Source organism: Geminicoccaceae bacterium, assembly GCA_020638465.1.
In the GTDB taxonomy this organism is placed as follows: Bacteria; Pseudomonadota; Alphaproteobacteria; order Geminicoccales; family Geminicoccaceae; genus JAGREO01.
This window is the reverse complement of sequence record JACKIM010000002.1, coordinates 749,730-807,400: the sequence shown is the minus strand read 5'-3', so window position 1 is coordinate 807,400 and position 57,671 is coordinate 749,730. Positions and strand designations below refer to the sequence as shown.

Sequence of the window (57,671 nt, the reverse complement as noted above, 5' to 3'; positions counted from 1 at the left end):
GCATAGTTGCGCCGTGTCGGCAACTTGGCGTTGATCTCGGGGACATGGCAGCGTCGGCCGAACAGGGTGGTCACATATCCCTGCTCGCGCGCCGTCGCCTTGGCCCGCTCCATATAATCCTGCACTCCGGGATATTCTTCAAAATAGGCATCAATGAAGGCCTTCGCCTCCTTTTGCGGGATCCCCAGCCGCTGTGCGAGACCGAACGCTCCGATACCGTAGATGATCCCGTAATTGATCATTTTCGCCGAACGGCGAAGATCGCTACCCACTTCGTCCAGCGGCTTCCTGAACATGCGTGCCGCCGTCACCCGGTGAATGTCGGTATCCTTCGCAAACGCATCCTTGAGGGCGTCGATATCGGCCATGTGGGCCAGCACCCGCAGCTCGATCTGGGAATAATCCGCGGAAACCAGTGTAAAACCCTCCTCAGGCACGAACGCCTCGCGGATCTTGCGCCCTTCCTCGGTACGGATGGGTATGTTCTGGAGATTGGGTTCAGTTGAGGACAGTCTGCCCGTGGAGGTCGATGCCATGGCGTAGGAAGTGTGGATCCGGCCGGTTGCCGGCGAGATATCGGCGACGAGGGCTTCGCTGTAGGTACGGGTGAGCTTCTGCAGCTGCCGCCAGTCGAGCACGACCTGCGGCAGTTCGTGACCGCCTGCCGCCAGCGCCTCCAGCACCTCCGCCCCCGTCGCATAGGCCCCGGTCTTGGTCTTCTTGCCGCCCTCGATGCCCATCTCGTCGAACAGCACCTCGCCCAGCTGCTTGGGCGATCCGATGTTGAAGGTATGGCCGACAAGCGCCATCGCCCGCTCTTCCAGCTCGGCCATGCGCTGGCCGAACAGCGAGGACAGCTGCTGCAGATGGGCCCGGTCGACCTTGATCCCGGCAAGCTCCATGCGCGTCAGGATCGGGACCAGCGGCCGTTCGAAACGCTCGTAGAGCGTGACCATGCGTTCTTCCACCAGTCTCCGTTTGAGGATTTTCCACAAACGGAGAGCCACTTCGGCGTCCTCGGCGGCATAGGGGGCGGCCTTTTCCAGCGGCGCTTCCGTGAAAAGGATCTGCTTCGCGCCCTTGCCGCAGACCGACTCGTACGTGATCGTGTGGTGTTGGAGATGACGTTCGGCCAGTTCGTCCAGCCCATGACCGTGGCTGGCGCCATCGAGAACGTAGGACAGCAGCATGGTGTCATCGACCGGCGCGATGGCGATACCGTACTTGTCGAGCACGCCGGCGTCGTACTTGGCGTTGTGGGCGATCTTCAGGACCGACGGATCGGCCATCACCGGGCGCAGCCGGTCGAGGACAGCCTCCAGTTCGGGCTGGCCGCCGACCTTCTGGCCGAACTCGTCCACATGCCCGAGCGGCAGGTAGTATCCGCGCCCTTCCTCCACACTAAGGGAAATTCCCGCAAGCTCGGCCTCGACGATGCGCAACGACGTGGTTTCGGTATCGAAGGCCAGATGACCTGCCTCGCAAGCCTTCTCGATGAGTGCATCGAGTTCGGCCATGTCCGTCATGGCCGAATACACCGCACGGCCGGCCTGCTCCCTGCGGTCGCTCTCCGCCTGGTCCGCCACCTGCTCGATCCGGCCGATCAGGCTGCGGAAGCCGTTCTCCTGGAAGAAGGCGAGCAATGTCGACGGGTCGGGATCGGCCCGGCCGATCTCATCGAGCCCGACCGGCAACGGCACATCCTCGCGCAACGAGACCAGATCGCGCGACAGCCTCGCCATGTCCGCATGCTCGATCAGGTTCTGCCGCCGTTTGGGCTGCCTGATCTCGCCGGCACGCTCCAGCAGGCTTTCGAGCGACCCATATTCGCCGAGCAACTGGGCTGCGGTCTTCACGCCGATACCAGGCACACCGGGTACATTGTCCGACGTGTCACCGGCCAGGGCCAGACAGTCGCGGACCAGTTCGGGACCGACGCCGAACCGCTCGACGACCTCTTCGGGGCCGATGGCCTTGCCCTTCATCGGATCGAACATGGCGATACCGTCGCCAACCAGCTGCATCAGGTCCTTGTCCGAGGAAATGACCACGACCTCCTGACCGCGTTCGCGGGCGGCCCGCGCATAGGTGGCGATCAGATCGTCGGCCTCGAATCCCTCCAGTTGCACCACGGGAAGCCCGAAGGCCCGCCCGGCATCGCGCACCAGCGGGAATTGCGGCACCAGTTCCGGCGGCGGATCGGTACGATTGGCCTTGTATTCGGCATAGAGTTCAGTGCGGAAGCTGCGTCGGCTGGCATCGAACACGACGATCATGTCATCGTCGGGCCAGTCCTGCATGAGCTTGAAAATCATGGAGGAGAAGCCGAAGACGGCATTTACCGGCGTTCCGTCCGGCCGCGTCATCGGCGGCAGGCCGAAGAAGGCGCGAAAGATGTATCCCGATCCATCGATCAGGACGAGTTTCTTGCGTGATTCGCTCATGTGCCGAACCTAGCAGCGTATGAGGAGGATGACGACAGCTGCAATGGCGGCAGAATGCGGCAGGAGCCGCGGCACTCAGAACTGGCCCAGGGCGTCGCGCAATCCCTGGGTCTGCGGCGTCACCGGCTTGATCTGGTTGAGGATGGATTTCGGTGTCGTGCCGGCCCCGTAATAGGCATCGTTCCAGTCCTGCCGCGGGAGCACGACGGACCCGTCGAGCGCCAGTCCGCCGAACAGCCCCTTGTTGCGCGAGAACAGGTAGACGTCTTCGCCGAACCGGACTGTCGTACCCGCGCCGACACTCGCACCCACACGGCCGACGGCGATGCTGGCATCCGCACCGAGCTTGAATTTCGAGGTCAGCAGCTTGTTGATCGCATCGAGGTTCATGATGGTGAAAATCGCATCGGAGGCCTGGCCGCCGAGTTGCAGGCCGAGACTGCCGCTATAGATGTCGTAGAATGCCGGGTCGCTCCAGTCGCCGGTCTGCAAGTTGCGGACGAGCAGGACGCCCAGCCCGTATTCGGCACCGATGATGAACCCCGCCTGAAGCATGTCCGGCACGATGAACACGGCATAGGCATTCTTCACGTAGACATCGATATGTTCGAGATCGGGATCGTCGAGGAAGTCCTCGACAACGATCCGTGCCCGGTCGATCACGCGTTGCTGCTCATTCGACACGGCCTGTTGCGCCGATGACGCGAATGGCCACAGCAGCAGCGCTGCAAGCATGACGTTCGACACAAGGATGCGATGGAACACGGAACATACCTCACGGGAAGCACATGACCCGGTCGGAACCAGCGACCGCGCTTGACGGCGAAAAACTAGAGGCGTCGACCTCCGGGTCAAGGTAAAGCCGCATCCTCCACGCAGCTGCCGTTGGAAATGTGTTGGCATGTCCACACTCCCGGAAAGTCCGCCATGATCCGCCACAAGAGGGGAATAACGCCCGCGGCCGGCCGGACCGGTGCCGGGCGGGGGCGCAACGCAAGCCGTGGACAACCCGGACGGCAGTGGCTAGGTCTGCCCCATCTTCCACTGGACAGGATCGGGAATGCCGGGCCGGCAATCCCGCGGGGATGGCGATGACGGGTAGCGACGATGCGGCGCTGTTCGAAAGGGCCGCGGCGGTTCTGAGGGAAAATGATCGCGGCGATTACACGGTCCCCACCAGGGGGCTTTATCCCTTTCAGTGGAACTGGGATTCCTGCCTCACCGCACTGGGCCTCGCCCATATCGACGAGGATCGTGCATGGCGCGAGATCGAGACACTGTTCGCCCATCAATGGCCCGACGGGATGGTCCCGCACATCATTTTCCATGTTGCGGATGACGGCTATTTCCCGGGTCCGGAAGTGTGGGACTGCGCAAGGCCCGTTCCGACTTCGGGCATTACCCAACCCGCCGTGGCAGGTTTCGCCATCGCGCGACTGTTCGAACGTTCGTCCGATCGCCACGCGGTGGAACCCCGCGCGAGGCGGCTTCTGCATGCTGTAGACCGTTGGCATCAGTGGTTCTTCACCCACCGCGATCCCGACAATCAGGGACTTGTGGCCATTCTTCACCCGTGGGAATCCGGCCGCGACAACTCCGTCGACTGGGACGAGGCCTTCGGGAGGGTACCGACGGAAGGTATCGCGCCCTATCGCCGCCGCGACCTCGATCACGCCGACGCGGCCCATCGGCCGACGCAGGAGCAGTACGACCGCTTCGTCTGGCTGGTCGAACATTTTCGCGGGCTCGGCTGGGACAATTCCAGGCTGCATGAAGCCTCACCGTTCAGGGTCGTCGATCCGGGCTTCAACGCGATCCTGCTGCGCGCCTGCGCCGATGTCGCGGACCTGGCGGAAACATTGGGGGAAAGCGAGATCGCAACCCGAAACAGGAATTTCGCCCATCGGGGACTGAATGCCCTGGAAGGATTATGGAGCGACAGGCACGGTCAATATGTCAGCCTCGACCGGGTCTCCGGCACGCTCGTCGACAGCGCCTCGTCCGGCGGCATCCTGCCGGCCTTCGCCGATATTCCGGCCCGGCGGATCACCGCGCTTTCCAACCGTATTGGACACCTTTGCAGTTCGGCGAAATTCCTCGTGCCATCGCACGACCCTGCCGACCCGCGCTTCGATGCCCGGCGCTACTGGCGCGGCCCGGTGTGGCTGATCGTCAATGCGATGATCGCCGACGGATTGGCCAGGGGCGGCGAAAGATCGTCAGCCGACCTCATCCGACGGCACAGTCTCGAACTGATCCGCGAAAGCGGCTTTGCCGAATACTACAATCCGCACACGGGCGAACCTTGCGGCGGAGACCGCTTCACCTGGACAGCCGCCACGGTCATCGAGCTTCTCAGATCGGCACAAACCGCCAGCTGAAATCATTCTCCTGCCGTCATATCACCACCATTCGCGTTCGCCCCGTGTTGACCCACGGCGGCGGCATCGACCCATGGCCGGGACTCAGTCGGTCAGGTCGTCCCAGAGCTCGCGAACCCGGGAAAAGAAACCGTTCGACTCGGGATGCTGGTCGGTCTTGTCCTTTCCACCATCCTCGAACTCGCGCAGCAGTTCGATCTGGCGCCGGGTCAGATTGACGGGTGTCTCGACGACCAGTTCGACGAACATGTCGCCGCGGGCATGCCCGTGCAGTTCCGTCATGCCCTTGCCGCGCAGGCGGATCTGCTTGCCCGTCTGCGTCCCTTCGGGAACCTGCATGCGCACACGCTTGCCGTCGATGGTCGGCACCTCGATATCGCCACCGAGTGCTGCACGTGTCATCGGGATGGGGACGCGGCAAAAGATGTTCGCCCCTTCACGGCGGAAGATCCTGTGCGGCGCCACACTGACGAAGATGTAGAGATCGCCCGGCTGCCCGCCGCGCAACCCCGCCTCGCCCTCACCCGAAAGACGAATGCGGGTGCCATCCTCCACCCCTTGGGGAATGGTGACAGCCAGGGACTTTTCCCGGTGCACCCGCCCGGAACCGCCGCATTCCTGACAGGGATCGGTGATCATCCTGCCGGCCCCCTGACAGCTCGGGCAGGTGCGCTCGACCGTGAAGAAGCCCTGCTGGCTGCGCACCCGTCCCGCTCCGCGACAGGTGGCGCAAGTCACGGGCTCGGCTCCGCCTTCGCTGCCGCTTCCGTCGCAGGCATCGCACCCGACCGAGGTGGGAACCTTGATCTGGGCCTTCTTGCCGGCAAACGCCTCATCGAGCGTGATCGTCAGGTTGTAGCGGAGATCCGCGCCGCGATTGCCGCCGCGACGCCGGCCATTTCCACCACCGCCACCGACAAAATCGCCGAAGAGATCGTCGAACACATCGGCGAAACTGGAAAAATCGAAGCCGCCGCCACCGCCCATGCCCCCCTGCTCGAATGCCTGGTGGCCATACTGGTCATAGGCGGCCCGCTTTTGTGGATCCTTGAGAATCTCGTATGCTTCATTGACCTCCTTGAACCGGGCTTCGGCCTCGCTGTCACCCGGATTGCGATCCGGATGAAAGCGCATCGCCTGCTTGCGATAGGCCCGCTTCAGGTCACCGTCGGAGACACCACGGGCGACACCTAGAATTTCGTAATAGTCAGATTTCGCCACGCGAAAACATCCCCTGCAAGGAGAACAACAAACGCCGGCAACCATGACATGGTGAGCGGCCTGCCCACCATGTCATCCGGTTACCGGCGCCAACCTTCATCGACCCGGATCAGGCCGAACGCTTCTTGTCGTCATCGACCTCCTCGAACTCCGCATCGACGACGCCGTCGCCGGCAGAGGCGGAATCGGGCTTCGCATCGCCGTCGCCATCGTCCTTCTGGTCGGCGTACATCGCCTCGCCCAGCTTCATCGCCACCTGGGCCAGCTCCTGCACGCGGGTATTGATCGCGTCGGCATCCTCACCCTCGACAGCCTCCTTGAGCGAGGCCACCGCCGCCTCGATCGAGGAACGTGTCTGCTGGTCGACCTTGTCGCCATGCTCGCGCAGGCTCTTCTCGGTCGAATAGACAAGCCCGTCCGCCTGATTGCGGGCCTCGATCAGCGAACGGCGCTTCTTGTCCTCCTCGGCGTGCTCGGCCGCCTCGCGGACCATCTTCTCGACCTCGTCCTCGGAAAGGCCGCCGGATGCCTGGATACGGATCTGCTGTTCCTTGCCGGTGGCCTTGTCCTTGGCAGACACGTTGACGATGCCGTTGGCGTCGATGTCGAAGGTGACCTCGATCTGCGGAACGCCGCGGGGTGCGGAGGGAATACCAACCAGATCGAACTGCCCCAGCAGCTTGTTCTGGGCCGCCATCTCGCGCTCGCCCTGGAAGACCCGGATGGTCACTGCCGATTGATTGTCCTCGGCCGTGGAGAATACCTGGCTCTTCTTGGTCGGGATCGTCGTGTTCCGGTCGATGATGCGGGTGAACACGCCACCGAGCGTCTCGATACCCAGCGACAACGGAGTGACGTCGAGGAGCAGGACGTCCTTGACCTCGCCCGACAGGACAGCGGCCTGAATGGCCGCACCGACCGCCACCACCTCGTCGGGATTGACGCCCTTGTGCGGCTCCTTGCCGAAGAACTGCTTAACCTTCTCGACGACCTTGGGCATGCGGGTCATGCCGCCGACAAGGATCACCTCGTGGATGTCACCCGCCGTGAGACCTGCGTCCTTGAGCGCCTGCTTGCACGGGGCGATCGTCCGCTCGATGAGATCGTCGACAAGCATTTCCAGCTTGGCGCGGGTGATCTTCATCGTCAGGTGCTTGGGGCCGGTCTGGTCGGCCGTGATGAACGGCAGGTTCACCTCGGTCTGCTGCGTGGACGACAACTCGACCTTGGCCTTTTCGGCGGCCTCCTTGAGACGCTGGAGGGCCAGGCGGTCGCCACGGATGTCGATGCCGTTCTCCTTCTTGAACTCATCGGCCATGTAGTCGATGAGACGAAGGTCGAAGTCCTCGCCACCGAGAAAGGTGTCGCCATTGGTCGACTTCACCTCGAACACGCCATCGCCGATCTCGAGGATCGAGATGTCGAAGGTGCCGCCGCCAAGGTCGAAGACCGCGATCGTCTGGTTCTCGCCCTTGTCCATGCCATAGGCGAGAGCGGCGGCCGTCGGCTCGTTGATGATGCGCAGCACCTCAAGACCGGCGATCCGGCCCGCATCCTTGGTGGCCTGGCGCTGGCTGTCGTTGAAATAGGCCGGAACGGTGATGACGGCCTTGTCCACCGTCGTGCCCAGATGGCGCTCGGCGGTCTGCTTCATCTTCTTGAGGACTTCGGCGGAAATCTGCGACGGCGCCTTCTTCTCGCCGCGCGTCTCCACCCATGCATCGCCATTGTCCGCCTTGACGATCTTGTAGGACACCATGTCCTTGTCCTTGGCGACGACAGGATCGTCGAACCGGCGCCCGATCAGCCGCTTGACGGCGAAAAGCGTGTTTTCCGGATTGGTGACGGCCTGACGCTTGGCCGGCATGCCGACCAGCACTTCTCCGTCCTCGGTGAAGGCAACCATGGACGGTGTCGTCCGCATGCCTTCCTCGTTCTCGATAACCCGCGCATCCTTGCCATCCATGACGGCGACACAGGAATTGGTCGTGCCCAGGTCAACCCCGATGATCTTGCTCATTCCTCAACCTCGCGTGAGACGCGAAAAACGTCTGTCGTGAAAAACTCTTCGGACATGCCTTGCGACCATCGCGCGAAGGGCCGTTCAGCGGCCTCGCCTGAATTCATGCCCGGTCTTAGGCTCATATAAGAATGGTCGTGCACGGCTGCAACCGGGGCGGTACGGGCCATTTCAAGTGTTTTCACATACCCTTGTCGAAGAGCCACAGGCCGGGAAAAGACAAGGCCGTCTCTCTCGCGAAAGGATATAAACCGACAACCGTCAACGCGACGTTAACACATGATCGTACAGCATGGCGGAATATGGGGCCACGAGCTTGTGCAACGGGACAGCCCTGCGGCACCGGATATCGCTGTTTCCGGGCTGGATCTCATGACATGACGGTGTTTCAGACATGCGATTGATGACAATCATCCTGTTCGTCCTGGCGATCTTTCTCGTCGACGGTCATTCGGTGCGGGTCGGCGAGGACGAACGGCGGATCTGGATGCCGGTGGCCCTGGGCATCTTCACCGTGGTCATGCTGGCCAGGGTCCCGCTGCTGCTGCGCATCCGTCAATCCGTGCTGGTCAGCCCGCCCTTCGTGCTGTTCCTGTCCTACCTGCTTTGGGTGGGTATCACCCAGTTCTGGTCCATCGGCCCCGTCGAGGGGCGCAATCACATCTTCGCCTTGTGGATTGCCATGCTCGCGGCCCTTTCACTCAGCGACGAGCATCCGCAGCGTACGGCATTCGTCTTCATCGGCTGGCTGGTCCTCGCCGTGGTGGTGAGCTGGATCGGTGCGGCACTGGGAATGAGCTGGGTCAAGGGGACGGAGGACACCTGGCGGATGAAGGGCGTGATGCGCCATCAGCAGACCATGGCGCTCGTGTGTATTGCCGGCCTTCTGCTCATGACCATCTGGTATCTCAACCGCAAGCGCGCCGACGCGACACCGGCCCGCGGGCTGATCGTCTTGCTCGCCCTGCTCCTGCTGGGCACGCTTCTGGCGACCAAGGGGAGATCGCTGGCGGTATTCTTCGTGATAACGATGTTCATCGTCGCCTTCTTCCACCTCGAAGGCGCGGCCAAGACGTGGGCCATCATCGCGGCCTTCGTCGTCGGAGGCGGCCTGTATGTCGCCGTCGACGTCATCCTGCCGCTGGTCAGCCGCGGCGGCGAGGACACATTGTCGGGGCGGCTCATCGTGTGGCAGCTCACGATCGAGGAGATACACAAGCGACCACTCGGCGGATTCGGCTTCGGTACCTATCAAAAGCACTTCTACAGCCTGTGGAACAACTGGGCGCCCGGGCATGCGCACAATCTGTGGCTGCAGACGACATTCGAGAGCGGAATGATCGGTTGCATCATATACACCCTGTTCCTTCTGGCGGTCATCCGCCAGGGACTGAAGTACCAGCGCGCCACCGGCGCCCTTTCCTACAGTCTCGCTCTTGCAGTCTTCTGTATCCTCGGTGGCTGGACCAGTGTCTTCATCGGTGAAAAGATCTCGACCATCTATGGCCTGCTGCTGATCGTCACCTTCCAGGAAGAGCGCCTGCGCTGCGCCCTGACCCAGCCGGCACGGCCCGTCATTCAGGAACCCCTGTCACCCCAGCCGGCCTGAGGGTTGCCGATGACCCGGACGACCGGCGGGCTCGTGGTGACATTTCCATTAACGACAACGAATCATTAATAACTTGCCGCTAGAAGGATTAGGTCACCCGGACAAGAACATCCGCAAGTGGCATTTAACAGTCCGGAGCAATGATTCCGCCTCGGCAGCAGGAGCACATTCATGGCCTTGACAGCGACGACCAACACCAGCGCCAGCACCGCACTTCGATATCTCGACCGCAACAACTCCATGGCTTCGAGTTCTCTTGCCAAGCTGTCGAGCGGATCGCGGATCGTGAAGGCTTCCGATGACGCGGCTTCGCTGGCTGTCGGAACCAAGGTCAAGGCCGACGTCACGGCACTCAAGCAGGCGAAGGTCAATGCCGGGCAGGCTTCGAGCATGCTGCAGGTCGCCGATGGCGGGCTGTCGCAGGTATCGGACATCCTGCTGCGCATGAAGGCCCTTTCGGTGCAGTCCCAGTCGGGCTCGATCTCCGACAATGAACGGAACTTCCTCGACAAGGAATTCACCGCGCTCAGTTCGCAGATCGACAACATCGCGAGCCAGACCAAGTTCAACGGCATGACGCTGTTGAACGGCGACACCGGCGTGACCGTCGCTGGCGCCACGGATATTGCCGGGGTGCACATCAGCGGCACCGCCGACGTCGTGACCGGCGACGGCACCGCCACCCTAAGCATGACGACGGCGGCCACCACCACGACGGCCGACGCCAAGCAGGCGATGACGTTCACCTATACCGATCAGGCCGGCACGGCCTTCACCGCGACCGTCACCGCATCCGCGGATGACAAGACAGCCTACAGCGGTGCGGTGGTATTCGAGGGCACGGGCATCACCCTGGCCCTGGACAAGTTCGACGGAACCACTGCCGTCACCGCCACCAATCTCGACATCACCAACAACGAGGTCTCCTTCCAGGTCGGCGTATCATCGGCCGACACGATCGAGGTCGGGCTGGATGACATCCGCATCACCAGGCTCGGCAATGTCAGCACCGGCACCCTCGCCGATGCCGACGGTGCCGGCGTGGAAACGGGACGGGCCAACATCCGCACCCGCGAAGGCGCCATCAAGGCGGGCGATATCCTCGACAACGCGATTGCCCAGATCAACGAGGACCGGGCCAATATCGGCGCCGCCATTTCCCGCTTCGAATTCGCCTCGGCCAATCTGGCGACCTCGATCGAGAACCTCGATGCCGCCCGGTCCACGCTGATGGACGTCGACATGGCCAGCGAGATGAGCAACTTCTCGTCCAAGCAGGTCATGATGCAGGCCTCGGTCTCGATGCTGGCACAGGCCAACCAGATGCCCCAGCAGCTCCTCAAGCTCCTTGGCTGACCGGTCTTCCGCCCATCAGGTCGAGGTATCCCGTCACCGTTCCGGCCCCATGTCCTTCCCCTGGGCCGCACGAAACACCATGTCGAGCGCGAGCGTCGCGTTCGACATTTGAGGATTGTTCGCGGACAGGGCCCATGAGATCCTCCCGGTCGTCAGGATCGATCAGGAGGGAGGATCCATGTCCAGCCGCAAGCCCGCCGTCCGGGCTGCCAATGTCAGCCTCGCCCGGCGGGCCTGGCAGATCCGGCGCAATGCCCTGTCGATGGGGGAAATCCAGGGCCAGGGTTATATCGGCCAGGCCCTGGGCATCGCCGATGTCCTCGCCGTTTCCTACTTTCACGCGCTGGACTATCGCCCCGACGATCCGCAGTGGGAATTGCGCGACCGCTTCCTCCTGTCCATCGGACACTATGCCATCGCCCTCTACGCCGCGCTGATCGAGGCCCGGATCCTGCCCGAGGACGAGATCGCCACCTATGGCATGGATGACAGTCGCATGCCGATGTCGGGAATGGCCGCCTACTCGCCCGGCATGGAGATCACCGGAGGCTCGCTCGGCCAGGGCCTCGGCATCGCCGTCGGGATGGCGCTCGGCCTCAGGCGCAAGGACAACCCCGCATTCGTCTACAACCTCCTGTCCGACGGCGAGCTCGGCGAAGGGTCGACCTGGGAGGCCGTGATGTCGGCCGTCCAGCACGGGCTTTCCAACCTCATCGCCATCATCGACTTCAACGACCAGCAGGCCGACGGCAGGACGACCGACGCCTTGTGCACCGGATCCATCGGCGAGAAATGGGCGGCCTTCGGCTGGCATGCGCAGGAGGTCGACGGCAACGATATCGAGGCCCTCGTGCGCGCCTTCGACACCGCCCGCATGCTTGACGAACCGCGCCCGAGGGTGATCGTGTGCCGGACGAAAATGTGCAAGGGCGTGCCCTTCCTGGAAGATCGCGAGATTACCCACTTCATCCGCGTGGAACCCGGGGAATGGGCGAAGGCACGGGCCATACTGGACGAGGAGAAGCCCGAATGAGCGCGACCGGCTCCCTGTCGCGGCGGAAGTCGAAATACACGCCGCGTACCGCCCCTCGCGTGGCGGACGGCGAAAGGCTGACCACCTCCGCCATGATCGCCTCGCTCGATGCCGAGGGCCGCGAGACCCGCGCCGCCCCCTTCGGACATGCGCTGGTCGAACTTGCCCGGCAGCGTCCGCAGATCGTCGGCCTGACCGCCGACCTGTCGAAATACACCGACCTCCATGTCTTCGCGAAGGCCTTCCCCGACCGGTTCTACCAGATGGGCATGGCCGAACAGGTGATGATTTCGGCGGCCGCGGGTCTCGCCCGCGAGGGCTTCATCCCGTTCGCCACGACCTATGCGGTCTTCGCCTCGCGCCGTGCCTACGACTTCATCGCCATGGCGATCGCCGAAGAGGCCCTGCCGGTGAAGATCGTCTGCGCACTGCCGGGACTGACCACCGGCTACGGCCCCAGCCATCAGGCGACGGAGGATCTGGCGATCATGCGCGGCATGCCGGGGCTCACGGTCATCGACCCCTGCGATGCCACCGAGATCGCGCAGGCGACACATGCCATCGCCGATCATCCGGGACCGGTCTACATGCGCCTGCTGCGCGGCCAGGTTCCCGACGTGCTCGGTTCATCCGGCTACCGGTTCGAGATCGGCAGGGCCAGGCTGGTCCGCGATGGCAGGGACGTGCTGTTCGTGTCCTCGGGCCTGATGACGATGCGCGCACTGGATGCGGCAACGCGACTTGCCCGGGACGGGATCGACTGTGCGGTCCTGCACTCGTCCACCATCAAGCCGCTCGATGAAGCGACCATCGCCGCCGAGGCCGGCCGTGGCGGACGGCTGGTGGTGACCGCCGAGAACCACTCGGTCACCGGCGGCCTCGGCGAGGCGGTGGCGGCTGCCCTGATGCGCCGCGGCATTCACGTGCCGTTCCGCCAGATTGCCCTGCCGGACGAATTTCTCGATGCCGGGGCATTACCAACCCTGCACGATCAGTACCGCATCTCGACCGCTGCCGTCGTCGAGCAGATCAAGGCCTGGACATGACCGTCATGCTGCTGGAAAATCGCGTCGCCATCGTCACCGGTGCCGCCTCGCCAAGGGGCCTCGGCAGGGCCACGGCCCGGATGTTCGCCGACCACGGGGCCCGTGTGGCCGTGCTCGACCTCGACGAGGGTGCCGCCCGATCCGCCGCTGCCGATCTCGGTGCGGGGCATCTGGGGCTCGCCTGCGACGTCACCGACCGGACGGCATGCAACGACGCCGCACGATCCGTCCTGGACGCATTCGGTCAGGTCGACATCCTTGTCAACAATGCCGGCATCACCCAGCCCCTGAAGCTGATGGACATCGAACCCGCCCACTACGACGCGGTGCTCGACGTCAACCTGCGCGGCACACTCTACATGAGCCAGGCCGTCATTCCCGCGATGCGCCAGCGCAAGTCGGGCTCGATCGTCAATATCTCGTCGGTCTCGGCCCAGCGTGGCGGCGGCATTTTCGGCGGCCCGCACTATGCCGCGGCAAAGGCCGGCATTCTCGGGCTGACCAAGGCCATGGCCCGGGAACTCGCCCCCGACGGGATCCGCGTCAACGCCGTCTGTCCGGGCTTCATCGCCACCGACATCACGGCCGGCAGGCTGACCCCGCAGATGCTCGAAGGCATCCTGTCCGGCATTCCCATGGGACGGGCCGGTGAAGCCGGCGATGTCGCCGGCTGCTGCCTGTTCCTTGCATCGTCCCTCTCGGCCTATGTCACCGGCAGCGAGGTCGACGTCAACGGCGGATCGCTGATCCACTGAGCGGGCATTGGCGACGTCGACGACATGACCCCGACCGCAATGCGTATCCATGACTGGCGGCTTGCAGCGGACGGCCGGCATCTCTTCGCACGTTCGTGGCACCCGTCGGACGATCCCTGCCATGCACCTGTCCTCCTGTTCCACGACTCCCTGGGATGTGTCGAACTCTGGCGCGATTTCCCGCAGGTGCTGGCGGAGAAGACGGGACGGACCATCGTGGCGTATGACCGCCCCGGCTTCGGCCGCTCCGATCCGCATCCCGGCCGGCTGGAGCGCGACTTCGTCGAGCTGGAGAGCCGCAGGACGATCCCGCTCTTGCAACGGGAGTTGGGCTTTGCCCGCTTCATCGCCTGCGGTCACAGCATCGGCGGCGGCATGGCCGTCGAGGCGGCGGCACATCACCGGGAGAACTGCATCGCACTCGTGACCATGGGAGCGCAGGCCTTCGTCGAGGATGTCACCCGCAACGGCATCATTCTCGCCAGAAAGGAGTTCGAAAGGCCCGAAAACATGGCCAGGCTGGAACGATATCACGGAAGCAAGGCCGGCTGGGTCCTCGATGCCTGGACGACGACATGGCTTTCGCCCGACTTCGCGGACTGGACGCTCGATGCGGCCATCGGGCACCGTGCCTGCCCCGCTCTGGTCATTCACGGCGAACTCGACCAGTACGGCTCAAGCGAGCATCCGCGACGCATCGCGGGCAGGGCCGGTCATGTCGAAATCCTCGGCGGCATCGGCCACGTTCCCCATCGTGAAGCCACGGCACACGTCGCCGGCCTGATCGCCCGTTTCCTCGCCGGGATGCCGGTGCTGGACCGATAACCGGGTCGGGTCAATGGATATAAGAAAATATTCCTTGACTCTCACACTGCCCTTGCATCATAACCTCCCCCCATGTCCTCCACCTCTCCCACACCCCCCATATTGCCGCGCAAACTCGCCGGCCGGGTCTTTCGCTGGGGCGCGCCTCGGTTTCTCAAGGTGTGCTGGCTGGTGGCGACCGGGCGGCGCGGGGTGCTGGCGGGGCCGCAGGTCCGGCTTGATGTGGCGGAGGTCGACGGGCTGGAACATCTGCCGCATGTGGCGGGTGTCCTGTCGGCGATGCGGGCGGGACTATCCCCACATGGCGGTCATGGCCTCCGGGCGATCCTCCACCGCCTGCTGCTGTTCCACTCCCGCGACTGGTTCCGCCGGTTGCAGGACAACTCCCTGGCGCAATCCGTCGCATCGGCGGATGGTGCCGAAAGGGCATGGCTGGATCGTGCCGGACGCAGGGGAATGGGGAATATCATCACCTCGCTGCTGAAGTCGGTGGCCAGAGGGATCGACGTGCCGGATGTCTGCCCGGTGCCATGGTCGCTCACGGAGGACACTCCCGGAGCGGCGAAACCCGCAAGGGCGAGGAAATCCCGCGGCGAGGAGGAAAGGCTCCGCGCCAGGGGACGGTCCCGCCTGTTGAAAAGTCTCCACGAGCATATCCTCGACGCGATGATGACGACCCCGCAGGCGGGTGCCTTCGCGATCTTCGCGCCGGACGAGTTGCGCCTCATCCGTGCGCTTCCGCCCGGTGATTTCCCCGACCTGCCGCCGCCGCCCGTGCAGCCCGTGCCGGCGAGGCGGCCGCTGCCGGTCTGCAAACCCCACCCCGTGTTCGGAAAATCGCTCTCCGGCATCCCCTGACGCCTTCGCACGGGGTTATTCTACAGTAAAAATGGTGGAATTTGGCCTGTTCCCCGCTTTTCCCTGCCTCTCCTCAGCTCAGATAGTCGATCTGCTCCTCGGTGAGCTGTCCCGGAACGAGGGTCATGGGGACGGAGAGGTTGTTGCGGCCCATGTTGCTGGTCAGGTAGGTGACCAGCGGGCCGGGATCGTTCTTGTCGCTGGCCATGCCGAGGACCAGCAGGGAGATGGTCGGATCCTCATGCAGCAGGCTGAGCAGTTCCTCGGCCCGCGAGCCTTCGCGCAGGTAGACGGCGGGCAGCGTTCCGGTGAGGCGGAAGACGTCGTCGGCCAGCGATTGCAGCCGCTGTTCGGCGTCCTGGCGGGCTTCCTCCTCCATCATCCGGCCGATGCCGATCCAGTGCTGGAACTCGACGGGCTCGATGACGTAGAGCAGCGCCACGCGTCCCTTGGTATGTTCGGCGCGACGACAGGCGAAGCGCAGGGCGTTGCGCATCTCGTCGGTATCGTCGACGACGACGAGAAAGATGCGCCCGTTCTCGGCATTCTGCGAACTGGATGCTTCTTCGGACATGGCGCACCTATTTCTTGAACATGACGCTGGCCGCCCAGCCGGCGACGATGGCGAGGACAACCGAAGCGAGGCCGTAGAGGGCGGGATGCCGGTGGGCGGCGTCGTAGATATCGGCCTCGACGCCGATCTTGGAGACGAGGAGCGCGTTGTGCTGGGCGCTGACCACCGCACGATCACGCACTTCGAAGACCTGGACCTCGTACTGGCCCGGCCGCACATTGGCGGGGAAGGACAGGGTCGTGCGGAAAAGCCTCGGGCCTATGAAGCGGATCGGCACGGCGTGGGAGGTATAGAGGGCCTCCCGCTGCTTGTTGCGGATCAGGGCATCGACGAAGGGGCGGACCTCCCCGGGTGATGCCCTGGGGCTGGCCATGCGCTCGAAGCCGAGATTGTGCGTGCCGATGCCGTGCCGCCGCAGTTCGCCCGGATCGGCCAGTTCCTCGAGCGGCTTGCTCGAAGCGACGGCGTAGTAGGACGGGGCTTTGGCGAAGGTCATTTCCCCGGTGTTGAGCCAGATCGGGCCCACACGGGTCTTGTGGCGCACGATCTCGTCGGTTTCCGGTCCGCGCACGACGACCGCGACATCGGTACCGGCCTCGTCGAGCGCGCCGAACAGCAGCACGTCGGTGCCCGAAAAGGCGGTGGTGATCGCGATCAGGTGATCGGAGAGATCGGCAACCACGCCCTGTGCCGCCACCGGCCTCGGCACGATGGCCGCGACCGCGAGCAGGCAGGGCAAAAGGAGGACGAGCCTTCGCAACGTCATTCATTCCCTCATGTGCGTGTCCCTATTCTATGGTCGCGGAGCTGTTATGAAAACGTCAGAATTGTCACCGTGGATCCTTTCGCGGCCGACTGATGCATCGGGTGGCGGGTCAATCTGCCGGATTCCGGGATCGCGCCGGCCAGCGAATGCGCCCTTCGAGGTGGAGCAGTCCCAGCCTGCAGCCGGCGACCATCGCGGCCACGGCGAGGAACGAGCCCGGTGCGAGGGTGGAAAGGCCGGTGATCCCCTGCCCCACCGTGCAGCCGAAGGCAAGGCCGCCGCCAATTCCCATGAGGACACCCCCCGACGCATGGCGAAGCATGTCGCCGCGGTCGGAGAACGTTTCGATGGCAAACGACCCGCTCGCCACGGCCGAGATGGCGGCACCGGCCAGCACGCCCGCGGCAGCACCGGCCAGCAGCGGACTCGGCGGCAGCGTACCGTCGATGAACGAGAGCAGCAGGAAGCCCGTTGGCGCGGCGAAATCCAGCGAGCGCGGCGCTTCGCCGGCAAACCCGGGACCGGTCAGGAGCCAGCCGGCAAGGCATGCAGCCCCCAGGCCGATCCCGAGCCACATCCCGGCACGTTCGCCGCGAACCCGCTGGCGGCTGATGCAGGCAATGCCCAGCGCAATGGCGCCGACGGCACCCAGCGTCGTCATCACCAACGGATGGGACCCGGTCCATTCCGGCAAGCCCGGATGCAGCAGCGGGGCGACCAGGCGGGATAGAGGACCTTGTGTAACCGAAATGGCGAATATTGACATAAGGAGAAGAACAACGAGAGACTTCATGCTACCGGTGGCGAATCGTACCAGGGAGCGGCTGGCACAGCCGCCGGCCAGCACCATGCCGATGCCGAACAGCAATCCCCCGACCCCCATCGCCGGCCATGCCCTTGCCGCATCGACGACCGGCGAACGGTCGAGATCGACGATACCCAGGAGCGAAAATGCCGAGGTGCCGGCAATGGCCATGGCCGCGGCCACGAGCCAGACCCGCAACCGCCGCCAGCTGCCGAACAGGAACAGGTCCGTCAGCGCGCCCATGGTGCAATAACGGCTGCGCTCCAGCATGACGCCGACGGCCATGCCGATGCCAAGCCCCGCCGCCACCGGGCCGAGCAGACCGCTTCCCCCTTCCATCGCCCGCGCTCCCCTTCCGCGATTGGTGAACAGGGCTCATGCCCGAAGGACATCGCCATGCTCGTCGCCAACGCTCATAGAGCAATCGCACGATCGCTCAAACCCGCCACAAGTCAGCTCTGGAACAGTGCCATCATGCTGCGGCCGGCTTCGATGAAGCGTCCGGGGTTGCGTGTCATACCATCGACACGAATCTCATAGTGGAGATGAATGCCGGTGCTACGTCCCGTACTGCCGATGATGCCGATGGGATCGAGCAGGCCGACCTCATCCCCGGCCGACACCAGGGCCTTGGAAAGATGACCGTAACGGGTGATGACACCATGCTCGTGCTCAATTTCGACAAGAATGCCATAGGCCCCGGCCCGACCCGCGCGAACAACCCTTCCCCGGGCCGTCGCACGGACCCTGGACCCCCGCGCGGCACCCAGATCCAGCCCGCCATGAATGGCACGGCCATGCGTGAGAGGATCTTCCCGCCGGCCATACGGACTGGTGATGTAAAAATAATCGAGCGGTGCCGCGAGCGGCAGCCCCGCCAGCAGCCGTTCCGCGGATTCCAGCCGCCGGAAGTCGACAGCCACCGCGGTTGCCATCGGGCGGGCGTCGTCCTGCGCGGAAGGCAGCTCGACGAAACCATCCTCGACGAGCTGCAAGGGTCCGCCGCTTCCACCGCGGCGATCGGGCCCGGCCGCGGGTTCCACGACTTCGCCCGGTAGTTTGTGGTCCATTCCCAACTGGGCGATGAGCGATGTCACCTGCGCCGTACGGTCGTCGAGCCACTGGCGGATGCCGCCCAGTTCGCGTTCCTGCACCTCCCCGACCCGATCGAGTTCCTGCTGAAGACGGTCGATCCTCCACGCTTCGCCGATGCCCCTTCCCCGCGCGGCTCGCAACTCACCCGCGATGCGCTCATATTTGCTGGTCAATCGACGATAGCGATCAACCGTCAGCGCACGGTCGACCTCGACCCTGCGCAAGACGGCTTCCCTGCCCGACATTTCGTCTTCGAGCAGAGCAAGCGTTCTTCCGACGACGGAAAGCGCCTGTCGGGTGTCGATCTCCGGGGCATCCTCCGCGAGGTTCCGGTCCACAACCGACGGTTTGCCTGTCGTTTGCGCCGGACCGCCCGGATCGGCGAGCCAGGTCAACATGACAGCCACGGCCATGCCCGCCATGGCCAATCTCGGGCTGACATGGCCCTTGACTTCGCCGACATGTCCGTTTGACTTTTTCATGCTGACCCTGCTGCTATCCCGAGAGGGGTGCGGTATGAGGCTTCGGTTCAATCCGGCATCCATCGTGCCGGAAACTGCAATGCTCCTTTCTATGAAGCAGTAAGGTAAAGCCCAGGTTAACGCCTCGAAGGGAATGACGCCCGCTGCAATCCTTCCCGGCTTGCAGCGCAAACATCGGAAATGGGGAGGAACAGGCATGCCCGCACGAACCGTCATCGTCACCGGTGGGTCCCGGGGAATCGGAGCCGCCACGTGCCGCAAGGCCGCACAGGCCGGATTTCAGGTCGCCATCGCCTATCGCGACGACGAGGCCGCGGCACGGCAGGTGGAACGGCAGATCGCCGATGAGGGCGGCCGTGCTGCCTGCTTTCGCGCCGATGTCGGCGTCGAGAACGACGTCGTCGGACTGTTTGACGCCGTCGACAAGCACTTTGGCAGCATTCACGGTCTGGTGAACAATGCCGGGATAAGTTCACACATGCGTGCTCAGGATGCCGATGCGGCCACCCTTGCCCGCCTCTTCAACGTGAATGTGGTGGGGCTGATGATCTGCTGCCGCGAGGCGGTCCGGCGCATGTCCACGCGTGCCGAAGTTGGCGGTAAGGGCGGTGTGATCGTCAACATCTCGTCGATGGCAGCCTTTGCCGGCGGCCGGCCCGGCGCCACCCACTATGCCGCCAGCAAGGGAGCCGTGGACCTGTTCACGCTGGCCCTGGCCAAGGAAGTCGCGGGCGAAGGCATCCGGGTCAATGCGGTCCGTCCCGGCGTCACCGAGACGGACATGGTCGGATCCCTGCGCACCGACCGCGAACAGCGCGCTGCCGTGGAGGCGACCATTCCCATGGGCCGCCTGGGCCGCGCGGAGGAAGTGGCCGCGGCCGTCGCCTGGCTTCTGGGAGACGAGGCGTCATTCGTGTCGGGAACACGCCTCGATGTCGCCGGTGGCGGGTTCACGACGGGTGCCGCGACACAAAAGGGCTGACCCCGGGCATCGTTCCGACACTGGTCCGCGGCCGGGCAATCGGTATTGCCATGGCGACAAGTCTCACGTTATCAAGCTCGACAGATGAGGAAATTCACAACTGTCGAGTTCGATCGGTCGCGACCGATCGGGAATTCGGCACAATGGTTATCGGGGAGGAAACCATTGAATTTCTGGCAGGATCAATCAGGACAGCAAGGGTCTTGAACGCCCTGGAGCGCGCAGCCGGCGCCTTGCAGGGCATCAACAATTCGGTGCTCGGCATCTGTCGCCTTGCCGTGATTCTCATTGTCGGCGGGCTCGCCGTCCTCCTGAGTTGCGCGGTGTTCTGGCGATACGCCCTCAACAACGCCATCCCCTGGTCGGAGGAAGCCGCCAAGTACCTCATGGTCTGGCTGACCTTCGTCGGCGCGCCGGTCGCCCTGCGCGACGGTGCCCATGTCAGCATCGACGTCCTGCCCGCGGCACTGTCGGGACGCGCGCGGCAGGTCGCGCTTTTCCTCATCAACGTGGTGATCATCCTCGTCTGTGTCATGCTTATCTGGCAGGGCGGACTCTTCGCCAAACTGGGAGCGCGACAGGTCGCTTCCAGCTTCCAGCTGTCCATGTTCTGGGTCTACCTGGCGGTGCCCCTGGGCGGGTTCCTGCTGCTGCTCGTCTCGCTCGGACATGCCCTGCGCACCCTCATCGGCATCGGCGATCCCGACAGGGGGCTGGTCGAATCCCATGACAGCTATGCCGAAGAAGTGAGGGAATAGGTGCGATGGCTCTCGCTTTCTTCTATATTCTCGTCCTTGTCATGGTGCTCGGCGTGCCGATCGTGTTCGCGCTCATCTTCGCGCCCATGGTCGGCATCATGCTGCAGGACAAGCTGGTGTTCCTGTCGATGATGCCCCAGCGGATCTTCTCGGGCATCAACCAGTTCCCGTTGCTGGCCATTCCGATGTTCATCCTCGCCGGCGAGATCATGAACCATGGCGGCATCACCATACGGCTGGTCAACTTCGCCAATTCCATCGTCGGCCACCTGCGCGGCGGCCTTGCCCAGGTCAACGTGGTATCCTCGATGCTGTTTGCCGGGCTCTCGGGCTCGGCCGTTGCCGACACCTCGGCGCTGGGCTCGATCCTCATCCCGGCCATGGAGAAGGATGGTTACACGCGTCGTTTCAGTGCGGCCATAACGGCGGCATCCTCGGTCATCGGCCCGGTCATCCCGCCATCCATCATCATGGTCGTCTATGCCTATATCATGGGCGTCTCGGTGGCCGGCCTGTTTGCCGCCGGCTTCATTCCCGGGATCCTGATGGGCGGCGGACTGATGCTGATGACCGGACACCTGGCCAAAAAGCGCAATTACCCGAAGGCCGAACGCCGGGCCACGGCTGCCGAAGTCAGGACGGCCTTCACCAGCGCATTCCTGCCCCTGCTGACCCCGGTCATCATCCTGGGCGGCATTCTCTCCGGCGTGTTCACCCCGACCGAGGCTGCGGCTGCCGCCGTGGCCTATGCCCTGCTCCTCAGCCTGTTCGTCACCCGCACGCCGTCGGTCCGGCAGCTGCCGGACATGCTCTACCGTTCCGGCATCGCCTCGTCGTCGATCCTGCTCGTGATCGGTGCGGCCACGGTGTTCGGCTGGGTGACATCGCTCTCGGGCATGCCGACGGCGGTGAGCGGCCTGCTGCTCGGCATCAGCGACAATCCGTGGGTCGTCCTTCTGTGCGTCAACCTGCTGCTGCTGATTGTCGGCATGTTCTTCGATGCGGGGCCGGCGATCCTCATCCTGGGCCCGCTGATCGGACCGACCGTCATCGGACTGGGCGTCGATCCGCTGCATTTCGCCATCGTCATGTGCGTGAATCTCACCATCGGCCTTGCCACTCCGCCCATGGGACTGGTGCTGTTCGTTGCCTCGACGCTGACGCGCCTGTCGATCGTCGAGATCGCCAAGGACATGTGGCCGTTTCTCTTCGTCCACCTCGTCGTGATCCTCCTGATCACGTACATCCCGGCCCTGACGATGACGCTGCCGCGTCTTCTGGGTCTCGCAGGCTGATGACGGCAGTACAAAACCCGATCAACGGGGAGGCAAGATCATGTTGAAGATTCTCAAGACCGGCGTCGCGGCCCTTGCGGCCGTGACGGCGGCAGGGCTGGGCACTGCCGGACATGCTGCCGACTATGTCGTCAAGTACGGCCATCCGGGACCGGTCGGTCCGGACAGCGACGATCACGTGGCCGGTGAATTCCTCAAGTTCTTCCTCGAAAGCCGCTCCAATGGCCGCATCGAGGTCCAGATCTTCCCCGGCTCGCAGCTGGGCTCGTTCCGCGAGATGGTCGAGCAGGTGAATGCCGGGACGCTTGAGGTCGCCCATACGGCCCTGGGCGGGCTCGTCGGCTTCATGCCCGAGTTGCAGGTCATCGAACTGCCCTACATGATCCGCGACGACGACGTGGCGGAATGCATGATCCGCGGCCCGTTCTTCGAGGATGTCCGTGAAACCTTCCTGCTGAAGTCCGGCAACGTCAATCTGATCGGCATCGGCAACACCGGCCGGTTCCGCAATTTCTTCACAGCGGACAAGCTGGTGAAATCGGCAGCCGATCTCGAAGGCATCAAGATGCGGGTGATCAATTCGCAGTTGCCGGTCGAGATGATGACCTATTTCAAGGCCAACCCGACGCCGATTGCCTGGGGAGAACTCTACACATCGCTCGCGACGGGCGTGGTCGAGGGGACCAAGAACGCGGTTACCGATATCGTGCCCAACAAGATGAATGAGGTCCTCAAATACGCCACCATCGACGAGCATGCCTATCTCTTCGGTTTCATGGCGGTAAGTCAGGATTTCCTCGACGGCCTGCCCGATGACCTGCGCGAACTGGTCGTGTCGGGAGTGCGCCAGATGGCCGATGTCCAGCTCGAATTCAACAAGGGCGCCGACGCCCGCCAGAGTGCGGCATTCGTTGCCGGCGGCGGTGAGATCTATGTCCCCACCGAGGAGGAGATGGAGACATTCCGCGCGGTCCGCGAGCCGATGAAGGAATGGTATGAAAAGCAGTTTGGCGCAGACTGGTATGACAAGTACGCCAAGGCCGCCAGCGACTGCGAAACCTCGGTCGACGAGGAACTGGCAAGGCTCGGCAGCCGCTGAGGCACATCGTGCCGACCGGCGAAAACGCCGGTCGGCACAGGGTGGGATATATCCCGCTATCGGGAGTCGGTGGAGGGTCAGGCCGCCATAGGCTCCCTGTCCTTGGACATGAAGGACTTGAACGCCGGCCAGATGTCTTCGCGCGACTCGATCAGCACGCTCTGGAAGTTGGGCTGCCCCAGCTTCTCGAACTGGTCGAGCATCGAACTCTCGTAGAAGTGATGCCCCATCGGCTTGATCTCGCCATAGCCGAAAAGGTTGCAGATCTGGCAGAGTTCGGTGGCGGCGCGCAGCGTCGCCTCATTGTCGCTGGAAAAATTGTCACCGTCCGAACAGTGGAAAGCGTAGATATTCCAATGTGCGGGATGGTATCGAGTTTGAATAATTTCCAGAGCCTTGTTGTATCCGGACGAAATCATCGTCCCCCCGGACTCGCCCTTGTGGAAAAACTCGTCTTCGGTCACTTCCTTTGCCTGCGAATGATGCCCAATAAAGACAATCTCTGTCTTTTGATATTTGGTGCATACAAACTGGTACAACAAAAAGAAAAATGACCGCGCGAGGTATTTCTTCATCCGGTCCATGGAACCCGATGTATCCATGATGCACACGACCACCGCATTGCTCTCCTCGCGGGTGTCGAGCCGCAGGCGCCGATAAGTCAGGTCTTCCTTGTGAAAGGGGAAACGGCCGTCGGAATGCTCGCGCAAGGCGGCGTCACTGCTTGCTGCAGCCGTGGCGCGGCCGCCCGCGATCTGCCGCTTCAGCCTCTGCTTTGCCGTGCGCTTGCGGTCGAGATGCGCACGCACCCCCTGCTTGCGGTAGCCCAGCCTTTTGGCCACCCTCTCGCTGAGCGCCTCCTTGAGGATCTTGCGCTCCATGTCGGGAAGTTCGAGGTCCTCGAACATGATGTCGACCAGTTCTTCGAGGCTGATCTCGGTCTCGTAGACATCCTCGCCGGGCTGATCGCCGGCCTCGCCCGGCTTCTTGCCGTTCTTGCCGCTCTGACCGACAATCTGCCCCTGCTCGGTTTCGCCATTGCCGGTGCCGACACCGCCCTGATTGTCGCCGAAGGTGAAGCGATACTCCTTCACCCCCTTGATCGGCACCTTGATAAGCCGGTCGCGGTCGCGGCCGATGATCGCCTCCTCGGAAATGATGTCGGCGATGTTGTCGCGTATCGAGCGGCGCAACTTGTCGCGGTGCCGCTTGCGGTCGCCCGCACTGCGGTCGGACCGCAGTGCGTCGCCTTCGCTATAGGGCCGGAATACGGTCATGATCCGTCCTGTCCTTCCCTCTCAGTCCTTCCACAGATGATTGGCGGCATATTTGAGGATCGTGTCGATCGAACTCTCGTCATAGCCCTGGCTGATCAGGTTCTCGACCATGCTGTCATACTTCTCGCGCTGCTCGCTGTCGCGTGTCCGGGCCTTGGTGATGATCCGGCTGATATCGCGCACCGATGACATGAGCTTCTTTTCGATGGCCTCCTTGAGAGGTTCGTAGGCCGAGTAGTCGATCTTCTCGCCGCGCCTGCTGGCAGACCAGAGATAGGCGATCACTTCCTGGCGGAAGCCGTCGGCGGCCGGACCGATGATCGCGATCTGCTCCTCGATCGACTTCAGGAAAGCCTCGTCGGGCTGGATCTCGTCGCGGGTGACAGGATCCTTGACCTTCGACCGGGTGACATGCGCCTCGGCGTGATCGAGATAATTCTGGAACAGGGTATCGGCCTGGTCCTTGAACGAATAGACGAACGCCTTGGTGATGTCCTTTTCCAGATAGTCCAGATAAGCCTTGTGCAAGGTATCCTGGAGGAATTCGAGATAAAGCTTCTTGGTGTCGTCGGCCATGTCGACCTCCTTCACCATGCTGATCAGCGATTCGCGCACATTGATCGGATGGATGATCCCGTCGTTCTGGGCGAGTGCCGTATCAAGGGCCTTCATGATGAAGCGGGTGGAGATGCCGAACAACCCCTCGCGCTTGGTATCCTCGCGCAGCTCGTGAGCCGTGAGCTTCTTCGGCCGTCCCTTTTCCAGCACCTCTTCGCCATTGTAGATCTTCAACTTCGTGACAAGGTCGCACTTGGCGTTCGGTTCCAGCCGGGAGAGGATCGCGAACATCGCGGCGATTTCGAGCGTGTGCGGAGCCATGCGCACCTTGAATTTCGACCGGTCGAGGAACTTGCGATAGATCTTGCTCTCTTCGGAGAGGCGAAGGTTGTAGGGGACCTTGACGACGACGATCCGGTCGAGGATCGCCTCGTTGGTGTGGTCGGCCTTGAACTTCTGCCATTCCGCCTCGTTCGAATGCGCGATGATGCAGGTGTCGACGTGAATGGTCCCATGCCGCCCGGGTGCCGGAACGAAGCGTTCCTGGGTGGCGGTGATCATGGTGTGCAGGTATTCGGTCTCGTTCTTGAAGACCTCGATGAACTCGACCATGCCGCGATTGCCGACGTTGAACGCGCCATTCAGTTCCAGCACCCTCGGATCGCCCTCGCTGTAACGATCGAGTTTGGAGATATCCTCCGAACCGATGAGGACCGAGGTGTCCTGGTTGTTGGGGTCGACCGGCGGGACCACTCCGACGCCACGCCTTGCCCGCTTGGACAACGTGACCGTGCGCACCGGCATGGTCTCGTACTTGCCATCATATTCATTCATCAACCGATGGCGGCAGATCGGACACAGGTCACCGTCGATCTTGACATCGAGCATCTCCTCGAACGCCTGACGCAGATGGCGCGGGATCAGATGCAGCGGCTGCTCGAAGATCGGGCACCCGTCGATGACATGGATGGGCGGCAGCTGCTCCAGTCCCCGCTTCAGCCGCTCGACCAGCGAGCTCTTGCCCGACCCGACCGGACCCATGAGATAGAGCACCTGCCGGGCTTCCTCTCCGCCCATGGCCGCCGCATGGAAATAGCGCACGATCTTGTCGAGCGTCTTCTCCATGCCGAAGAATTCCTCCTTGAAGAAGTTGTAGACCTTGACCGGACGGTCGCCGAAGACCCGCTTGATCCGCCCGTCGGCCTCGCTGTCGAGCACCAGTTCGCCTGGCTCGGTGAGCATGTCGTAGAGGCGCTTGTGGGCGAGGTCGGCGAGCCCCGGGTCCTCCTTCACCAGTTCCAGATAGTCGAGGAATGTTCCTTTCCAGCGATCTTTCGCTCGCTCGGTACGATCCTTTTCGATCAATTCGGCAAAATCGATGGTCGGTGATGACATTGTGCGCGGATCCCAGCTGGTTGCATCGAGACCGGCGTTCCCCGAAGACAGCAGACATTTGTTTTTGGACGCCCATAGCGATCGGGAACAAAGTCCTTTCAGACTCTTCGGCAATCGCGGTGATCCGGCCCTCGGGCCAGGAAGCTTCCTCATGTGACCGGACGGCTGCGGGCCTGATCAATATACAGCCTGCAGCTGGATAATGATCACAACCATCCGTTGAATAGCAAAAACAAAGATGATATTTGAAGTTTAGATACTTGAGACTTCAGGTCAACAGAGAAAACTCACGTATGGCGCGATTTCTCCGCAGTTGAATAATGTTTTCACTTTTCGCGAATGTTTGGATAAGTCGAGTAGAAATTCGCGGATTTTTTTCTAAAATGCCACGCGTTCACTTGAGACATGCCGTTCTGGTCATGCCGCATCACGGGGAGATATTCGGTCTTGCACGTCAACTCATTGAAAAAAAGGATCAAAGCCGGGGACAAATTGTATGGGGCATGGCTGGCGTTCCCGGATGCGGGCGTCGCCGAACTCATGGCCCATGCCGGATACGATTTCCTTGTCCTCGACAACGAACATGGAGCCGCCAGCCTGGAGACGGCCGTCGACGTGATGCGCGCATGCGACGCAACCGGCTGCCCCCTGGTGATCAGGGTTCCCTGGAATGACCATGTCTATATCAAGCGGATTCTCGACGCCGGTGCGACCTCGCTGATGATTCCGATGCTGGAGAACGCCGACGAGGCCCGCGCGGCCATCGACGCATGCCGTTACCCTCCGCAGGGGAAGCGCGGCTATGCCGCGAAGGCGCAACGCTGCACCCGCTGGGGCATGTGGCCGGACTATCTCGACCGCTGGAGCGACGAATTGCTGGTCATCGGCCAGATCGAGAGCGCAACGGCGGCACGCAATGCGAAATCGATCGCCGAGATCGATGGCATCGACATCGTGCTCATCGGCATCAACGACATGGGCGGTTCCATTGGTCATCTTGAGGAAGGACTGGCTCACGCCGAGGTGGCGAAGGTCGTGCACGAGGCCGAGGCCGGCATTCGTGCCGGCGGCAAGCCCATGGCCACTGTCCCCTCGGCGATGCGCAATACCGCGGAGTTGTTCGAGGCCGGCTACCAGATGGTCGCCGGAGCGGTCGACAGCATGCTGCTGGCCGGTGCTGCACGTGCGGACATTGAAGCGGTCCGCAAGGTGAAGGGCTGAAGCGTCACGCTATCCGGCACCGGCCGCATCCCGTTGGTGCGGCCGGTGTACCATGGTTGAAGTGGGCATGTCGCTGCGAGGCACTCCCGTCCCGGTCAGTCCCCGCGCCGGAGCGACCACATCTGTGAAATTCTCAGATCGCCAATGAACTCATGGACCATGGCCATTCCCGCATGGCCGATCACATAGGCCCAGACAAGATTGCCGAAGAAGCTGTGTACTTCCATCAGCTCATGGATCGCGCCGCCCGTCCCCATCCCGCTCCATTCCGCCAGGACATAGAGCGTGCCGCTGGCGGCCATGAACGTCATGAGCAGGAGGCCAAGCCCCTGAATGGCCGGGATGAAGGCATCCCCGGGATCATATCGCGGTAGCCGCATGGAGCGGAGACTGGACAGGAACCGGCCCAGATCCCTGAACATGGCGCTGCGCCGCTCCGCTGAAAACCAGGGGACCAGCCTGCCGGGTTCGGTTCCCCTGTGACGCATGATGAGCACGACCCAGAATGCCAGGGCCAGTGCCATTGCCAGCAGACCGAAGATCTCATGCAGTTCGAAAATCGAATCGCCGGGCCGGTCACGCCTTGGCGATTGCATGAACTGGGCGGTGGCCAGTTGCAGGATGATGGCGATCGCGAGACCGGCATGGACCAGTCTGGTGGCCCGGCTGAAATGGACATCGACAGGCTGCTGCATCGAGGCAATCTCCCCTTTTTCCTCTGGAGAATGGGCTTGCCTGAACGATGTAGCGCTTATTCGTCGCCGTGCCAGCTTGTGGCCCAGACTGTCAGTCCGATTTCCAATTCATGTGTCATATGTCGAACGCCAATTTTTGGCTACATTCTCCACATGATTGCAGTCTTCCGGCATACAGCAACGCGAAGCTAGGACAATCACCTCGACCTCGATATTTCCCCAATGCGGAAGAGAAAACGCCGCACCCGGTTTTGGGACCGGATACGGCGCTTCCCGATGGGATGATCGAACGGTCAACGGGAGTGCGGGCGGTCCGTCCATCCGAACGGGCCACCGGAGAAAACTGTCAGGGCCGGTCGGGAATTACCCTTTCCTCGGCCTGGGCGACCTGTTCGGCTTCCATACCACGAATCGCCTTCTGCAACTTTTCGAAAGCTCGCACCTCGATCTGGCGAACCCGCTCGCGGCTGATGTTGTACACCGTGGAAAGGTCTTCCAGCGTGCTGGGCTGCTCCTTCAACCGCCTCTCGGTGAGGATATGCTTCTCGCGGTCGTTGAGAACCTCCATCGCCCGGTCGAGCATGTCGCGGCGGTGGCTAAACTCGTCCTCTTCGGCGATCACCGTTTCCTGACTGGCGCTGTCATCGACCAGCCAGTCCTGCCATTCGGAGTCGCCCTCGGTGCGCAGCGAGGCATTGAGCGAATGATCGGGCCCTTCGAGGCGCCGGTTCATGTCGATGACATCCTGCTCGGTGACGGCCAGCGTCTCGGCAATCTCCTTGACGGTCTCGGGATGCAGATCCCCTTCCTCGATCGCCTGCATCTGGCCCTTGAGCCGCCGCAGATTGAAGAACAACTTCTTCTGCGCAGCCGTGGTACCGAGCTTGACCAGCGACCAGCTGTGAAGGATGTACTCCTGTATGGCGGCACGAATCCACCACATGGCATAGGTCGCCAGACGGAACCCGCGGTCAGGATCGAAGCGCTTCACCGCCTGCATCAACCCGACATTGCCTTCGGAGATGATCTCGTTCATCGGCAGGCCATAGCCCCGATAGCCCATGGCGATCTTCGCCACCAGCCGCAGGTGGCTGGTTACCAGCCTGTGCGCCGAGTCGACGTCGTCGTCTTCCCTCCAGCGCTTGGCAAGCATGTACTCCTCGTCCGGCTCCAGCATCGGGAACCGGCGGATCTCGTCGAGATAACGAGAAAGCCCCGTTCCTTCGGTGGGGACTGTCGGAAGATAGGCCATCGAGCAACGGCTCCCTGGGTTCCATGACAATCAATCGCCCTTCCCGAGCCCACCGGCACCGACAAAACGACGGTACGGCGCAACAGGACAGGGTCTCAGCAACTGGGATGACTATGCCAGCTTTTCTACTTTTATGCGAGAGCCAGAATTCAAAATGACAAAGTTTTCATAATGCTCTCATGTCATCGAAATATTGAGCAGGTCCGAGAAAAACCCCGGCGGTTGGCAATCAAACCGCAAATGTTCACCAGTGATGGGATGATCGAAACCCAGCGTAGTCGCGTGCAGCGCGATACGATCCAGGGTTGAAATGGCCTGCTGCAGGGATTGTGGCAGCGATCGTGCCCGGCGCGGGCGGTAGACGGTATCTCCCAGGATCGAGTGGCCGAGGCTCGACAAATGCACGCGGATCTGGTGGGTGCGTCCTGTATGCAACACCAGTTGCACTCGCGACACATGAGGCGCCGCGGCCTCCAGCAGGCGGTAATCCGTGATCGCGTGCTTGCCCTTCGATGTCACGGCCATCCGCTTGCGATCCACGGCATGGCGCCCCACGGGCTTCTCGATCCGCCCGCTCGACGGGCTTGGGACGCCGAAGACGACGGCCTCATACGCACGGTCGACCGAATGGACGCTCAGCTGTCCGGCAAGTCCCATGTGCGTGCGATCATCCTTCGCAACCATCAGCAGGCCGCTGACATCCTTGTCGAGACGATGGACGATGCCCGGCCGTTGCACCCCGCCGATCCCCGACAGGCCACCGGCGCAATGGGCCAGCAAGGCATGCACCAAGGTACCGCTGGCATGGCCGGGAGCCGGATGGACAACGATACCGGCCGGCTTGTTCAGCACGAGCAGATGTTCATCCTCGTAGCGGATATCCAGCGCCCGGGGCTCGGCGACGAGGGCCATGGGCACCGGTCGGGGAAGATCGATCTCAAGCCGCTCGGCACATTTGACCCGTCGGCCGGGCTCGGTTACCACCGCACCGTCGATACGGGCATGACCGCTCCTGATCAGCTCCTGGATGCGCGAACGCGAATGGTCGTCGAGCTGTCCGGTCAGGAACCGGTCGATCCGCTCGCCGGCTGCGCCGGGCTCGATCTCGAATGACAATGGATTGGGTGAATTCTGCATGGCTGGAGACCGTCTCGTTTCCTTTGAGCGCTACGTCAAGATATTCAATCTGGTCGCCGGCATCCTGCTGGTCGGCGGTACCGCCTTCCTGATCGGCACGGTCGTCGTGCGTGCCATGGGGAGCGGAGACGCGCAAAGGACCGACGATGCGACGCTCGCCATACCGGCTGGCGCAACGCTGGTGGATACGGCACTCGGCGACGACCGACTGCTGCTGACCTTCGACGACGGCAGCGGTGGGAAATTCCTGCTCCTCGTGGACGCCAGGTCCGACACGATCATCAGGCGCATCGACCTCGTGCCGGAATCCTGACCGTTGCGGGACACGCTCGAAGTCGTCATCGACCGCATGGGCTTTCTCGGCGACGGTATCGCCCGCCATGACAATGGCAAGGATATCCGCGAGCTGGTCGTACCGACGGCTCTCCCCGGCGAGCGCTGGATCGTGGCCGTCGAGGGTCGCGACCGCAAGCGCCTCAGGGGTCGTCCGGTCCGGCTTGTCGAACGCTCGCCCGGCCGCATCGATGCGCCATGCCCGCATTTCGAGCGCTGCGGCGGCTGCGCCCTGCAGCATATCCCGGTATCGCAAGCGCTCGGTCTGAAGGTCGCGATGATCGAAGGGGCACTCAGCAACCGGGGCCTGGCGCATCCCCCCTTCGATCCACCGGCGGTGAGCCCCGAAGCGTCGCGACGGCGGATCCGCCTTGCCGTCGACCGCAACGGGCGGGTCGGGTTCCGCGAGAGATGGAGCCGCAGCCTGGTCGCCATCGGCCATTGCATTGTCGCCGAACCGGCGCTCGACATGCTGTTGCCCGCGCTGAACGAGTTGGCACCGCGGCTCGGCTGGCTCGCCAAAGGCGGCGAGATCCAGCTCACACGAACGGACAACGGCGTGGACATGCACGGGCAGTCGCCCCTGCGACCTTCAGTGGCCGATGTCGAGAGGCTTGCCGATACCCTGGCACCGCACGGGCTTCTGCGAATCAGCTGGGCGGATGGCACAGCGGATATTGTCGAGACCCTTTGGCAGGTCGGCGAGCCTGTCATCCGCATCGGCGAATATGACCTGCCCCTGCCGCCGGCCGCATTTCTCCAGGCCACCGGGGACGGACTTCGCAGCCTGCAGGACTTCGCCGTCGAGGTGCTCGCGGGAGCGACATCGCTGGCCGATCTGTTCTGCGGACTGGGCAGCCTGTCGCTGCCGCTGCTCGATCGCCTCGACCGCCTGACGGCCGTCGACGACAACCGTTCCGCGATCCGTGCCCTGCAGGTGACGGTTCCGGCCGTCGATGCGCGGGTGCAGGATCTGCAGACCCGGCCATTGTCCGCCCGCGACCTGCGCCGGCTCGACGCCGCGATCATCGATCCGCCCCGTGCCGGTGCCATGGTGCAATGCGAGACCATTGCCCGATCCACACTGCAAAGACTGGTCTATGTGTCCTGTCACCCGGCCAGTTTCGCCCGGGACGCCGCCATCCTTGTCAGGCACGGTTTCAGGATCGAGCGCCTCCGGCCGATCGACCAGTTCACCCATGCCCCGGCGATCGAACTTGCCGCCTATCTCGTGCGATGATGATTTCGGGGCTTGATTCCCGCCTCGCAGCCCACTAGATACGAGCTCGTCACAGTGACCGTGTCCCCATCGTCTAGCGGTCCAGGACGCCGGCCTCTCACGCCGGAAACAGGGGTTCGATTCCCCTTGGGGACGCCATTTCCATTCCACTCTCCGCAAACGTCGCCAGGAGCCTGAAAGGCAAGGTCGCTTTCGGGATTCGAAATCTCGATTCCACTACAGGCGACCCGCTCGAAAAAGGGGTTCGGCCCTGTACCATTGCCACCTTCTGGAACATGAAGACCATGACATGATGCGTCAGTTCGTCGTCACCCGGAACGACATGGGAGCAGGCACGCCCGAAGGCGCGGACCTGACCTCGGTTGGACCTTTCGTCCCCCAGCCGTAACAATCCACGGGTGAAGCGAGCCGGATATCGAACCCGCAGCGGTCGCGACCGTTTGTTGGCTCGCCTCGCTGGACCTACCGGATGCCCAGCAGCTTCTTCGTTGCCGCTGTGACATCTTTCTGACGCATGAGACTTTCCCCGACGAGGAAGCAACTGGCGCCGACCTTCTGCATCCGCTTGAGGTCGACGTTCGAGTAAAGCCCGCTTTCGGCGACCATCAAATGTGTTGCGGGGATATGCGGCGCGAGTTGCTCGGTGGTGGCGAGATCGATGGAAAGGGTCTTCAGGTTGCGGTTGTTGACGCCGATCAGGTCATTGTCGAGCGCGAGCGCGCGATCGAGTTCGGCACGGTCGTGAACCTCGACGAGCACATCCATTCCGTAATGCCCGGCGGCCCCATTGAGCTCGGCTGCAAGCCCGTCATCGAGACAGGCCATGATGAGGAGGATGCAATCCGCACCGATCGCCCGCGCCTCGGCGACCTGATACGGGTCGATCATGAAGTCCTTGCGCAGAACCGGCAGCCCCGAGGCTTCGCGGGCCGCTCCCAGATAGAGATCGTGCCCCTGGAAGAAAGGCTCGTCGGTGAGCACGGAAAGACAGGTCGCACCACCATCGCGATAGGCGCGCGCAAGGAACGGCGGGTCGAAATCGCTGCGGATCAGCCCCTTGCTCGGCGACGCCTTCTTGATCTCGGCAATGAGGGCCGGCCGGCCCGACCCCGCACACTGACGCAGCGCATGCTTGAAACCGCGCGGACGCTCGACATCGCGGATCCGCGCCTCAAGCGACGACAGGGCCGTTTCGGTCTTCCGCTCCGCGACATGCTCGCGCTTTCTTGCACAGATCCGCTCCAGCACGTCGCTCATGGGCCCGCAACCCCGTTGGTGATGGCGACCAGTTTTTCCAGAGCCGCACCGGCCTTGCCACTGTCGATGGCACCGGCAGCGAGGAAGGCACCGTCCTTCAGCGAATCCGCACGGTCGCTCATGACAAGCGCGGCAGCGGCGGCGAGCAGGACAATGTCGCGGAACGGCCCCTTCTCTCCATCCAGCAGACGCAGGATGGCTTGGGCATTCTCCTCCGGCGTTCCGCCCTTGAGCCGGTCCAGCGTGGTCCGCTGGACACCGATTTCCTCGGGCTCGATGGTGAACCGTCGAATACCACTGCCAGTCCATTCGGCAACCTCCGTGGGACCGGTGGTACTCAACTCGTCGAGACCACTGTGACCGTGAACGATCCACGCGCGCCGGCTGCCGAGCTTGCCCAGCGTGGCAGCCACAGGTTCCAGCCATTCCGGCGAGAACACGCCGGTAAGCTGGCGGTCGACACGGGCCGGATTGGAAAGCGGCCCCAGGAGATTGAAGATGGTCCGCGTGCCGAGCTCGACGCGCGGGCCGGCCACGTGTCGCATGGCACCATGGTGGCGCGGCGCCATCATGAAGCCGATCCCCGCCTCGGCAATCGCCCTCTCGATCAGTTCCATCGGCGCATCGATATTCACGCCCAGACTTGTAAGGGCGTCAGCCGCCCCCGAACGGGAAGACAGGTTACGGTTACCATGCTTGGCAACCGTGAGGCCACATCCGGCAACCACGATGGCGGATGCCGTGGAGATATTGAGCGTGCCACTGCCATCGCCGCCCGTGCCGACAATGTCGATGGCGTCGGCAGGTGCGCGGATCGCCGTCATCCGTTCACGCAGGATCGACGCACCGGCCGTTATCTCTTCCACCGTCTCGCCACGCACGCGCAGCGCCATGAGCAGACCGGCCATCTGGGCGGGCGTGGCATCGCCTGACATCATGATCGAGAAGGCGTCGCGAGCCTCGTCGAAATCGAGACTGGAACCCCCGGCCGCCTTGTCGATCAGCGACTTGAAGCGTTGCAGTTCGGCAGTCATGCAGCTCTCCGCTGGCGGCACTGTTCAAGGAAGTTGGCAAGCAGCCGATGCCCGTGTTCACTGGCGATGCTTTCGGGGTGGAACTGCACGCCATGGATCGGCAGATGCCGGTGGCGAATGCCCATGACCACCCCCTCTTCGGTTCGGGCGTTGACATGCAGGCAGTCCGGCATGGTCGCGGGCACGGCCACGAGCGAGTGATAACGGGTGGCCCTGAACGGTTCGGGCAAGCCGGCCATGAGGCCGCTGCCATCGTGATGGATGACGCTGAGCTTGCCGTGCATCACCTTCGGTGCACGGTCGATGACCGCACCGAAATGCTGGGCGATGGACTGATGGCCAAGACAGACGCCCAGAATCGGACAGCGCCGTTCGGCGGCCGCGATGAGTGCTAGCGAAATGCCCGCACGGTCGGGGTCGCACGGCCCCGGCGAGATCACGATGCCGCTCGGATCGAGCGCCATGGCCTCGTCGACACTGATCGCGTCATTGCGATGCACGACCGCCGTCGCCCCCAGTTCTCCGAGGTAGTGGAACAGGTTGTACGTAAAACTGTCGTAATTATCGATCAGCAGCAGCATGGAACGGATCCCGCGTCAGGCCGCTCCAAGTCCCTCGCCCATCGTCTCGAAAGGCATCCGGTGCGGAGTGCGGCGTTTCCTGTTACGAATTTGCCCCGTCCTACAAACAAACGGACGTCCCGACGTCAAGTCTGCACCAAGGGGTGCTGTTTGACCATGGCATTGTCGTACACTCCGAACTATGTTGAAGCCGTTGGATTTGCGTACCTCAATGACCAGCTGCAGGAATTGGCCCTGATACGTTCCTATCGAAAGTTCGAGCGATGAACCGCCGACAGCGGCGCCATCTCAGGCGCACGATGATGCGGCTGGCTGCACTCGTGATCCTCGTCTCGGGCGTGGCCTGGGCATTGGGCGATCTGGTCGACAAGGGACAGCGCAACTGGCGGCTGGCGACCGTGCACGATCCGGTCGCACCGCCTTTGCCGCGCTTCGGTGCGATTGCCCCCGACGCCGTCTGGAAATTCGAGATCGCCCACGACAGGTTGCCGCAGGAATCCCTGCCCGCCCCGTCTCCGCAGGTTGCCATGGTCCTGCAGGATGATGGCAGCATCATCGAGCCGGCCGCCGGACCGGCTCTTTTCGACGGGGGAGCGTCACCTTTCGGATTTCCGGTGGCGATCAAGCCCGATATTCCGTCGGACATGCAGGGTTGGGAAGCTGCCGGCGGCACGATCTGGGAGGCGTCAGCGCGCAGCGAACCGGAGATCGCCTCCCCCGAGCCCGACATCACGGGCAAGAATGTCGTCGCCATACCCGTCCGGGTTCCTCCGGCAGCGCGGGTTCCGTCGCCCCACGCTCCCCTGTCGGGGCCGCTGGTTGCCATCGTCATCGACGATCTGGGGCACAATGCGAGCCTGGCCCGTCGGGTCATCGACCTGCCGCACCCCGTCACGCTGGCGTTCCTGCCCTATCCCGAAAACACCCCGGCGCTGGCACAGGAAGCGGAAAGGGCCGGGCACGAGGTCATCGTCCACCTGCCGATGGAGCCTATGGGTGACGCCAATCCGGGGCCGCACGCATTGCTGGTCGATCTTCCCGCACAGCAGATGCTCGACAGGGTGGACTGGGCGGTAGGGCGGGTCCCGGGCGCCGACGGCGTCAACAACCACATGGGCAGCCGTTTCACGTCGGATGCGACTGCCATGGGCGTAGTCCTCGAACACCTCAAGGACCGACAGCTGTTCTTCCTGGACAGTGTGACGACGGCACAGACCGTCAGTGAAAAGGTTGCCGACGGGCTGGCCCTGCCCAACACCGCGCGTGACGTGTTCATCGACCATGTACCGACCCGGCGCTCGATCGACGCCCAGCTCGCCCGTACCGAGAAGCTCGCCCGACAGGTCGGCACGGCGCTCGCCATCGGCCATCCCGGTCGCGCCACCCTGGACGCGCTCGAGAAATGGATGCCCGAGGCCGCAAGCCGCGGCATCGTGTTCGTTCCCGTGAACGACATGCTGGCGCATCGATATTGCGCCCGAACGAAACTGGCCTGCGATCCTCAGCAATATCTCGCGCAGGCCCTGGGCGAAATCAAGGCGACCGAGTAGCGCTCCGCAACAGGCGTCAGCGGATGATCTCCAGCCGAACGATGGCATGGGCGGTGCGCTCGACGCCCTGCGCCTCGAAGCTCTGGCGCACCCTGCCATCGAGTTGATGGGTGCCCAGAGCCGGAGGTCCCGAAACGAGATCACTCTCCTCCGGGGCAAGATCCCGGTCAGTGGCGAAACACGCAAGGCGGTCGACCCCCACCGGTTCACTGGCAACCAGCGGACCGTAGCCCCCCAGTTCGCCGGCCAGGTCCGCGGCATTGCCGGATCGAAGCATGGGCGCCGCACCGGACAACGGTACCAGACGCGTGGTTGTCCCGTCGCTGCCTTCATGGAAGCAGTAGACATAACCGTCGAAATTGCTTTGCAACGTGATGTCGATGGTCTCACCCAAGGTAAAGACCGGCTCGCTCCCTGGCTTCTGCGTACCGATGAAGAGTGCGGGCGGCACCTGTTCGGCAAGCTCGCCAATGCGGATGGCGGCATCACGTCGGCATCCTAGGTCCAGCAACTGGGCGAGATCGTGTATGCCATCACAGCGACCCCCGTCGCCACGGATGGCCCCCAGCCCGTGATTGTTCCGCGTTTGCCGGACAATCTGGCTGAGTGCATCGACCATCCGTCCATCCCCCTCTTCCCCGGCAGCCGCATCGACACCAGCCATGCCGCCCGGACCCACGATGGTCTGCATGCTGCCATCGATCGACAGCAGGGTGACCTGCGCACCCTCGGGCAGGTCGAGCTTCGCACCGGGTTCGACCACCATGCTGAGATCGATGTTCGGTGCCGTGGTCGCGATAACCACCATGTCAGCTTCCGCCCAACGGGGATATTGCCCGATGATGACCGTTGCCATCGCCAGCAGTCCGGCAACTCGCATGTTCATCTTTTCCCCCGATGCCATGTTTTCCCCCGCAGCATTGTACAACGCTTGGCACGGTCGCCGCGCGTCGGCACTATGAAGGCCATGTCCGGCCTTCCGCCCAGGTTACAGCGACACAGACGAGCGGTCATCACTGTGCTCTCCATGGGCCTTGCCGGCCTGATTGCACTGGCAGCAACGCAGTTGCCATTCATCACCACCATCGAGAACTTCCTCCGCGACCTGCGAATAGCCTATCTCACCCCGCCACTGCCGCAACACCCCGACATCGTGCTTGTCGAGCTCACGGAGGACACTCTGGATACCTTCGTCTGCCGATCGCCCCCCGACCGTGCCTTCATCGCGGGTCTCGTCGACCGGATGGGCACGGCGGGTGCGCGCATCCTGGGCATCGATATCATCCTGAACCGACCGACCGAGCCGGTCCTCGACAAGCAACTGAAGGATAGCCTTGAGCAGGCATCCATGCCTGTGATCATCGCCACAGCCACACCGAAGGTCGCCGATATCGGCGAAAACGACGAGGCGGTGCAGCGTGCCTTCGCCGCCCACTCGATCCAGGGCGATGCGGTGATGATCCGCGATCCGATCGACGGATATGTCCGTCGGCACATTCCTCACCCCGATGACGATAGCGGCCTGTTGACCTTTTCGGGTGCGCTAGCCCGCGCTGTCGGAAGGCAGCTGCCGGAAGGCGAAATCACCATTGCCTATCGTGTCGCCAAACCGGGAATGTCCGCATTTCGCAGTTATCCGGCACATCAGGTAACCTATCTTCCCGACGACTGGTTCAGGGACAAGATCGTCCTCATCGGCGGCAACCTGCCCGATATCGACCGTTACCTGACGCCACTTTCCCGCGCCGATAACGGGAACGCCACCGCCGGCATGGTCGTTCAGGCGCACATGCTGGCGCAACTGCTCGACCATCGCTCGCTGCCGGACTCGGGCCGCTGGGGAACGGTCATCGTCACCGGCCTCGCGGCGATGGCGGGTATCGGCATTGCCAGCCTGTCGATCCCGCTTGTCGCCAAGGCCGTATTGCTGCTCGGCACCATGGCCGGTTACTGGGTCATGGCCTTCTGGATCTTTGCCCTGGGCGGTCCCTTGCTGGCCATCGTGGTTCCCAGCTTCGCCATGGCCGCTGCCAACGCCCTTCACGAGGCCCTGGAAGGAGGTACTGCCCGGCGCGAGCGGCGATTCATCCGCGACGCCTTCCAGCACTTCGTCGCCCCCGCCGTGGTCCGCCAGCTCATCGAGGACCCCGGCCGTCTCAAGCTTGGTGGCGAACGTCGCGAGATTTCCACCATCTTTACCGACATTGCCGGTTTCACCTCACTTACCGAGCGCCTCGAACCGGAACGGATGAATGCCCTGCTCAACGACTATCTCGACGCCATGCTGCAGGTGATCCTCGATCATGACGGCACCATCGACAAGGTCGTGGGCGACGCGCTGCACTGCTTCTTCGGCGCTCCGGGCGAGCAGAGCGATCATGCACAGCGGGCTTTCGACTGCGCGCTTGCCCTCGACCGGACCAGCGAGGAGCTGAGGCGACGGATCGAGGCGCGGGGCGGGGTCTGGGGAGTGACGCGGATCGGCGTGCACAGCGGCATGGTTCTGGTCGGCAATTTCGGCGGCCAGTTGCGCTTCAACTACACGGCCCACGGCGATGCGGTCAACACCGCCGCCCGACTCGAGGGAGCCAACAAATATCTCAGGACCCGAGTATGCATAAGCGGGACGACCATCGACGGCTGCAATCAGGCTCTCGTACGCCCGTCGGCCGACCTGCTCCCCGTGGGCAAGGCCATTCCCGTGGCGGTCTTCGAGCCTGTACAAGAGAACAACGCCGCCCTGCACGACTACATGCGCGCCTACGAATGCATGGAACGCGACAAGATGGACGAAGCCCGGTCGATCCTGGAGCGGCTTGCAGCCCAACATCCCGATGACGGCCTTGTCGCCATGCATCTGGAGCGGATCGGGAAAGGCGGACATGGCGTGCTGATCCGACTCGACAGCAAGTGACGATATCCGCCACATTCTGTTCATCCCGCCCGGTCAGGGATCGCCATGGGCAATCCGTTCCAGTTCCGCCAGTTGCCTGATGACGATCGTTCCCTGTCCCATGGCGATGAGGCCATCGGCGCGCCAGCTGCTGAGCTGCCGGTTGATGTTCTCGCGCGCCAGTCCGACATAGGCTCCAAGCTCGCGTTGCGAGAGGCGCAGTTCGATGTGGACGTCGCTGCCTTCCTTGCGTCCGTAATCGCGGGCAAGCCGAAGCAGCCCGCGGGCGATGCGTGGCTCCATGGCCAGCAGCACGCTGTCCTCGACCATCTCCGAAGCCCGCCGCACCTTGGCGCAGAGAACGCCCAGTATGCGCCAGGCGATGCCCGGATGGCTCTCGATGAACGCCATCATGTCCTTTTTCTTGAGAACGAACAGCTGGCATGCCTGAAGGCAGGTGGCATCGGCGCTGCGTTCCCGGCCGTCGAGCATCGCCACCTCGCCAAAGCAATGCCCGGGCTCGATGAAATTGAGCACGGCCTCCTTGCCGTCTACGGAGAGATTCGAAATCTTGACCCGGCCACTCAGCACGATCATCAGGCAGTCGCCGGGATCGCCGCGCTGAAAGATCACCTTGCCGGACGGCACCTCGACAATGCTGCCGAAAGCAATCAGCTGGTCCAGTTCCTCGTCGTAAAGCGAACCGAAAAGGTCACTGTCTGCAAGACCGTCGCGTATCTCTTCCTGCCTGTTTGCCAGCATTGTCGTCACTTCCCCCTGAGGCGAATCCGTGTCTTACCGGTGCACCTGAACGGGAAGAGTTTAGCCCAGTTTGCGACATTTTGCTGCAACCGATCACTTCTTGCCGGTTGCCGATACGGGATCTCGCAGTCGGGTCAGGCAGCCACGCGACGCCCCTCGACGATTTCATGCGCCATCCGATCGGCGACACGGTGAGTACCCGTGGCGGTCGCCGCCGCGCGCTCGAAGACCTGTTTCAGCCTTCGCGGGATGATCGACAGGTGGGTACGGGTACGTCCGGCATCGTAGGCTGGTGAAAGGACCTCCTGCGCGATGTTGATGAGCCCGCCGGCATTGGCAACGAAATCCGGGACATACAGAATGCCCCGTTGATGCAGGCGGTCGCCGTGCTCGGGCCGGTGCAACTGGTTGTTGGCCGATCCGGCCACAATCCGGCAACGCAGGCTGTCGACCGTCTCATCGTTGATGACCGCACCCAGCGCACACGGTGCGAGAATATCGCATTCGATGGACAAGATCCGGTCGACGCCGACCGGAGTCGCCCGCAAGGTTTCGACCGCACGAGCGACCCGGGCAGCATCGATGTCCGCGACAACAAGCTTCGCGCCGCGTCGGTACAGCCGTTCCGCGAGAGCCATGCCGACATTGCCGAGTCCCTGCACGGCGATGCGCAGTCCGCGCAGATCAGTCGCACCGAACTTGTGGAGAGCGGCAGCTTCCATGGCCATGGCCACACCGTCGGCGGTGAACGGTGACGGGTCGCCGCTGCTGCCGGCTTCCTCGCGGCCCATGACGAACCGGGTCTCGCGCGCGGCCATGGCCATGTCGGCAGGTGTCGTTCCCACGTCCTCACCGGTGTAGTAACGCCCCTTGAGGGTTTCCACCGCACGGCCGAAGGCGCGAAACAGGGCTGGCGACTTCATGCTTCCGGGATCGCCCCAGATAACGCTCTTGCCGCCGCCGAGCGGCAGGTCGGCCATGGCGGATTTCCACGTCATGCCCTGTGAAAGCCGTAACGCGTCGGCGATGGCTGCTTCCTCATCAACATAGTTCCACATTCGGCAACCACCAACGGCCGGCCCAAGTCTCGTGCTATGGATGGCGATGATGGCTCGCAATCCACTGGCCCGATCGTGGAAATGGCAGACTTCCTCATGATCCGCAAAGTCGATGGCGTCGAACAGGTTCATGACAACTACCCATGTCGAATATTCCAGATGGGCAAATATTAACGCAAATGGCGAGAAATTTTCTTTCCCTTTTCCCGCGTTGAAGGAGTCGCCAGGCAAATTCTTCCCATATCCGACAATCGATGGATAAAGATGTTCGCCAAATGCCGTTATTGCATCGCAATATTCTGCAATTTTTCCAAACCCGAATTTTCCCTCGGGTTGATACAATACCGCACAGACCACAATGGCGACGATCGGACGATCCCGCCCCTCCGTTCCTATTCCCGGACCTTCCTTACCCGGTCCGTCATCGTCACCTCGCCATCCTTCACGACCTTGCAATTGACGCCGCGCAGGCGCAGGGCCCTGCCTTCGCGGGAATTGACGAAGCGGCACGAGTCGATTCCGTAGCGTTCGATGAACTGGTCGCAGCCGAGATGGGGTTCAGCAGTGATTTCGATGACGGCGGAACCCATGGCGAGTTGCCGGCCGGCAGGCAGGTTGTCCATGGAGAGGTCGAGGTCGACGAAGAACTGGTCACCGGCCGGCGGCCAGTTTTCCTTCTCGCCGGCAATGGCGGCGATCATGCGGGCATTCATCAGGGTCACCTGCATGTCGGGCCAGACCTCGCCGGTTTCGGCGTCGCGACGAGCGGTGGCCAGCCAGCGATCACCGCTTGCGCCTTCCGCGGCCGTGAGACGGATGGAGGGCACGGGTCTGCGCCGCCCCTTGCCGGGTCGGATCTGCATCAGCTCGATGCTGCCGTCGTCGGCGGGTGCGGCCCGGATGTGATCCAGGGCCCGCGCCAGTTCATCCGCCCCACGGAACATCAGGCCTGCCCTTGCGGCACCAGCCCCTTCTCGGTCATGAGCTGCTGGATCTCGCCAGCCTCGAACATCTCCTTCATGATGTCGAAACCACCGATGAATTCGCCCTTGACATAGAGCTGGGGAATGGTCGGCCAGTTGGAAAAGCTCTTGATGCCCTCGCGCAGATCCTGGTCTTCGAGCACGTTGTAGGACTGGAACTTCACACCCAGGTGCGAGAGCACCTGCACGGCACCCGCGGAAAACCCACACATGGGGAATACGGGAGTGCCCTTCATGTAGAGGACCACATCATCCTGGTCGACCTGCTGCTGGATGCGATCATGGGTGGCGTCGCTCATCGAACGTTTCCTTGGGTTGATCCGCCGGACGCCGGCGGGACTTCGGCCATTTGCGGGAGACTATAGCAGTGAACGGACGCGATGCCGATAGCCTGCGTGACCGTTCAGGCGGGCGCGGAAGTATTCAGGGCCAGGGCATGAAGCTCGTTGCCCATGCGCCCTCCGAGCGCCCTGTAGACGAGCTGGTGCTGCTGGACCCGGGATTTGCCGCGAAAATCCTCGGCAACAATCGTGGCACGATAATGGTCGCCGTCCCCGGCAAGGTCCTCGATCGTCACTTCGGCGCCGGGCATGGCCTCCTTGATAAGCTGTTCGATCTCGCCCGCATGCATGGCCATGATGGATCTACCCTTCTGTCGGAGTCATCGGCGCTGCCGTCCCATGAAAGCCGGCATCCAGCCCTCGTGGGCCTCGCGCAACCTGTCCAGCGGTATGGCGTCTGTCTGGCCGAGGGTCAATCCGTCGCCGCCCGTCTCTCCGACGACGCGGGCGATTACCCCGGCCTTTCGCGCCGCCCACAGAACCTCGTCGCGGGTCACGCCATCAACGGCAAGGAGGTAGCGGGCCTGATCCTCGCCGAACAGCCAGCCATTGATCGACGGTACATCGGTGGGTATGGCGATATTCGCACCGATGCCGGACGCAAGGCACATCTCGGCGGCAGCAACGGCGAGGCCGCCATCGCTCAGGTCGTGGCAGGCGCGAACCCGGCGGTTGCGGATCATGTCGCGGACGAAATGGCCATGCCGGCGCTCCTCGGCCAGGCGCAGGGGTGGCGGTGCACCATTGTTGCGGCCGGCAACCACCCGCCAGAACACGGAAGCGCCGATCCAGTGACCGCCGGTACCCACGAGGATCAGCTGCAACCCCTCGTCATCGAAAGCGATGCCGGTCATGAAGCCGAGATCGTCAATGAGTCCGACGCCGCCGACGTCGGGTGTGGGAAGGATGGCAGCACCGTCGGTCTCGTTGTAGAGTGAGACATTGCCGGAGACGACGGGAAAGTCGAGCACGCGGCAGGCTTCGGCCATGCCGTCAATGCAGCCCACGAGCTGCCCCATGATATGCGGACGTTCGGGGTTGCCGAAATTGAGGCAGTTGGTGATGGCAAGCGGACGGGCGCCGACGGCGGTGAGATTGCGCCATGCTTCGGCCACGGCCTGCTTGCCGCCTTCGAAGGGATCGGCCTCGCAGTAGCGCGGGGTACAGTCGCACGTCACCGCAAGACCCCGATTGGAGCCATGCAGGCGGATCACCGCCGCATCGCCGCCGGGACACTGAACCGTGTCGCCCATGACCATGTGGTCATACTGCTCCCAGATCCATCGCTTGCTGGCCATGTCGGGCGAACCCATCAGCATCAGCAGGCTGTTCTGGATGGCCCCGTGCATCATCCGGTCATCGGCATAGACAGGAACGCGCGGCCGGGTCGGTTCGTGCGGCCGGTCATAGACCGGTGATGCACCGGAGACGGGCGCGATCGGCACGTCGGCCACCACCTCGCCTTCCCAGAGCAGTACCATGCGGCCGGTGTCGGTGACCGTCCCCACCGACGCAAAGGCCAGCCCCCACTTCTCGAACACCGCATGCGCCTCGCTCTCACGCCCCTTTTCCAGGACCATGAGCATCCGCTCCTGGCTCTCGGAGAGCATGATCTCGTAGGGGGTCATGCTCTCCTCGCGCAAAGGTACCGCACTGAGGTTCATCTCGATGCCGCATGCGCCGCGGCTGGCCATCTCGAAAGACGAGGAGGTCAGTCCGGCGGCCCCCATGTCCTGGATCGCGACGATGCAGTCCTTTTCCATCAGTTCGAGACAGGCTTCGATCAGCAACTTCTCGGTGAAAGGATCGCCGACCTGGACCGTAGGGCGTCTTGCCTCGCTTTCCTCGCTGAACTCGGCAGAGGCCATCGTTGCCCCGTGAATGCCGTCACGACCGGTCTTCGCTCCCACATAGATCACCGGATTGCCGATACCACTGGCGCTTGCATAGAAGACCTTGTCGGCATCGGCGACACCGACGCACATGGCGTTCACGAGGATATTGCCATTATACGCCGCATCGAATGTACATTCGCCGGCCACCGTCGGCACGCCGACGCAGTTGCCATACCCGCCTATACCGGACACCACACCCGACACCAGGTGCCGGGTCTTCGGATGCCGGGGCTCGCCAAACCGCAGCGCGTTGAGCATCGCCACCGGTCGGGCACCCATGGTGAAGACATCGCGCAGGATGCCGCCCACGCCCGTGGCAGCCCCCTGACAGGGCTCGATGAAGCTGGGGTGGTTGTGGCTCTCCATCTTGAAGATCGCAACCTTGCCTTCGCCGATATCGACCACACCGGCGTTCTCCCCGGGGCCGCAGACCACCCAGGGGGCCTGCGTCGGGAACTTGCCCAGGTGCTTCTTCGAGCTCTTGTACGAGCAATGCTCGGACCACATGACGGAGAAAATACCGAGTTCGAGAATATTCGGCTTTCGCCCCAGAATCTCCATCACGAGCCTGTATTCGGCATCGGAAAGTCCATGCTCGGCAATCATCTCGGTCGTGATATCGACAGGCACGTTCATCAGCCAACGGTCTCCATGAATGCCTCAATCATGCGTCGTCCATCGGTACCGCCCAGATCCATCTCGATCGCCCGCTCGGGATGGGGCATCAGCCCCAGCACATTGCGCGCTCCGTTGAGCACCCCGGCGATACCGGCAGTCGAGCCGTTGGGGTTGTCGAGATAGCGCAGGGCGATGCGGTCCTCGTCCTCAAGGCGCTTGAGACCATCCCCGTCGATCACATAGTTGCCATCGTGATGGGCTACCGGAAGCGAGATTTTCTCGCCTCGGCGATAACCCCCGGTAAAGACCGACCGTTCGGTAACCACCTCAAGCGACAGGTAACGACAGATAAAGGACAACCCGGCATTGCGAATGAGCGCACCGGGCAGCAATCCGCATTCGGTGAGCACCTGGAAGCCGTTGCAGATCCCGATCACCGGCACCCCGGCCCCGGCCCTGCGGATGACCTCGGCCATGATTGCCGAACGGGCGGCGATTGCACCGCAGCGCAGAAAGTCGCCATAGGAAAACCCGCCCGGAACCCCGATCACATCGACGTCGGGCATATGTGAATCGCCGTGCCAGACGCGCTCAACGGGACAGGACAGGACGCGCTCGAACGCGACGGCGAGATCGCGATCACAGTTCGAGCCGGGAAACGTGATGACCGCGGCGCGCATGACTGCTCCGAAATGGGTGGGGCGACGCGGGGTGGATAGCGCCGTGATGGTCAACCGGCAAGAGGATGACGCCCGATTGTTAAGCGTTTCTTAGCTACCTCAGCCCATATTCTTCATTTCGCCAATCTCCCCATAGGAGTAATTTCCATGGCTTTTGACCTGAGCCGCCGTATCGCGTTGCTGGGACTGATCGCCTCCGCATGCCCTTTCGCGCCCCTGCCGGCACGGGCCGGCACCCTGCCCTCGCCGACCGGTCGCATCCTGCTGACCGTCGAAGGCAGGATCGACAACACCAATGCCGATGGAAGGGCCGAACTCGACCGCGCCCTGCTTGAAAGGATCGGCCTGGTCGAAGTGAAGACCTGGACTCCCTTTACCGAAGGCCAGTCGACCTGGCGCGGTGTCCGGCTCAAGGACCTTATGACCTATCTGGGCGCCAAAGGCACCACGATCAGGGCGACAGCTCTCGACCTCTACGCCATCGAGCTGCCCGTTTCCGACGTGATCGAGCACGACCCGTTCATCGCTCTGGAACAGGACGGCAAGGCCCTGCGGGTCCGCGACAAGGGTCCCGCCTGGATCCTCTATCCCTTTGCCCGCGACCGCTCGCTCGACAACGAGGAGATCGCCGGCCGGTGCGTCTGGCAGCTTGCGACCATCACCTTCCAATAGACAGGCAAGCGGCGTGAAATCCGTTGCGCTCACGCCACAGGGTGCATCCTCCAAGCCCGTGCTTGCCGGCTTCGGACGCATGACATGCTGAAGAGGCTGGCCCGGTTGCGCCGGCCGCTCGCCTATTGCATCCTCATCGTCACACTGACGCTCGCCGGTTACCATGGCCTGGATACCCTGACGCGATTGCGAACCGATGTCAGTCAGGCACGCGGCGTCAGCTTCGAAAGTCCCGACCCGCAACTGTTCGTCCTCGAATACCAGCGGCTGCGCACGTCACTGGCGCGCTATGTCTCCGACGATCCGGCGGTCGACCACGACACGCTCATGATGCACTTCGACATCCTGTGGGCGCGATGCGAAACCATGCAGCAGGGGACATATTTCCGCACCATGCGCCAGGACCTCAACGTGGATGTCATCGCCCGCGACATTCATGCATTCCTGGTCGATCACGAGCAGCGCTTCCTCGATCTGCGGCGCAACGACACCGACGAACTGATCAACCTCCAGGCCGAACTGGAGCCGTTCGACCGGCGCCTGACCGAATACCTGATCAACCTGTCCACGGCCCGCCTCGGCTGGATCAAGGCCTATCGTTCCAACCTGACCCGTATCGTCGAGGAGATCGACCGCCTGGGTCCTGCCATCGCACTCCTTGCCGCCGTCCTCCTGATCATGCTGGGCTTCGAGACCAGCATGGCGCGACGGGCAGAAGCCCGGGTCCGCGAACGTGAGGAACAGGCCCGCCACCTTGCCGAACACGACCCGCTCACCGGCCTTGCCAATCGTTCGCTTCTCGCAATCCAGATGGGCCAGGCGCTCGATGCAGCCTGCCGTGGCGGATACGGCGTGGTGTTGATGGCGCTCGACCTCGATGGCTTCAAGTCCATCAACGATACCTTCGGTCATGATACCGGCGACCAGTTGTTGCAGGTGGTGGCCGAACGCCTCACCAGTGTCATGGAAGACAGGGGCACGGTCGCCCGCCTTGGCGGCGATGAATTCGCCATCCTGATGACCCATGCACCCGACGAGACCCAGACAGGCAACATCGCCTGCAAGGTCGTCGCCCTGCTGGAACAGCCGATCCGGCTCAGGAACCGGGAACTGCATGTCTCGACCAGTATCGGTATCGCCCGTTACCCCGACAATTGCGCCGATGCCGCATCGCTGCTCAGTCAGGCCGATGTCGCCCTCTATGCCGCCAAGGCCGAGGGCAAGCGAACCCACCGGCACTACGTTGCGGCCATGGGGCGGAAGATCATCCGCCGGAAGGATATCGAACGCGGCCTGCGCAGGGCCATGGCGGATGACAGTCTGGAGATGCACTACCAGCCCCAGGTCCGCGTGGGAGACCGGCGCATTACCGGAGTCGAGGCCCTGTGCCGGTGGACCGACCCCGAACTCGGCCGTGTGCCTCCGGACGAGTTCATTGCCGTGGCCGAGGAAAGCGGCCTGATCTTCGATCTCGACCGCTGGGTGATCGAGGCGGTCGTCCGGCAGATGAGCAGCTGGCCGCAGGCCCTCAGCAGCCTGAAAGTGGCCATCAACCTGAGCCCGGCTCAGTTCCTGTTCGACACCATCGGCAGGGATCTGAATGACATCTCCAGCCGTCATGCCGTCGACCCCGGCCGCCTGACCCTGGAGATCACGGAGGGAGCGCTGATGCGCGACACCGAGAAGACCCTGCTTCAACTGGGAATGTTGCGCGAACAGGGCGTACGCCTCGCCATCGACGATTTCGGAAAGGGGTATTCGAGCCTGAGTTACCTGCGCAAGTTCAGGCTCGACCAGCTCAAGATCGACCGTTCCTTCGTCATCGGCATCGAGAGCGATGCGGGGGCACGGGCGGTCATCCGCGGCATCCTTGCACTCGCGACCAGTCTGGGTCTCACAACGACTGCCGAAGGCGTGGAGGACGAGCAGCAGATGGAATTCCTGCACCACGAGCGCTGCACGCTGGCCCAGGGCTACCTGTTTTCGCCAGCGGTCCCCTCCGACAGGCTGGTGGAACTGGTCGTGGCCGACAACAACCACGTCCGGGCGGCGGATTTCGCCAATCCCGTCCTCTGACGTCTCTTTCCCCCGCGGTTACCCTTCTTCACTTCGGTACGACAACCGTCATGTCGGTTCGGCTGCCTTCAGGCCCATCCGGCGGAAGTGGTTGGTGATCGGATAGCGGCGGTCGCGGCCGAAGGCCTTCTGCGTGATCTTCACGCCGGGCGGAGCCTGACGGCGCTTGTATTCGGCCAGATCGAGCAGGTTGGAGACCTGGATGACGCGTTCGGGCGCAAAGCCCTTTTCCACCAGTTCCGCTGGAGAAAGGTCGTCCTCGACGAGCCCCTGCAAAATGGCGTCGAGCACTTCGTAGGGTGGCAGCGAGTCCTCGTCCTTCTGGTCGGCGCGCAGTTCCGCCGAAGGCGGCTTGTCGATCACCCGTTGCGGCATGACCGGCCCCTGCGGGCCGAAGCAGCCGTGCGGGCGGTGCCGGTTGCGGTAGCGGCACAGCTCGAAGACTGTCATTTTGTAGACATCCTTCAATACGGAATATCCGCCGCACATATCGCCATACAATGTGGCATAACCCACCGACATCTCGGATTTGTTGCCGGTCGTGAGCAGCATCGATCCCAGTTTGTTGGATATCCCCATCAGGATGACACCACGAATGCGGGACTGGATATTTTCCTCGGTGGTGTCGGCTGCCCGATTTTCGAATACGGAAGCCAGCATTCCCGAAAAGGCATCCACTGCCGGCTCAATGGCAATCTCGTCGAGACGGATGTCGAGATATCGGGCACATCCGGTGGCATCTTCAAGGCTCTCCTTCGACGTGTAGCGTGAAGGCATCATCACCGCATGAACCTTGTCCGCTCCCAGCGCATCGACGGCAACAGCTGCTGACAGCGCCGAGTCGACACCACCCGACAGGCCCAGAACGACGCCCGGGAAACGGTTCTTGGCGACGTAATCGCGAAGCCCCAGGACCATGGCCCGGTAGATCGATTCGATTTCGCTCGGCGGCTCCGCCTGCGGGCCGTTGGCCGTTCCCACCCACTGTCCGCCATCGTTGCTCCAGCGGGTCAACTGGAGGGCCGGCTCGAACCATGGTGCCTGGGCGACGAGCCTGCGATCGTGACCGAGCGCGAAGGAGGCGCCATCGAACACGAGTTCGTCCTGCCCCCCCACCTGGTTGACGTAGACAAGCGGCAGGCCGGTCTCGACGACCCGGTTGAGCGCCTTCTGGATGCGCACATCCTGCTTGGAGGTCTCGAATGGCGAACCGTTGATGACGACAAGGATCTCGGCCCCGCTTTCCTCCAGTGCCTCGGCGACATCCTCGATCCACATGTCCTCGCAGACCATGACACCCAGGCGGATGCGTGATCCATCGCGCAGGGTGAGCGGCATCGGTCCGGGCATGGGACCCTGGGCGAATACCCGGAGCTCGTCGAAGACGCCGTAATTGGGCAGGGCATGCTTGGCATGGCTCGCACGGATGAGTCCCTCGGCAAGCAGCACCGCATTGTTGGTGGGCCGGGTGGAGTGGGGCATGGCCACGGGCGACCCGACGATCATGGCCGGGTTGCCGTTGCCTGTCAGTCCGGCCAGCTGTTCCAGGGCCTTCGCAGCCGCGCGCAGCAGGGCCGGCTTGAGGACGAGATCCTCCAGCGGATAGCCGGTCACCACCATCTCGGAGAATATCACCAGATCGGCACCCTGCTCCGCCGCCTGGCGATAGGTTTCCCCGATCAGCCTGACATTGCCGTCGAGATCGCCGACGGTCGGATTGATCTGGGCGGTGGCAATGGTGATCTCGCTCAATTCGGCAGCTCCCGCTGTCTGCAACACGGACAAATGTGCCCATCGTCATCTGCGGGAAAGCTATGGTCTGCCACCGCCGCGCGCAAGGGCGGGCTGCGAGGTCCGGCAGACGAAATCTCGTCTCCGGACCGCCGCCGTCACTTGACCGCGTAACCGCCGTTGACGAGGATCGTCTGCCCGGTCATCCACCAGCCCTCGGAGACCATGAGACGGATCCAAGGCACGATGTCCCGGATGTCCGTCAGCCCCGTCGAAGAGAATGCGGAAAGGGCTGCGGCAGTCTTGTGGTACTGCACGGCATCCGCACCCTCGGCGGGATAGAAGAACGGCGTATCCATCGGGCCGGGACCGATGGCATTGACAGAAATACCCCGCACGCCGAATTCCTTGGAAGCCGCACGCGTGAAATGCTCGACCGGCGCCTTCATCCCTTCATAGGTCGAATAGAATGGCGTGTAGGCACCCAGCAGGGACGTGACCACCGTCACGATCTTGCCATTGTCGTTCAGGTTCCTGCCCGCTTCCTTCAGGAAGAAGAACGCCGATTTCGAGTTCACGGCCGCCATCCGGTCATATTCGGCCTCCGAAACCTCGATCATGGGCTTCTTGAGCACCATGCCGACGGTGTTGATCGCGATATCGATCCTGCCCAGTGCCGCCTCGACATCCGCAAAGAGCCTTTCGTTGGCTGCGGCGCCAGTCAGGTCGCCCTGAAAGATCGCGCTCCCGGCGCCGGCCTCGCGCACGGCCGCTGCGGTTTCCTCGGCAGCATCTTTCGTGCTGTCGCTGTTGTAGTGGATGGCGATCGCACCAGCGCCATGAGCCGCCAGATCGCGGGCGATCAATCCACCGAGATTCTTCGCACCTCCAGCAATCAGGACGGTTTTCCCTTTGAGGGCATGGGCAGTCATGGGGCAGTTTCCTCGTTCCTGTGGGACATCGAGGGAGCCCCGGCATGCGGGCCGGAGCTCCCGCCATCGCGTCATCCGGAGCGATCCGTCCCTGCGATCAGCCGCCTGTCCGTGCGACCCGGGGACGGAGCAATCCTAGCCGTCTCAAATGACCTTATTCCTTGTTCGAGTCAATTCGCGTCACAAGGGGTTATTTCTACAAATCGGAAACGAATTCACGGCAGGACATGAACCGACCCTCGGTCCCTCGTCGAACCGACCGCCTCGCGTTCATTTGGCCGGCGGAAGCTCACGATCGGGAAACCATTTTTTCCATATCCGGTCGAACTCGCCGCTGGAACGGAGACGCTCGTAGGACTCGTGCAGAGCTTCGCGCGTTGCGGCATCGACATGCAATGAAGCCGCAAGATAGGTGGGCGGCTTTCCGGCAAAGGTCGCCGTCACACCCACGATGTCCACAGGATCGCTTCCCAGATATTTCACACGGTCGGGATCGTACTTGATGTCGTTATAGTTGTACCAGTCGGTGATGGCACCGAAGATCCGCTTGCGCTGGACCCGCAGGACGGTGGAGCGCATCATGTCCCAGCGATCCGGCCGCGAGGCGGCAGTGGCGGTGATGAAATGCCGGGCAAACTCGGGATCCTCTTTCATCCTGCGGTCGAATTCCGGCTCGATGGCCGCTCCGGCGACCACCTGGAAGACACGGCCGGGCACCATGAATGCATCCAGCGAGCCGAACGTGGCATCGCCGTTCTCCGCCCGCACAAGCACGACCAGTTCCTCGATGTCGAACGGGCCGACATAGTCGAGAAAGGCGGTACGCTCCTCGCGATAGGACACCGTCGTCAGCAGGTCGAGATCGCCCTCCTGCATCATCTTGATGGAACGGGTCCAGTTGGGAACCGGTACTTCCTCCAGCGTGAAGCCGGCCCCCTCGCACAGCGCCCGGGCCATCTCGATCTCATAGCCGGTCCAGATCCCGTTGCCGAGCCGTGACATTCTCGGCAGCCGGTTGACCGTGCGCATGCGCAGGGTCTTTCCGCCGGCAGCGACCGCCTTGCGACCGAGGGGAACGGCGCAGACAACGGAGGTCAGCGAGAATGCACGTCGGGTCATGAGCATCATGGTCACTCCTGATGGCTTGCGATGATGGGCCTGTGGGGTCAGGCCACTTGGACGAAGCGCTGAAATGATCCCTCGAAGTAGCTGCTGACGATATCGATCGGCGCCGGGCCGCCGAACAGATAGCCCTGGACCTCGTCGCAGCCGGACCGGCGCACCCGCTCGAACTGCTCCTCGACCTCCACCCCTTCGCACACCGTTGCCACGCCGAGATCACGGCACATCGAGGTCAGATGGTTGAGCAACAGGGTGGAGCGGCGGATGTCGATCGAATGGTCGACGAGCGAACGATCCAGTTTCAGCTTGTCGAAGGGCATCTTCAGGAGAACGTTGAGCACGGAATAGCCCGCGCCGAAATCGTCGAGGGCAATGCTCACTCCGCGGTCGTGAAACTGCTGGATGCGGACACACATCTCGTCCTCGTCGCGATGTTCAACGGTCTCGGTTATCTCCAGCTGGAGACTGCGGCCATCAATGACATGCTGGCGGCAGCATGCCTCGAAATGCTCGATGAGTCCCGGCGTCAGCAACTGCTCGGCACTCAGGTTGAATGACATTCGCAGACCGGGACCCCAGAGATTCCATGCCCGCAGGCGGGCGAGGTCGCCGGTCACCAGTTCGATCGTCTTGAACGCGGCCCGGCCGGCAAGCGGCCCGCGCTCGAAGAAGCCGATGAAGTCCAGTGGCATGAACTGCCCGCTTTCGGGGTGATTCCAGCGCACGAGAGCCTCGAAACCGCTCAGGTTGCACCCCGAGCACTCGAAAATCGGCTGATAGACCATGAACAGTTGCGTGGACGCCAGAGCCGATTCGATGTCCCTTCGAATGAGCTTCTGCTTCTTGAAGGCGGACGAGCCCGAAGACGACAGATTGCACAGCTGCCCCTTCATGCGGGCCTTCGACAAGCGCATGGCGAAAGTGGCGTCATCGATCATCGCCGTGATGCGCCGCGACCCCAGCCGCTCGATCGCAAACCCCGCCGTGATCCCGATCCGGATCTGCTGGCCGAACAGGGAGATGCCGTTCATCAGGCTGGCGCTCGCAACCTCGTGAAACCGTTCGACAGCCTGCCGCAGACGGTCCGGCGGCAGGTCCCCGGCACCGGCGACGACAAGGAATTCATCGCCCCCGTAGCGGATCGGGAACACGGAGCCGCCCAGCTCCCGCATGGGCCCGAGCGCGCGCATGATTTCATCGGCGACAAAGCGCAGCACACGGTCGCCGACAGTATGACCATAGCGCTCGTTGAAACGCTTGAAATCGTCGACGTCGAGGAAGACCACCAGCAGGTGCGTGTTGCCCTCGAGCATCGGAGGGATCCGGTCGAGCTGGCGACGGTTGTAGAGACGGGTCATGGGATCGGTGATGGACAGGCGCTCGAAGCTTTCCTGCTGTTCGGCAAGGCTGCGCATGCCCTTCTCCAGCAGGCTGACAGTCTCGTCGAATTCAATTCCTAGTTCGAGAATTTCTTCGAATTGGTAACAATCCCTGGAAGCCAGCCGAAGCGTTTCGCGCTGACGACGTTCCGTTGCCCACCTGCGCAACTGTTCGATGCCGGCCAGCAGCCGGGCAGTTCCTCGACGATGGATGAAAACAATGACCAGAATCATGGCGACCAGCGATACCAGCGTGCCCACCATGAGCTTGCCCATCAATTCACTGGCATAGGGGCCGATGCTGATCGTCCCCCGAAGGAGGCCGCTCTGGCCCGAAGCCAGTTCGATCGGCAGTTCCAGCTCGGCTCTCCTGCGGTCCGTGACAAGCGACAGGAGCTTTTCCATCCGGCTCTCGACCCCGGACTCCGTGCTGGCCCGCGCCATGACCTCGTCATAGTCGTTGGTCAGGACCACCTCGACGAAATTACCGGAATTCAGCAGACCCGTGACGATCTTCTCGGCCTGGGCATTGTCGAGCAGTTCGATGGCCATTCGCGCAGGCGTTGCGGCAGAGCGCATCGCCGCGCGGGCAACCTGCAACGCCCAGTCATCGAGGAAGTGGAACTGGACCCACAGCATGACAGCAGCGACGAATGCAAGTCCTGCAGCGGCAAAACCGAAGATCTGATAGGTGAGCCTGGCAAGTACGGGGAGCTCGTGGTCACCGTGGCCGCGCGCCCGTGTGCCGTTCGCCGGAGAAGGTCGCGTTTCGTGGAATTGCCCGTCATGGCGGGGTTGCGAGCGTCTGCGGAATACCCTTTGCCAGATCGTCACGTGCAAGGCCCCTTGCTGGCCTTTCGATAACTTTCACTTTACGCATCAATCACTGGATTGGGAATTTCGCGAGATCGTTGGAATTATTGACAAGATGTACAGACAAGCATGCCGGCATGTCATGTGCGGGCAGCATTCCGGCATAACGTGCGAGCCCTGCCGACGCAAATTCGCGTCAGACTCGTTTCATTTTGTGACATGATATGCCGGATGGCTTCCTTCAGCCCGACCGGGGCCCATGCCATGGGCTTTGGCGAGTTGACGAGCCAATCCCAAAATTGATTCTTTTATTTTACCTTGAAACCATGCCGCGAAGGTCGTGCGCCGTGGCCTTGTCCCCATATTCGAACAACTTGACACATTTCCCCAAGCCACATCACTCTCATGCAGCTACCAGCAACAGGGAGACAAATGTTGCGTCATTCAGTCTTTGTCGCGGTCGTTGGAGCCTCGGTCCTCGGCCTTTCGATCGGAACGGACTCGCCGGTCCAGGCAGCCGACGATTCGCTGACGGTCGTTTCGTGGGGCGGAGCCTACACCAAGAGCCAGATCGAGGCCTATCACAAGCCATTCACCGAAAAGACCGGCATCGCCGTCAATTCGGTGGACTATAATGGCGGCCTGGCCGAAGTGCGGGCGCAGAGCGAGGCCGGCAACGTCACGTGGGACATGGTCGACGTCGAGCTGTCCGACGCCGTCCGCGGCTGCGACGAGGGACTGTTCGCACAGATCGACCCGGCGGTCCTGCCGCCGGGCGACGACGGCACCCCCGCCGAGGAAGACTTCATTGACGGTGCGGTCAATGACTGCGCGATCGGCACGATCGTCTGGTCGACCGTCTATGCCTATCGTACCGATCAGGTGGGAAGCGACGCTCCATCGACAATTGCTGATTTCTTCGATCTGGAGAAATTTCCCGGCAAGCGCGGACTGCGCCGGTCGCCCAAGGTCAATCTCGAATTCGCGCTGATGGCCGACGGCGTGCCAGCCGATCAGGTCTACGATGTCCTGTCGACCCCCGAGGGCGTCGACCGCGCCTTCGCCAAGCTCGACTCGATCAAGCCGGAGGTCATCTGGTGGGAAGCCGGCGCCCAGCCGCCGCAACTGCTTGCCGATGGCGAGGTCGTGATGACATCGGCCTACAACGGCCGTCTTTACTCGGCTATTGTCAATGAGGGCCAGCCGATGCAGATCGTGTGGGATGGCCAGGTCTGGGATTTCGATCTCTGGGCGATCCTTGAGGACGCTCCGCACAAGCAGACGGCTCTCGACTTCCTGGTCTTCTCCACCGACACCGAGCGCCTGGCCCGTCAGGCCGACTGGATCTCCTATGGTCCGGTCCGCAGGTCTTCAATGGTGGATGTCAAGCCCGATGTTCTGCCGCATCTGCCCACTGCACCCGAGAATTTCACCAATGCGTTGCAGAACAATTTCGAGTTCTGGGCGGACAATCAGGACGAGTTGAACGAGCGTTTCAACACCTGGATCGCCAACTGATGCCGGATCGCGAACGGGGCGTCGTCCCGTTGCATGCGTGAAGAAAGGACCGGAGTGGCACGCTCCGGCCTTCTTTACGTCAGGATTTCGTAAAAGTTTCGACAAGGATCGCACTGTTTTATCGGGCATCTCCGGTTATACACGTTTCGCCGTTCTTACCAATTTGGCGACTTATGCCCGTTGCAGGTTTACTCGATGGCGCGAAGGTGCCGCAGTGGCCGCCCTTCGACCATGTTGGCAGCCGCCGAAACGATGGCATCCGCATCGATGCCGTAATGACCGTAAAGGTCCTCGATGGTCCCGGTCTGGCCGAAATGTTCCACGCCGAGCGCAGCGGTGCGATGCCCCACCACCCCGCCCAGCCAAGCGAGTGTCGCCGGGTGCCCATCAATGACCGTGACCAGCATGGTATGCCTTGGCAGCCTTTCCAGCAGTCGCTCGACATGGCTGCGCGCCGAGGCATGCCCGCGTTTTTTCTGCCGCATTGCAGCATGCCAACCGGCATTGAGCCGGTCGGCGGATGTAACCGCCAGCACACCGACATCCCGCCGGTCTTCCGCGATGCGTCCCGCGGCGGCGATTGCCTCGGGAGCCACGCAGCCCTGATAGGCGATGACGAGATCGGCATTCGGCCCCGGTTCGCGCAGCCAGTAGGCCCCGTCGATGACACTGCGCTCAAACATCTCGTCGTTTCGTCGGTGCGGCTGCTCGATCGTCCGTGTCGAAAGCCGCAAGTAGACCGAACCGCCGGTCTCGTCGCGCAGCCAGGTACGTTCGTCGGGGTCTCCCTCGCCATCACGCTGCATGTAGTCGAACGCCCAGTTCATGACGATGCCCAGTTCGTCGACGAATGCCGGTTCGAAACTGGCAATTCCATCCTGGCTCATGCCGATGAGGGGGGTACCGACAGACTGGTGTGCGCCACCTTCCGGTGCGAGCGTCACGCCCGAGGGTGTGGCCACCACCATGAACCGGGCATCCTGATAACAGGCATAGTTCAGTGCATCGAGGCCGCGGGCGATGAAGGGATCGTACAACGTGCCGATCGGCAGCAGCCGTTCTCCGAACAGCGAATGACTGAGCCCTGCCGCGCCGAGGAAAAGGAACAGGTTCATCTCGGCGATACCCAGTTCGACATGTTGCCCTTCGGGGGAAAATCTCCACTTCTGCGTCGATGGCACGCGCTCGATTCGGAAGGTGTCGGCGATTTCCTCGCGCGAGAACAGGCCGCGCCGGTTCACCCACGGACCGAGATTGGTGGAAA

Annotated in this window: 50 protein-coding genes and 1 tRNA gene (2 of these 51 cut by a window edge); 22 read left to right on the top strand and 29 right to left on the bottom strand. The window is 62.9% G+C overall.

The window, feature by feature from the left end; all coding sequences use genetic code 11:
- Positions 1-2,444, bottom strand: the 5' portion of a protein-coding gene (polA, locus tag H6851_14125; protein ID MCB9944742.1) for a DNA polymerase I. Its footprint begins 271 nt before the window's first position; 2,444 of the gene's 2,715 nt are visible here — the first part of the coding sequence; the start codon lies at positions 2,442-2,444; its stop codon lies off the left edge, out of view.
- Positions 2,445-2,519: 75 nt separating this feature from the next.
- The gene (locus tag H6851_14120; protein MCB9944741.1) at positions 2,520-3,209 is read right to left on the bottom strand and encodes a lipid-binding SYLF domain-containing protein; all 690 of its coding nucleotides are present in this window, start codon (positions 3,207-3,209) and stop codon (positions 2,520-2,522) included.
- A 326-nt stretch (positions 3,210-3,535) separates the two neighbouring features.
- Between H6851_14120 and H6851_14115 the strand changes: the two genes are divergently transcribed.
- Entirely contained in the window at positions 3,536-4,825 is a 1,290-nt protein-coding gene (locus tag H6851_14115) for a hypothetical protein (GenBank protein ID MCB9944740.1), read from the top strand.
- A gap of 84 nt (positions 4,826-4,909) precedes the next feature.
- Here the strand turns inward: H6851_14115 and dnaJ are convergent, their stop codons facing one another.
- Together dnaJ and dnaK are read right to left on the bottom strand one after the other, a co-directional pair.
- Positions 4,910-6,046, bottom strand: coding sequence for a molecular chaperone DnaJ (gene dnaJ / locus H6851_14110; protein ID MCB9944739.1), 1,137 nt, complete (start codon positions 6,044-6,046; stop codon positions 4,910-4,912).
- Positions 6,047-6,155: 109 nt separating this feature from the next.
- Complete coding sequence (gene dnaK, locus H6851_14105) at positions 6,156-8,066, bottom strand: molecular chaperone DnaK (protein ID MCB9944738.1); 1,911 nt, start codon at positions 8,064-8,066, stop codon at positions 6,156-6,158.
- Between the two features lie 394 nt (positions 8,067-8,460).
- On the opposite strand from dnaK, the gene H6851_14100 reads away from it, so the two are divergent.
- From H6851_14100 to H6851_14070, 7 genes are all read left to right on the top strand, one after another.
- Entirely contained in the window at positions 8,461-9,675 is a 1,215-nt protein-coding gene (locus H6851_14100) for an O-antigen ligase family protein (GenBank protein ID MCB9944737.1), read from the top strand.
- Between the two features lie 171 nt (positions 9,676-9,846).
- Positions 9,847-11,031, top strand: a complete 1,185-nt coding sequence (locus H6851_14095) for a flagellin (GenBank protein ID MCB9944736.1) — start codon at positions 9,847-9,849, stop codon at positions 11,029-11,031.
- 178 nt (positions 11,032-11,209) lie between these two features.
- Positions 11,210-12,064, top strand: a complete 855-nt coding sequence (locus H6851_14090) for a transketolase (protein MCB9944735.1) — start codon at positions 11,210-11,212, stop codon at positions 12,062-12,064.
- A complete protein-coding gene (locus tag H6851_14085) occupies positions 12,061-13,110 on the top strand; it encodes a transketolase family protein (protein MCB9944734.1) in 1,050 nt (349 codons plus the stop codon). The genes H6851_14090 and H6851_14085 overlap by 4 nt, the downstream gene beginning before the upstream one ends.
- Positions 13,107-13,865, top strand: coding sequence for a glucose 1-dehydrogenase (locus H6851_14080; GenBank protein MCB9944733.1), 759 nt, complete (start codon positions 13,107-13,109; stop codon positions 13,863-13,865). Before H6851_14085 ends, H6851_14080 begins: the two co-directional genes overlap by 4 nt.
- Positions 13,866-13,889: 24 nt before the next feature.
- Positions 13,890-14,690: an alpha/beta hydrolase gene (locus H6851_14075; GenBank protein ID MCB9944732.1), complete on the top strand. Its 801-nt coding sequence runs from the start codon at positions 13,890-13,892 to the stop codon at positions 14,688-14,690.
- A 72-nt stretch (positions 14,691-14,762) separates the two neighbouring features.
- Positions 14,763-15,548: a hypothetical protein gene (locus H6851_14070; protein ID MCB9944731.1), complete on the top strand. Its 786-nt coding sequence runs from the start codon at positions 14,763-14,765 to the stop codon at positions 15,546-15,548.
- 73 nt (positions 15,549-15,621) lie between these two features.
- Here the strand turns inward: H6851_14070 and H6851_14065 are convergent, their stop codons facing one another.
- From H6851_14065 to H6851_14050, 4 genes are all read right to left on the bottom strand, one after another.
- Positions 15,622-16,122, bottom strand: a complete 501-nt coding sequence (locus tag H6851_14065; GenBank protein MCB9944730.1) for a universal stress protein — start codon at positions 16,120-16,122, stop codon at positions 15,622-15,624.
- Positions 16,123-16,129: 7 nt separating this feature from the next.
- A complete protein-coding gene (locus tag H6851_14060; GenBank protein MCB9944729.1) occupies positions 16,130-16,888 on the bottom strand; it encodes a TIGR02186 family protein in 759 nt (252 codons plus the stop codon).
- Positions 16,889-16,997: 109 nt separating this feature from the next.
- Positions 16,998-18,032 carry a YeeE/YedE family protein gene (locus H6851_14055; GenBank protein MCB9944728.1) on the bottom strand — a complete coding sequence of 345 codons (1,035 nt, stop codon included), beginning with the start codon at positions 18,030-18,032 and terminating at the stop codon, positions 16,998-17,000.
- A 113-nt stretch (positions 18,033-18,145) separates the two neighbouring features.
- Positions 18,146-19,270 (bottom strand): M23 family metallopeptidase, encoded by a 1,125-nt coding sequence (locus H6851_14050; protein ID MCB9944727.1) that lies wholly within the window; start codon positions 19,268-19,270, stop codon positions 18,146-18,148.
- Between the two features lie 196 nt (positions 19,271-19,466).
- On the opposite strand from H6851_14050, the gene H6851_14045 reads away from it, so the two are divergent.
- The 4 genes from H6851_14045 (at position 19,467) to dctP (ending at position 23,404) form a co-directional block, all read left to right on the top strand.
- Positions 19,467-20,252, top strand: a complete 786-nt coding sequence (locus tag H6851_14045) for an SDR family oxidoreductase (GenBank protein ID MCB9944726.1) — start codon at positions 19,467-19,469, stop codon at positions 20,250-20,252.
- A 203-nt stretch (positions 20,253-20,455) separates the two neighbouring features.
- Entirely contained in the window at positions 20,456-21,010 is a 555-nt protein-coding gene (locus H6851_14040) for a TRAP transporter small permease (GenBank protein MCB9944725.1), read from the top strand.
- A 5-nt stretch (positions 21,011-21,015) separates the two neighbouring features.
- On the top strand, positions 21,016-22,305 hold the full coding sequence (locus tag H6851_14035; protein ID MCB9944724.1) for a TRAP transporter large permease: 1,290 nt from the start codon (positions 21,016-21,018) through the stop codon (positions 22,303-22,305).
- Positions 22,306-22,345: 40 nt separating this feature from the next.
- Positions 22,346-23,404, top strand: a complete 1,059-nt coding sequence (gene dctP / locus H6851_14030) for a TRAP transporter substrate-binding protein DctP (GenBank protein MCB9944723.1) — start codon at positions 22,346-22,348, stop codon at positions 23,402-23,404.
- A 77-nt stretch (positions 23,405-23,481) separates the two neighbouring features.
- On the opposite strand, the gene H6851_14025 is transcribed toward dctP, so the two are convergent.
- Positions 23,482-24,681: a DUF444 family protein gene (locus tag H6851_14025; protein ID MCB9944722.1), complete on the bottom strand. Its 1,200-nt coding sequence runs from the start codon at positions 24,679-24,681 to the stop codon at positions 23,482-23,484.
- Between the two features lie 21 nt (positions 24,682-24,702).
- Entirely contained in the window at positions 24,703-26,634 is a 1,932-nt protein-coding gene (locus H6851_14020; protein ID MCB9944721.1) for a serine protein kinase, read from the bottom strand.
- Between the two features lie 492 nt (positions 26,635-27,126).
- Between H6851_14020 and H6851_14015 the strand changes: the two genes are divergently transcribed.
- Positions 27,127-27,855 (top strand): hypothetical protein, encoded by a 729-nt coding sequence (locus tag H6851_14015; GenBank protein MCB9944720.1) that lies wholly within the window; start codon positions 27,127-27,129, stop codon positions 27,853-27,855.
- Between the two features lie 95 nt (positions 27,856-27,950).
- Here H6851_14015 and H6851_14010 read toward each other — a convergent pair whose 3' ends face one another.
- The 3 genes from H6851_14010 to H6851_14000 all read right to left on the bottom strand — a co-directional run bounded on the left by H6851_14010 (position 27,951) and on the right by H6851_14000 (position 30,939).
- Entirely contained in the window at positions 27,951-28,550 is a 600-nt protein-coding gene (locus H6851_14010) for a cytochrome b/b6 domain-containing protein (GenBank protein MCB9944719.1), read from the bottom strand.
- Between the two features lie 346 nt (positions 28,551-28,896).
- Positions 28,897-29,802: an RNA polymerase sigma factor RpoH gene (gene rpoH, locus H6851_14005; GenBank protein MCB9944718.1), complete on the bottom strand. Its 906-nt coding sequence runs from the start codon at positions 29,800-29,802 to the stop codon at positions 28,897-28,899.
- A gap of 177 nt (positions 29,803-29,979) precedes the next feature.
- Positions 29,980-30,939 carry an RluA family pseudouridine synthase gene (locus H6851_14000; GenBank protein MCB9944717.1) on the bottom strand — a complete coding sequence of 320 codons (960 nt, stop codon included), beginning with the start codon at positions 30,937-30,939 and terminating at the stop codon, positions 29,980-29,982.
- On the opposite strand from H6851_14000, the gene H6851_13995 reads away from it, so the two are divergent.
- The 4 genes from H6851_13995 (at position 30,938) to H6851_13980 (ending at position 32,900) form a co-directional block, all read left to right on the top strand.
- Positions 30,938-31,252 carry a hypothetical protein gene (locus H6851_13995; GenBank protein MCB9944716.1) on the top strand — a complete coding sequence of 105 codons (315 nt, stop codon included), beginning with the start codon at positions 30,938-30,940 and terminating at the stop codon, positions 31,250-31,252. The two genes, H6851_14000 and H6851_13995, sit on opposite strands and share 2 nt — an antisense overlap.
- A 3-nt stretch (positions 31,253-31,255) precedes the next feature.
- On the top strand, positions 31,256-32,512 hold the full coding sequence (locus H6851_13990; protein MCB9944715.1) for a class I SAM-dependent RNA methyltransferase: 1,257 nt from the start codon (positions 31,256-31,258) through the stop codon (positions 32,510-32,512).
- Positions 32,513-32,574: 62 nt separating this feature from the next.
- Positions 32,575-32,650, top strand: a tRNA-Glu gene (locus H6851_13985).
- A 112-nt stretch (positions 32,651-32,762) separates the two neighbouring features.
- A complete protein-coding gene (locus H6851_13980) occupies positions 32,763-32,900 on the top strand; it encodes a multicopper oxidase domain-containing protein (protein ID MCB9944714.1) in 138 nt (45 codons plus the stop codon).
- Between the two features lie 74 nt (positions 32,901-32,974).
- On the opposite strand, the gene trpC is transcribed toward H6851_13980, so the two are convergent.
- From trpC to H6851_13965, 3 genes are read right to left on the bottom strand one after another with little or no spacing between them, the layout of a single operon-like run.
- Complete coding sequence (gene trpC / locus H6851_13975) at positions 32,975-33,769, bottom strand: indole-3-glycerol phosphate synthase TrpC (GenBank protein ID MCB9944713.1); 795 nt, start codon at positions 33,767-33,769, stop codon at positions 32,975-32,977.
- Positions 33,766-34,803 (bottom strand): anthranilate phosphoribosyltransferase, encoded by a 1,038-nt coding sequence (trpD, locus tag H6851_13970; protein ID MCB9944712.1) that lies wholly within the window; start codon positions 34,801-34,803, stop codon positions 33,766-33,768. The genes trpC and trpD overlap by 4 nt, the downstream gene beginning before the upstream one ends.
- Complete coding sequence (locus H6851_13965) at positions 34,800-35,384, bottom strand: aminodeoxychorismate/anthranilate synthase component II (protein ID MCB9944711.1); 585 nt, start codon at positions 35,382-35,384, stop codon at positions 34,800-34,802. The genes trpD and H6851_13965 overlap by 4 nt, the downstream gene beginning before the upstream one ends.
- 263 nt (positions 35,385-35,647) lie before the next feature.
- On the opposite strand from H6851_13965, the gene H6851_13960 reads away from it, so the two are divergent.
- Positions 35,648-36,934: a divergent polysaccharide deacetylase family protein gene (locus tag H6851_13960; protein MCB9944710.1), complete on the top strand. Its 1,287-nt coding sequence runs from the start codon at positions 35,648-35,650 to the stop codon at positions 36,932-36,934.
- Between the two features lie 16 nt (positions 36,935-36,950).
- On the opposite strand, the gene H6851_13955 is transcribed toward H6851_13960, so the two are convergent.
- The gene (locus H6851_13955) at positions 36,951-37,814 is read right to left on the bottom strand and encodes a DUF4384 domain-containing protein (protein MCB9944709.1); all 864 of its coding nucleotides are present in this window, start codon (positions 37,812-37,814) and stop codon (positions 36,951-36,953) included.
- Between the two features lie 147 nt (positions 37,815-37,961).
- Here H6851_13955 and H6851_13950 point away from each other — a divergent pair, with 147 nt between their 5' ends.
- Positions 37,962-39,848 carry an adenylate/guanylate cyclase domain-containing protein gene (locus H6851_13950; GenBank protein ID MCB9944708.1) on the top strand — a complete coding sequence of 629 codons (1,887 nt, stop codon included), beginning with the start codon at positions 37,962-37,964 and terminating at the stop codon, positions 39,846-39,848.
- A gap of 33 nt (positions 39,849-39,881) precedes the next feature.
- Here H6851_13950 and H6851_13945 read toward each other — a convergent pair whose 3' ends face one another.
- From H6851_13945 to purQ, 7 genes are all read right to left on the bottom strand, one after another.
- Positions 39,882-40,589 (bottom strand): Crp/Fnr family transcriptional regulator, encoded by a 708-nt coding sequence (locus tag H6851_13945; protein MCB9944707.1) that lies wholly within the window; start codon positions 40,587-40,589, stop codon positions 39,882-39,884.
- A 134-nt stretch (positions 40,590-40,723) separates the two neighbouring features.
- On the bottom strand, positions 40,724-41,779 hold the full coding sequence (locus H6851_13940) for a Glu/Leu/Phe/Val dehydrogenase (GenBank protein ID MCB9944706.1): 1,056 nt from the start codon (positions 41,777-41,779) through the stop codon (positions 40,724-40,726).
- 260 nt (positions 41,780-42,039) lie between these two features.
- Positions 42,040-42,591, bottom strand: coding sequence for an MOSC domain-containing protein (locus tag H6851_13935; GenBank protein ID MCB9944705.1), 552 nt, complete (start codon positions 42,589-42,591; stop codon positions 42,040-42,042).
- Positions 42,591-42,929, bottom strand: a complete 339-nt coding sequence (grxD, locus tag H6851_13930; GenBank protein ID MCB9944704.1) for a Grx4 family monothiol glutaredoxin — start codon at positions 42,927-42,929, stop codon at positions 42,591-42,593. The genes H6851_13935 and grxD overlap by 1 nt, the downstream gene beginning before the upstream one ends.
- 104 nt (positions 42,930-43,033) lie before the next feature.
- On the bottom strand, positions 43,034-43,267 hold the full coding sequence (locus H6851_13925) for a BolA family transcriptional regulator (protein ID MCB9944703.1): 234 nt from the start codon (positions 43,265-43,267) through the stop codon (positions 43,034-43,036).
- 24 nt (positions 43,268-43,291) lie between these two features.
- Entirely contained in the window at positions 43,292-45,502 is a 2,211-nt protein-coding gene (purL, locus tag H6851_13920; GenBank protein MCB9944702.1) for a phosphoribosylformylglycinamidine synthase subunit PurL, read from the bottom strand.
- On the bottom strand, positions 45,502-46,164 hold the full coding sequence (purQ, locus tag H6851_13915; GenBank protein ID MCB9944701.1) for a phosphoribosylformylglycinamidine synthase subunit PurQ: 663 nt from the start codon (positions 46,162-46,164) through the stop codon (positions 45,502-45,504). The genes purL and purQ overlap by 1 nt, the downstream gene beginning before the upstream one ends.
- 147 nt (positions 46,165-46,311) lie before the next feature.
- On the opposite strand from purQ, the gene H6851_13910 reads away from it, so the two are divergent.
- On the top strand, positions 46,312-46,836 hold the full coding sequence (locus tag H6851_13910; GenBank protein MCB9944700.1) for a molybdopterin-dependent oxidoreductase: 525 nt from the start codon (positions 46,312-46,314) through the stop codon (positions 46,834-46,836).
- A gap of 84 nt (positions 46,837-46,920) precedes the next feature.
- Positions 46,921-48,912, top strand: coding sequence for an EAL domain-containing protein (locus tag H6851_13905; GenBank protein ID MCB9944699.1), 1,992 nt, complete (start codon positions 46,921-46,923; stop codon positions 48,910-48,912).
- Positions 48,913-48,960: 48 nt separating this feature from the next.
- On the opposite strand, the gene H6851_13900 is transcribed toward H6851_13905, so the two are convergent.
- The 4 genes from H6851_13900 to H6851_13885 form a co-directional block, all read right to left on the bottom strand.
- Entirely contained in the window at positions 48,961-50,664 is a 1,704-nt protein-coding gene (locus H6851_13900; protein ID MCB9944698.1) for an NAD+ synthase, read from the bottom strand.
- A 137-nt stretch (positions 50,665-50,801) separates the two neighbouring features.
- Positions 50,802-51,575, bottom strand: a complete 774-nt coding sequence (locus H6851_13895; protein ID MCB9944697.1) for an SDR family oxidoreductase — start codon at positions 51,573-51,575, stop codon at positions 50,802-50,804.
- A 270-nt stretch (positions 51,576-51,845) separates the two neighbouring features.
- Positions 51,846-52,703 carry a transporter substrate-binding domain-containing protein gene (locus H6851_13890; protein ID MCB9944696.1) on the bottom strand — a complete coding sequence of 286 codons (858 nt, stop codon included), beginning with the start codon at positions 52,701-52,703 and terminating at the stop codon, positions 51,846-51,848.
- Between the two features lie 38 nt (positions 52,704-52,741).
- A complete protein-coding gene (locus H6851_13885) occupies positions 52,742-54,910 on the bottom strand; it encodes an EAL domain-containing protein (GenBank protein MCB9944695.1) in 2,169 nt (722 codons plus the stop codon).
- Positions 54,911-55,321: 411 nt separating this feature from the next.
- Between H6851_13885 and H6851_13880 the strand changes: the two genes are divergently transcribed.
- Positions 55,322-56,407, top strand: coding sequence for an ABC transporter substrate-binding protein (locus H6851_13880; protein MCB9944694.1), 1,086 nt, complete (start codon positions 55,322-55,324; stop codon positions 56,405-56,407).
- Positions 56,408-56,595: 188 nt separating this feature from the next.
- On the opposite strand, the gene H6851_13875 is transcribed toward H6851_13880, so the two are convergent.
- Positions 56,596-57,671, bottom strand: the end of a protein-coding gene (locus tag H6851_13875) for a transketolase (GenBank protein MCB9944693.1). Its footprint extends 1,309 nt past the window's final position; the window shows 1,076 of its 2,385 coding nt (coding positions 1,310-2,385); its start codon lies beyond the right edge, outside the window; the stop codon is at positions 56,596-56,598.

Excerpts from the sequence above, each read along its gene's own strand:
- H6851_14095 (MCB9944736.1), top strand. The coding sequence starts at position 9,847 with ATGGCCTTGACAGCGACGACCAACACCAGCGCCAGCACCGCACTTCGA.
- H6851_14010 (MCB9944719.1), bottom strand. The coding sequence starts at position 28,550 with ATGCAGCAGCCTGTCGATGTCCATTTCAGCCGGGCCACCAGACTGGTC.
- H6851_14060 (MCB9944729.1), bottom strand. The coding sequence starts at position 16,888 with ATGACGTTGCGAAGGCTCGTCCTCCTTTTGCCCTGCCTGCTCGCGGTC.
- H6851_13880 (MCB9944694.1), top strand. The coding sequence starts at position 55,322 with ATGTTGCGTCATTCAGTCTTTGTCGCGGTCGTTGGAGCCTCGGTCCTC.
- H6851_13910 (MCB9944700.1), top strand. The coding sequence starts at position 46,312 with ATGGCTTTTGACCTGAGCCGCCGTATCGCGTTGCTGGGACTGATCGCC.
- H6851_14000 (MCB9944717.1), bottom strand. The coding sequence starts at position 30,939 with ATGCAGAATTCACCCAATCCATTGTCATTCGAGATCGAGCCCGGCGCA.
- H6851_13895 (MCB9944697.1), bottom strand. The coding sequence starts at position 51,575 with ATGACTGCCCATGCCCTCAAAGGGAAAACCGTCCTGATTGCTGGAGGT.
- H6851_14075 (MCB9944732.1), top strand. The coding sequence starts at position 13,890 with ATGACCCCGACCGCAATGCGTATCCATGACTGGCGGCTTGCAGCGGAC.
- dctP (MCB9944723.1), top strand. The coding sequence starts at position 22,346 with ATGTTGAAGATTCTCAAGACCGGCGTCGCGGCCCTTGCGGCCGTGACG.
- H6851_13890 (MCB9944696.1), bottom strand. The coding sequence starts at position 52,703 with ATGATGCTCATGACCCGACGTGCATTCTCGCTGACCTCCGTTGTCTGC.
- H6851_14025 (MCB9944722.1), bottom strand. The coding sequence starts at position 24,681 with ATGACCGTATTCCGGCCCTATAGCGAAGGCGACGCACTGCGGTCCGAC.
- H6851_13945 (MCB9944707.1), bottom strand. The coding sequence starts at position 40,589 with ATGCTGGCAAACAGGCAGGAAGAGATACGCGACGGTCTTGCAGACAGT.
- H6851_13995 (MCB9944716.1), top strand. The coding sequence starts at position 30,938 with ATGGCTGGAGACCGTCTCGTTTCCTTTGAGCGCTACGTCAAGATATTC.
- H6851_14090 (MCB9944735.1), top strand. The coding sequence starts at position 11,210 with ATGTCCAGCCGCAAGCCCGCCGTCCGGGCTGCCAATGTCAGCCTCGCC.
- H6851_13950 (MCB9944708.1), top strand. The coding sequence starts at position 37,962 with ATGGGCCTTGCCGGCCTGATTGCACTGGCAGCAACGCAGTTGCCATTC.
- trpC (MCB9944713.1), bottom strand. The coding sequence starts at position 33,769 with ATGAGCGACGTGCTGGAGCGGATCTGTGCAAGAAAGCGCGAGCATGTC.
- grxD (MCB9944704.1), bottom strand. The coding sequence starts at position 42,929 with ATGAGCGACGCCACCCATGATCGCATCCAGCAGCAGGTCGACCAGGAT.
- H6851_14020 (MCB9944721.1), bottom strand. The coding sequence starts at position 26,634 with ATGTCATCACCGACCATCGATTTTGCCGAATTGATCGAAAAGGATCGT.
- H6851_14035 (MCB9944724.1), top strand. The coding sequence starts at position 21,016 with ATGGCTCTCGCTTTCTTCTATATTCTCGTCCTTGTCATGGTGCTCGGC.
- H6851_13955 (MCB9944709.1), bottom strand. The coding sequence starts at position 37,814 with ATGCGAGTTGCCGGACTGCTGGCGATGGCAACGGTCATCATCGGGCAA.
- H6851_14065 (MCB9944730.1), bottom strand. The coding sequence starts at position 16,122 with ATGTCCGAAGAAGCATCCAGTTCGCAGAATGCCGAGAACGGGCGCATC.
- dnaK (MCB9944738.1), bottom strand. The coding sequence starts at position 8,066 with ATGAGCAAGATCATCGGGGTTGACCTGGGCACGACCAATTCCTGTGTC.
- H6851_14085 (MCB9944734.1), top strand. The coding sequence starts at position 12,061 with ATGAGCGCGACCGGCTCCCTGTCGCGGCGGAAGTCGAAATACACGCCG.
- H6851_14045 (MCB9944726.1), top strand. The coding sequence starts at position 19,467 with ATGCCCGCACGAACCGTCATCGTCACCGGTGGGTCCCGGGGAATCGGA.
- H6851_13940 (MCB9944706.1), bottom strand. The coding sequence starts at position 41,779 with ATGAACCTGTTCGACGCCATCGACTTTGCGGATCATGAGGAAGTCTGC.
- H6851_14100 (MCB9944737.1), top strand. The coding sequence starts at position 8,461 with ATGCGATTGATGACAATCATCCTGTTCGTCCTGGCGATCTTTCTCGTC.
- H6851_14070 (MCB9944731.1), top strand. The coding sequence starts at position 14,763 with ATGTCCTCCACCTCTCCCACACCCCCCATATTGCCGCGCAAACTCGCC.
- H6851_14115 (MCB9944740.1), top strand. The coding sequence starts at position 3,536 with ATGACGGGTAGCGACGATGCGGCGCTGTTCGAAAGGGCCGCGGCGGTT.
- H6851_14050 (MCB9944727.1), bottom strand. The coding sequence starts at position 19,270 with ATGAAAAAGTCAAACGGACATGTCGGCGAAGTCAAGGGCCATGTCAGC.
- H6851_13905 (MCB9944699.1), top strand. The coding sequence starts at position 46,921 with ATGCTGAAGAGGCTGGCCCGGTTGCGCCGGCCGCTCGCCTATTGCATC.
- H6851_13925 (MCB9944703.1), bottom strand. The coding sequence starts at position 43,267 with ATGGCCATGCATGCGGGCGAGATCGAACAGCTTATCAAGGAGGCCATG.
- purL (MCB9944702.1), bottom strand. The coding sequence starts at position 45,502 with ATGAACGTGCCTGTCGATATCACGACCGAGATGATTGCCGAGCATGGA.
- H6851_13965 (MCB9944711.1), bottom strand. The coding sequence starts at position 35,384 with ATGCTGCTGCTGATCGATAATTACGACAGTTTTACGTACAACCTGTTC.
- H6851_13960 (MCB9944710.1), top strand. The coding sequence starts at position 35,648 with ATGAACCGCCGACAGCGGCGCCATCTCAGGCGCACGATGATGCGGCTG.
- purQ (MCB9944701.1), bottom strand. The coding sequence starts at position 46,164 with ATGCGCGCCGCGGTCATCACGTTTCCCGGCTCGAACTGTGATCGCGAT.
- H6851_14080 (MCB9944733.1), top strand. The coding sequence starts at position 13,107 with ATGACCGTCATGCTGCTGGAAAATCGCGTCGCCATCGTCACCGGTGCC.
- H6851_14055 (MCB9944728.1), bottom strand. The coding sequence starts at position 18,032 with ATGGAAGGGGGAAGCGGTCTGCTCGGCCCGGTGGCGGCGGGGCTTGGC.
- trpD (MCB9944712.1), bottom strand. The coding sequence starts at position 34,803 with ATGACTGCCGAACTGCAACGCTTCAAGTCGCTGATCGACAAGGCGGCC.
- H6851_13935 (MCB9944705.1), bottom strand. The coding sequence starts at position 42,591 with ATGTTCCGTGGGGCGGATGAACTGGCGCGGGCCCTGGATCACATCCGG.
- rpoH (MCB9944718.1), bottom strand. The coding sequence starts at position 29,802 with ATGGCCTATCTTCCGACAGTCCCCACCGAAGGAACGGGGCTTTCTCGT.